The following is a 43,169-nucleotide window of genomic DNA, read 5'->3' on the forward strand; positions in this document are numbered from 1 at the left end:
CTTCAACAAACCGAATATCATGTTCCAATGGATTAATGCCAAGTGCAGCAAGCGAATCCAAGTAATATTCTTGAATATTTTCAGGAGATGGTTTCATAACGACTTGGAATTGATGATGCTGAAACAACCGGTTGGGGTTTTCGCCATATCGGCCGTCAGCTGGACGTCGAGACGGTTCAACATACGCAGCATTCCATGGTTCTGGTCCAATGGCGCGTAAGAAAGTGTACGGACTCATTGTCCCCGCCCCTTTTTCCACGTCGTAAGCTTGCATGAGCATACAGCCCTTGTCACCCCAAAATTTTTGGAGTGTTAGGATCATCGTTTGGATGTCCATCTTTTTTGTCATCATTGCCTCTTTCCCGGTGAATTGAAGTGGGATTGGCTTCGGGACACGAAAAAGTCCCTACGCCAATTAATGGCGTAGGGACGCTTATGCGCGGTTCCACCCTACTTCAGATAGAAAAAACTACCTGCGGCTTCATCATTTGGTTCGAAAACGCCAATCACAACAACCGTTATCAGGCTTACACTTTCCCCGACTCGCTTCAATAGGTTTCGTTGCGACCCTTTTTCTCATCACCGATTCAATTTCCTTATTAGTATAGCATCGCGGAAAAACGTGTCAAGCAGAGAAGAGCGTGAGCCACCCCGGTTTCTGGAGTGGCGATCGCGTTTTGGAGCAATTGCAGGCAGCACTATTTTTCTATTCTCGGTCGATAGTTTCTTATACTCCGAGTTGGCTCCGCGGCGATTCGGGGTGGCGACCGCGCAGCTAGAGTGGTCGGCACGACTTCGAGCCAACGCGCAAACCCGGCGCGCTGGCTCGAAGCTCGGCCTTGGTCTAAGCGGAGAAAACCACTCCGCTAAGACCAATCTCACCACTGAGCCCATCGCCGCTCCGCCAACTCTCTGCTTTCTATTTTTTGATTCAAATCATGATAGCGGCTGTCTATTGGCCAAATTAATGAACAGTCGTGTACAAAAATTGCTTAAACGCCAGAAACTTCATCAATCCGTTTCTTACTGTTCTTCCAAAGCTCTTCAGGTGTATACGTATCCTTATCGAAAAGCGTTAAGGTGCCGTCTTCAGAAATTTTTGCATCTGCGCCTTCCCATGCCCACGCCGGATCAACGAGCAAATTGGAACGTTTGCCTTTTCCGCGTGAAGGTGACCATGCATCCAAATAATCTTTCATAAAGTGGGAGCGCATGTAGCGGGTCTGACCGTTATCAAAAGTGATTGCTAATAAATTGGCAGCCATCCGAACTTCGGTGGCTTTCGGGAATGTTTCTGACATGGCACTGCCTCCTCGTATTGTTAGCGATGGAATCGATGATGACCTTTCGTGCTAAAAGAAAGCACTTACTACAATCACATTATATCATTATAAGCCATTTACGATTCGTTTTACTTAATCCGAAAACTCTGAATCGCCTGGCTATTAATGCACCCCAGAAACTTCATAAATCTGCGACTTGCTATTGCCCCAAAGTTCCTCTGGCGTGTACCGATCGGTTTCAAAGATCGTCAAGCTACCATCAGCGGCAATGACTGGATTGGCACCAAACCAAGCCCATGTTGGGTCAACTATCAATAGTCTACGTCTTTTCTTGCCTTTTGGTAATGACCAAGCAGAGATATATTGATCAATAAAATGTGATCGCATATACCGTGTTTGCCCATTATCAAATTCAATTGCCAATAAATTCGCTGCTACCCATACTTTCACAGCTTTCGGTAAGGTTCTTGCCATGACGCCCGCTCCTCTCAACAAACCAAAAAAATGCTATGATCTAGTCAACTGTTTACGAGTTGAATATACCATAGCCAGCGAAGATAGTTAATGGTTTCTATAAGAAATTAAGAAATATGGAATAAATAAGTATCGTTATTCCATCTAAAAGCGACATATTACGATGATTAAATTAATTCAGTGTTTGTTTCGGAGAGTTACCCAGTCAAAAATATGTTGATATCAAATAATTATGCCACTGATATCAACCATCATTCCGAGTCATCAGGCAGGCGATCCTGCCATTGATGCATCTGATCCAAAAAACGTTTGGCTTTCGGGGTCACACCGACCATATCAGTGTAGATAACATCCAAAATTCGTCGTAATTCTGCTTTGGTATCAGGTTTGACGTTGATGCGCTCCACTTTGTTGAGATCAAGCGTGCTAAAGCGTCGCAGGTAAAAAATCGCCCGCGGACTAGCATGAAGTCGATGCGGATCTTTATCCCAGTGATTTTGGCACAGCAAACCGCCATAACTTTCGGAAAAATCAAGCGGCAAATCGGCGCGACCGTCAATCACACAACCGCGCCAGTTAGGCTCAACGCCATATTCTTTAAGCATCTGGACTTCAATCACGTTGGCGATAATCTGTGGATCGAGGCCAGAATCAATGAGATACAAGGCTTGTTTGATTTGGTTAAACCAGAATCCGACTGGCCGCCCATCTGGAAAAGCAAGATCGATTAATCCAAAAATATAGGCTGCATAAGCATTCAAGGTAATGTCATCAGAAATTTGCCGATATTGAGTCGCATTTTTGATGGCAGACAAATAAGATAGACCGGATTCACGAACTTCACCAATATAATCAGCGTGAGTGAACGGTAAAATACCAGCACCTAAAGTAAAACCGGGCTTACGGGCCCGGTTCAAAAGAAACATTTTTTTGCCGAATCGATCGGTCAAAATTTTGACAAGCATATCAGATTCGCGATAGTTCTGGCGGGACATAACCAGTCCCTCAAATGTTTCAGTCTGCCTAACCATTATCGAAGATCCTTCGTGTTGTACCCTAACGACTTCAGATAAGCATTATTATCACGCCAATTTTTCTGGACGCGAACCCATAACTTCAGGTTCACCTTGTCGCCCAACAGGTTTTCGATGTCACGTCGGGCGCGAATGCCGATCTGCTTAAGCATCTGCCCACCGCGGCCAATAATGATGCCTTTTTGACTATCGCGTTCAACGATAATATACGCCTCGATCTGCAATTTACCGCCTTCCCGATCTTTCATGCGCTCAACTTGAACGGCAACAGCGTGCGGCACTTCATCGCGAGTTAATTCGAGAATTTTTTCGCGGATAAGTTCACCGACAACAAAATACTCAGGATGATCGGTGAGCTGATCTTCGGGGTAGTATTGCGGACCGACTGGCAATGCATCGGTCAATGCCGTCAATAGCTCGTCGACATTGTTTCCCATCGTTGCACTAATCGGAAAAACTTGGGCAAACGCATAGTCATGCTGGTAGCTTTCAATCAACGGCAATAAATCGTCAGGTTTTACTAGATCAATTTTATTAATGATCAAATAAACCGGCTTTTTCACTTCCGCCAGTTGGCGCATGATATAGCCATCACCAGGGCCTTTTTCCTCGTCCGCTTCGACCATGAACAAGATGGCATCAACTTGATTCAAAGTTGACAATGCCGCTTTATCCATATAGGTATCCAGCTCATTTTTCGGCTTATGAATACCTGGTGTGTCGACAAATACGATCTGCGCGTCCGGAGTCGTGTAGATACCGTTTATTTTGTTACGGGTCGTCTGAGCCTTTGGCGACATAATGGCGATTTTTTCACCTAAAATACGGTTCATAAACGTTGACTTGCCGACGTTGGGCCGACCGATAATCGCAACAAAACCAGAATGATGTTCACTCAAGCGTTAAGATCTCCTTTCGAAAACGCACCTGGCAGTAAAGCCTGTGGCGTCGTTTGAACTGACTGTCCGGCAACGTTGGCAAGCGTGATGACAGCATTAGGGCCAAAGAATTCGCTAATGACTTGGCGGCAAGCGCCACAAGGGGCCACTGGTCCCTTGGTATCTGCAATCACCAGCAATTCATCCAGCTTCGAATAGCCCGCGCTGACTGCCGCAAAAATAGCACTGCGTTCAGCACAGTTACTAAGACCGTAACTAGCATTTTCGACATTTGCCCCTGAAAAAATGCGATCACCGACACGGACAGCCGCGCCGACAGCAAAATGAGAATACGGCACATAGGCATTTTCTCGAGCCGCTAAAGCAGCTGTACGCAAAACTGACAACTTACCAACTCCTAAAAAGGGCCAAAAGTGGTGGCCCAAAGACATAAATACCGGCGACGACGGCAATCAACGACACGATGAGCACCGCGCCGGCACTCATGTCCTTAATCTTCTTCGCGCGCGCGTCATATTGATCGCCAACAATAAAATCAACAACATTTTCAACGATCGTGTTCAACAACTCGCCAAGAAATACCAACAAGATTGCCAGAACTAACACGAACCATGAAAAAGCGGAAACTTGTAAGACAACGCCGGCAACAATGACCAGAGTTGCACTCAGAAATTCGCGCTTAAAATTATTTTCGTCGACAAAAAACACCTTCAGCCCATCGAGCGCGTGACGGGCACTTTGGATGAAATGTTTATTCTTGCCAACTTGCTTATCTGGTAAGGCCATAAGCTGCGAGGATTTTCTTTTGAAGCGGGATCATGACAGCTTCATCTTCTGGCTTAATGTGGTCGTAGCCGTTAAGATGCAAGAAGCCATGGACGACGGTGTAACCCAGCTCGCGCTCAAAGCTGTGCCCATAATCCTCGGCATGGCGGCGAACAGTCAGTGGATCAATGAAAAGATCACCGATGTTCTTTGCCATGCCAGGTAGCAGCGGCAAATCGTCTTCGCCCTCTTCAATCGCAAAACTGATAACATCCGTGACCCGGTCGGTTTCACGATACTCGCGATTGATGCGCTCAATCTCATCATCCCCAACCAAGGTGATCGACATTTCTGTGTTTTCAGGCAACTTAAGCTGTTTGCCGCAAAAAGCGACTAGTTTTTTGATGAGATCATGGTGCTTGTCATCCAGCAGTTGATCGTCATCGAATAATTCTAAGTCCATCCCTTACTCCTTCGTCTTCTTCTGCAACTGCAGGTCGTGTCGACCATAAGCCTCAATAATCTTTGCAACAACCGGATGCCGCACAACGTCCTGTGCCGAAAATTGGGTAAAGGCAATGTGACTGATACCTTTGAGTAATTGCTCGGCCTGAAGCAGTCCGCTTTTGGCGTTGTTCGGCAAATCAATTTGAGTGATGTCCCCATTGACGATCATCTTTGAGCCAAAACCTAAGCGGGTCAGGAACATTTTCATTTGTGCCTGGGTGGTATTTTGTGCCTCATCAAGGATGGCAAACGCATTATCCAACGTTCGCCCACGCATATAAGCTAACGGGGCGATTTCAATCACACCGCGATCCATCAGCCGATCTGTGTGTTCTTTCCCCAAAACAGCGTAAAGGGCGTCATATACCGGACGCAAATAGGGATCAACTTTTTCCTTGAGGTCGCCTGGCAAGAAACCCAGACTCTCACCGGCTTCAACTGCCGGTCTAGTCAAAATGATCCGCTCAACTTGGCCTGCCTTCATCGCGGCGACAGCCATGACAACGGCCAAGAATGTCTTCCCAGTGCCTGCTGGCCCAATGCCAAACGTGATATCGTTATGCTTAATGGCATCAACGTACTGGCGCTGCCCAAAGTTTTTGACCCGAATTGGCTGACCTTTGGCATCGCGCAACAAGGTTTCACTGTACATATCAGCAAAATACTCAAGCGTCCCTCGCTTGGCCATCGCAACGGCGCTAGCGATGTCCTGCGGTGACAATTTAATGCCCTGAGCTAATAACTTACTAGCCGCCTCAAGTAACTGTAATGTCAAGCTGACCGCTTCAGTATCACCATGAATCCGCAACTCATCCCCAAAAGGCGAGATCTGCACATTCAATCCTTCTTCAATCAATGTCAAATTAGCGTCATTGATCCCGACAAGGTTAATCGCCATGTCAGGATTACTAAGACGGAAAATTTTCTCCGAGGTTTCTTGTGCCAAATATTGGCCCCCTAACAAATTTATTAAGCAATGATGCTCTCAGTTTAGCATATTTTAAGAGCGCGAGCAGGCGCGGTTAGAAACCGGAGCATAAGTGGCCTTGAGACTAAATGACCGGTCTTTGGTCATTTAGTCTCAAGGTCCTTATGTGCAGGTTTCTGCGCCTGCTCGCGCGTTTCCAAGCAAAGCGTGAAGCAATCGCCTGACCACAGTTAGACGATATTCAACGCAAACCCATTCGTCAGCAAAATCAGCACCCTTATCTGATCACCACGCACGCCATTCACCCACAAAACCCATATAAAAAAGCCGGCTATTGCACCGGCTTTGTCGTTAACTAAGTTTTTCTTTGACCACGCTGCTGACAAGACTGCCATCTGCTTGGCCTTTGACTTTTGGCATCAACGTCTTCATCACTTTGCCGAAGTCTTGCTTACCCTTGGCGCCAACTTCCTTGATAGTTGCATCAACGATGTCACCGACTTGGGCTTTGTTTAACTGGGCTGGTAAAAAACGTTCGACGACCTTGATTTCAGCTTCGGTTTGTTGAACAAGATCATCACGACCGCCTTTTGTAAATTCAGAAACGCTTTCCTTGCGCTGTTTAAGTTCAGTCGCAAGAACGCTCTTTTCTTCCTCTTCAGAAAGGTCGTGGCCGAGTTTAATCTTTTCATTGACCAAAGCCGTCTTCAACATCCGGACGACGCTCAACGTCACTTTGTCCTTGGCTAACATGCTTTGTTTCATCTGAGCGTTAAGCTCATCCATTAAAGCCACTATTCACCAAGTCCTTTAATTAAAACTTCTTACGCTTACGTGCAGCTTCTGACTTCAGCTTGCGGCGTACGCTAGGCTTCTCGTAGAACTCACGCTTGCGGTATTCAGCGAGTGTACCCGACTTGGATACAGTACGCTTGAAGCGCCGAAGAGCGTCATCGAGAGATTCGTTTTTCTTAACAACTGTCTTAGCCATGTGATATCCCTCCCTCCGACACTTGTGTAACCACTGACGGATATCATAGCCAATAGTTCGTTTATTAGTATACAAAACTAGCAACCACGCGTCAATAAGCGATTTCACATTTTTGAATAAACTTGCCCTGTTCTGTTAAGTTTTTTAGTTGTTTTTGGCGTAAAATCCCTAGCATCAGCAAATGGTCGACCTTAAATAGCTAACTGGTCTAGACACGCTTGTCACCATTGGTCGTCGGCTAACCGCTCCTGTTTAGTTGGTAAATATGCTATGATAGCGTTATCTAAGTAATGAGGTGGCAGTATGACGCAAGAATTAAATTTATATATCATGTCGGACTCGGTTGGCGAAACTGGCTTGCGGTTGGCGCAAGCTGTCGCGGCACAGTTTCCCAACTTTGAGGCACATTATGTCCGGTTCCCATTTATTCATACGGAAGAAAAGATTTACAGCGCGCTTGATGAGGCCAAGAAGGAAAATGCCTTGGCAATCATGACCTTCGTGACATCAGGCTTTGCTCAACTTGCAACGCATTATGCCAAAGATCAAGGCGTGATTGCCATTGATGTGATGTCGCCAATTTTAAGCGGGATTAAGACAATTACGCATGAGGAACCAAATCACGTTCCCGGCGCTGTTCATGATCTTAATGAACGGTATTTTGACCGCATCTCAGCTATGGAATTCGCGGTGCTGTATGATGACGGCAAAGACCCGAAAGGCTTTCTCGAGGCAGATATCGTTTTGCTTGGCGTTTCGCGAACGAGTAAAACACCATTGTCATTGTTTCTCGCTAATCGCAACCTTAAAGTGGCCAACTTGCCGCTGGTACCTAACGCCCATATTCCTGAAGAGATCTGGTCAGTTGACCCGAAGAAGATTGTTGGTTTAACCACGGATGCCTCTGTTTTGATGGAATTCCGGCGCCAGCGAATGATTGCCTATGGCTTGAATCCCGACACCGCTTATTCAGCACGCGATCAAGTCAATCAAGAACTCAAGTTTGCGGAAGATCTGTACAAAAAAATCGGCTGCATGGTGATCAACACCGCCCACCGATCGATTGAAGAAACAGCAACGCTTATTTTGGAACACATGGGTCTCGATGAATTTGATAATACTGAAACCCATTAAACCATCAAGTGGCGTAACTCATCGGGCTGAAAGTCCCCTGTTTTTAGCCATTTGATTTCTGCCCCGTATGGCGGTACCTGATGTTTTTTGTCAGGACCAACATACGGGGTTTCGAGTATCTTGGGTAATTCGGTCAAGGCTGGGTGATGAGCGATCTTGTTTAAGGCGTCAAACCCGATCGTGCCAAAGCCAATGTTGGCATGCCGATCTTTATGACTGCCTTGGGGATTTTTCGAGTCATTCACATGAATCACACTGAGTCGATCAAGGCCAATGATGTGATCAAACGCGTTGAGAACACCGTCAAAGTCGTTTTTGATATCATAGCCAGCATCATTGGTATGACAGGTATCAAAGGTTACCCGAAGCTTTTCGTTATGTGTCACACCATCAATAATGGCAGCTAATTCATCAAAAGAGCGCCCGATCTCCGTGCCTTTGCCAGCCATTGTTTCCAAGGCAATGGTCACTTTTTGATTAGGATCAATGATCTCATTAAGCCCTTTGATAATTTGTTGAATCGCTGCTTCCGGACCAGCGCCGACATGCGCACCGGGATGAAAAGGCATGGTATAGGCATGAAGAGCATCTGCTCGAGCGACTTCTTCTCGCATGAACTGCACCGCAAATGTAAAGTTTTCCGGTTTCTTGGTGTTGCCGAGATTAACGATATACGGGGCATGAATCACAGTATGACTAATGCCGTCTTCCGTCATCGCTGCTAGCCCTTCAGGAATCATCATTTCGCTAGTTGGTTTGCGCCGCGTGTTTTGCGGTGCCCCCGTATAGAATTGAAGCGTGTTAGCCATATAACTGGCGGCTTCTTCAACGGCACCAAGCAACATTTTTGACCCTTTCATACTGACGTTAGCTCCTATTAACATGTTTCCCTCCTAATTAATTGTTCGTTTTTGATTTTGACAAGGTGACCTGCCGATGTCGGATACGTTGAACGATTCCGACAGGCACGGCTTGCCAATGAAAAAGCCCGGAATCGCTCCGGGCTAAATCTGATGGTCTTAATCCGTTTTCGGCTCATAAAAATGACCCAGAATTTTGACCGAATCCGTGATCGAGACGAATGCATAAGGATCACTGTGGCGCATGGCTTGTTCTAAATCATACATTTCTGCCCGCGAAATGATGGTGAACAGAATCGTCTTTTCCTCGTGATGAAAGGCACCTTCTGCATCGTGAACAATTGTGATGCCACGCCGCATTGAATTCTGAATCTCATTCACGACCTGTCGCGGCCGGGCCGTGACAATCATAACTTGAAGTCGTTGCTGCCGCGTGTAAAGCGAATCCATGACCCGGCCATTGATAAAGATCGCCAAAGCAGAATACAGCGCATGCGGCCAGTCATTGACAAATCCGGCGAAGAAGATAATCAAAATATTGAACATGATATTGATTGTCCCAACCGTTCGGCCTGTGCGTTTTCGCAAAACAATGCCGAGGATATCAATCCCACCGGTTGAAATATTATTCCGCAAGGCGAACCCCGTTCCGAGACCGTTAACGACCGCTCCGAAGATCCCGCAGACAATCGGGTCTTTAGTAAGCGGTGTAAGCACGCCGAGCACCCGAATCATAATGGTTGAAAAAATGACCGCCAAGAACGTGAAAAAAGTGAACCGATGGCCAATGGCTTTCCATGCTAACACAAACAACGGGACGTTCAGGAAGAAAAGCAGCGTCCCGGTTGAAAAAAGATCTGTTGTTGATAACGATACAAAAGGCAATGCAATCGAGAAATTAAACCACTTTCGCACGATCGTTGCCAATAACTGCGCTAGTCCAGTCACCCCGCTGGCAAAAACCCCACCTGGTTCCCAGAACATATTCAGCGCCACTGCCACACAAATACTATAGAAAAAAGCCGCTGATAGCCGTGACCAATTTTGGTGTCGTCTAATCAGCTTATCAATCTCTTCCATACAAAAACCGCTCCCTGTCACCCGTAATAAGTCGCGCATCAAGTATAACAAGGGCGGTCCTGTATTGCTACCATGGTCTTTTTAAAACATTTTAATGAACAGACTTAAAGAGATGTCGATAATCCCCGTAACCTTCTTTTTCTAAGTCGGCCACTGGAATAAACCGAAACGCAGCTGAGTTGATGCAATAGCGCAACCCGCCTTTAGCAGCTGGGCCGTCTGTGAAGACGTGGCCTAAATGCGACTCGGCAGATGGGCTGCGCACTTCAACACGTTCCATGCCAAAACTTTGGTCGCGGTGCTCAGCCAGTTTGCTGATTGGCTTGGTGAATGACGGCCAGCCGCAGCCGGCATCGTACTTGTCCTGCGATGAGAATAACGGTTCACCACTAACAATGTCGACATAGATGCCATCTTGATAAAAGTCATCGTACTCGCCAGTAAACGGCCGCTCTGTCGCTGCTTCCTGTGTCACCGCATAAGCCTCTGGTGACAAGCGCTTTTTCAAGTCCTTTTTGCTTTCCTTTTCAAATTGATCTGACAATTAAAACACCTCCCGCTGTCTTCATTATAGCGGGAGGTGTTTTAATTGTCAGCAACTTAATTGTGGCTGGCATTTTTTAAAGTAACGTTTACTCAGTTAGGTTTTCGTCGCCTTCATGTTCCTTTTCAGGATCAACATCGGCTCGAACTTCGATACCGAGATCTTTTAATTGTGCATCAGCAACGGGATATGGCGCACTGGTCATCGGTTCACTAGCCTTGCTGTTCTTCGGGAAAGCAATCACATCGCGAATGTTATCGCGGCCTGTTAGCAGCATGACAAACCGATCGAGTCCAATAGCTAGACCACCATGCGGCGGGAACCCGTAGTCTAAGGCATTTAGCAGGAAGCCAAAACTCTTTTGGGCTCGTTCTGGGGTGAACCCGAGCGCCTTGAGCATTTTTTCCTGAATCTCGCGGTTATGAATACGAATGGAACCGCCACCTAATTCGTAACCGTTGAGCACGATGTCGTAACTTTGAGCATGTGCGGCATGCGGATCAGTGTCAAGCAAATGAACGTCTTCTTCATTTGGCATTGTGAACGGATGGTGCGCCGGTACCCAACGCTGGATGCCTTCATCATATTCAAACAGCGGCCAATCAACGACCCAGCAAAAGCGAAATGCTTGTTCGTCAATCAAACCGAGATCGTGGCCAAAATGGGTCCGTAAATAGCCTAATGCATCTGCGACCACCTTGGCCTTGTCAGCAACAAACAACACCAGATCACCGGCGTTAGCGCCAACAGCTTTCACGAGGTCAGCACCATCGCCAAAGAATTTGGCAATCGGGCCGCTGATACCGTCTGACGTGACTTTGAGCCAAGCCAAACCTTTGGCACCAAAACGCTTGATGTAGTCTTGCTGGGCATCGATCATTTTCCGAGAATACTTGTCAGCGCCGCCTGGTAAAACAATAGCCCGCACTTGGCCGCCATTTTGAACAGCACCGGCAAAGACTTTGAAATCAGAATCTTTGACGAGTTCAGACACATCCTGAATCTGCATGTCAAAGCGCAGATCCGGCTTATCAGAACCGTATTTATCCATCGCATCCTGCCAAGTAATTCGGTCAAATGGCAACTTGACATCAATGCCTTTCACATCATGCATCACTTTGGCAATCAAGCCTTCTGTGATGTCCTGAATCTCTTCAGCAGTTAGAAAGCTGGTTTCAAGGTCAATCTGGGTAAATTCCGGTTGACGATCACCACGCAAGTCTTCATCACGGAAGCAACGCGCAATTTGATAATACCGATCGAACCCAGCACCCATCAGCAGCTGTTTGAACAATTGCGGTGACTGGGGTAGTGCGTAGAAGCTGCCAGGATAAACACGTGACGGCACCAAATAGTCCCGGGCACCTTCTGGCGTGCTGGCGGTCAATGTCGGTGTTTCAACGTCAATGAACCCGTTGTCGTCCAAAAAATGATGCACGCTGCGCATGATATGTGCGCGCGTAAAAATATTCTTCTGCATTTCCGGCCGGCGCAAATCCAGGTATCGGTATTTTAACTTGGTTTCCTCAGTGACGGCCACACCGTCCTCAATATAAAATGGTGGCGTTTTAGCTTTGTTCAAAATTGTGATGGTATGAACTTCAACTTCCACGTCCCCGGTTTTCATATCTTTATTGACAGCTTGCGGCTTACGCTTTTTTACCACGCCTTGCACTTCGATGACGTACTCAGAGCGTACCGAATTCGCCACAGCTAAAGCATCCTTGTCAAATTCTTCAGAGAAGACTAATTGCACAATGCCTTCACGGTCACGCAAGTCAATGAAAATCAAACTACCCAGACTGCGACGTTTTTGTACCCAGCCTTTTAGTGTCACTTCTTGATCAACATACTCGGCGGTCACATCACCGGCATAACAGGTTCGTTTACTCATTTTATTTTGCCTCCATTACTTGCGTATAGATTTTGCCAAAGTCGGCCAGCACATCAGCTTGGGGGAATGCTTGCTGATCGCCTGTGGCCATATTTTTGATTTGAACAGTGCCTGCAGCGCGTTCGCTTTCACCAATCGTCAAGACAAGCTTGGCATTTGCTTTGTTGGCAGCCTTAAACTGTCCTTTAGGTTTGCGTCCCATGTAATCCATCTCGCCGGTGAAGCCTTGTTGACGAATGGCGGTCAGCATTTGCAGGGCCTCTTGATCGGCACCTTGGTCAATGGTCACAATGTACGCATCTGGCTGCGCCGTTGGCAATTCGCCTTGCATTAGCAACATCAGGCGCTCAACACCCATGGCAAATCCGATCCCAGGTGTCTCCGGACCGCCCAGTTCTTCGACTAAGCCATTGTATCGACCACCAGCTAAAATCGTTGTATAGCCACCGCCAAACACCTTATCATCGGACATGACTTCAAAAATGGTGTGATTATAATAGTCCAAGCCGCGCACCATCGTGGCATCCACTTCAAACGGAATCCCCAATCCCTGCAATAAGGTTTTCACCCGATCAAAATGTTGCTGTGCCTCCGGTGTCAAATAATCCAAAATAGATGGGGCATTGGCCACAATTTCCTGATCATGCTTGTCTTTGCTATCAAGGATCCGCAACGGGTTTTTAACCAAACGAACCTTGGAGTCTTCAGAAAGCTGATCTTTGAAAGGCGTTAAATAGTCAACCAGCGCTGCGTGGAAGGCTTGGCGGGTTGCTGGATCTCCCAACGAGTTGATCACAAATTTAAGATGCTTGGCGCCTAGGGCCTCCAGCAACTGTTTTGCCAAAGCCAACGTCTCGGCATCCAACACCGGTGAATCACTGCCAAATGCCTCAACCCCGATTTGATGAAATTGGCGTTGCCGACCACTCTGAGGCCGTTCATATCGAAACATCGGACCCAAATAGTAAACCTTATAAGGCTTAGCATGTTCAGGACCATACAGTTTATTTTCTACATAGGCACGAACGACGCCAGCAGTCCCTTCAGGGCGTAAAGCCATCATCCGGTCACCTTTGTCTTTAAAGGTATACATTTCCTTAGTAACAATATCACTAGTGTCCCCCGCGCTACGCGAGAATACATCCACATTTTCAAAAATGGGTGTGCGGATTTCATGATACTGGTATTGGGCAAAAATTTTGCGAGCTACGGCTTCAACTTGCTGCCAGCGTTCGCTTTGGCCTGGTAATATGTCGGCTGTGCCTTTTGGGCGTTGATAATTCATGGATTGCCTCCTGTGGTTTAAGCACTGTGATTTAGTTGGTGAAGTGTGCTGGTTCCGAAACGCGCAAAAGGACGCAGAAACCTGCGTGTAAGGACCTTGAGCAGTAGTGACCAAAGTGCAGGTCACTACTACTCAAGGCCACTTACACTCCGGTTTCTAAGCGCGTCCTTTTGCGCTCTAAAAAAATACACCCCTCGATTGCTCGAAGGGTGCGGACACGGTACCACCTTGTTTTTTTCTTTGCCATAACGGTAGCGTTCCGGAACTTGTTCACCTCAGAAGTGTCTTTTCGATCGTTCCCGGCTTTCACCATCTCCGGGTCGCTTAAAGTGATCTATCCTACTTCTTCACAGGTCTTAGTTATTGCTTAAAGCATACGGTTTGTTGAAAGTTTTGTCAACGCGTTTGGCAAGATTTTCACGGTTCATTTTCAACAAATCTGTTGCTTGTGGATATTGTATAATACTGAGTAAAAAAGATGTTAGTCATGTTCAAGCATAGGCAAGGAGCGTTATAGCAATGGCAAGTAAATCAGTTTTTGTTAAAGTTGATCGCCCGATCGGTTTTTCAGACAAGTCGCATGCGCCTTATCCGATTAATTACGGCTATGTGCCCACGGTTACCGGTGGCGACGGCGAAAAGCAAGATGTCTACATTGTCTCCGATCTGATTAATGAACCCTTGCAATCATTTGAAGGCAAGTTGATTGCTGTTGTTCACCGAGCGGATGATAACGAAGAAAAGTGGGTCGCCACCACTGAAAACGAAACTTTCTCGGCAGCTGAAATTGCCGCGCGCATTCATTTTATGGAGCAATATTTTGACTCGACGGTACGGTTAATCTGATTTCACCAAAATCACTCTCAGGTTTATACCTTTAAGGGTGACTTTTTGATTTAAAATTTGATCAAAATGCGTCCATGGGAATGTTCTTCAACTAGTTGATGCTGCGCTTGTTTGATCTGCTCGACAGGTAAGATTGTCTGGACGTGCGCCTGAAGTGTCCCATCGCTGAGCCAGTTAAGCAACCTTTTATACCCGTTTAACCCAATTGAGCCATTTGCAAACCGAAATGTCTGATCTTGGGTATGTTCAGGAAATGTCGTTGTTGAAAGCGACAGCAGATCAAAATGCCGGGTGGCCGCAATGATTGCCTCGAGTAAATCGAGTCGTCCCACTGTGTCGATCACCTTATTAGCATGTGGCAGATTTGCTAACTGCGTAGTGACATCAGCCGAGTAATCAACTAGGTCATCAACGCCGAGCTTTTTCAGAAAATCAAAGTTTGGTGGTGAAGCCAGTGCCTCAACATGTGCACCGAACATTTTCAAAAGTTGAATCAAATATGTCCCTACGCCCCTAGAGGCACCTGTCACTGGACCAATGATCACCACTTTTTAACGCTTCATACTACTTTGCGCGTACTTCTATGACAATCCAGCAGGCCACAGCAATCAAACTATAAACGGCACCTGTCACCATACCAACAATGCTTGTCGCCAGCGGTAGTGGTCCAGTCAGGCCGCAAACGACTAGGAACAAAATGACAGTCCCTAGCAGTTGGCTCCACTGGCCGGATTTGGTCAACTGACCCAACATGAGACTCACCACCGGTAACATGATGGCCCAGCCAAGTAACGGCCACGCAACGATTCCCTGCCGCAGCAAGGTTGGCAGCAAAAGTAGTAACGAAAAGGTAACACTTAACCATAAAGTGCTGTTGATGGCGCGGCGAGTCGCATGGTTCACGGTACCTTCCCATGCCGATAAACCATTCAAATCATCAGGCCAACCAATTTGACTGAAGAAACTCATGGCCCACAAATACTGAATCGGCAAAATCATCCCGCGCAAGCTGCCAACTGGCACAACCCAAGCAAGAAGCCATAAACCGATCGCCACTAGCCACCACCACTTGTTCTGAGAATGGAAAAGTCGATGTGCCTGTTGGCCAAGCAATTGTTGCCAGCGAAAATTGTCCGTTCTGGCTGAAGAAAATCGATGATCTTTTGGCCTTGGCAACTCGACAGTTAATTTTGATTTGCCTGAGTTCGTTTTTTGGTGTAGTGGCCGGTGCTCCAGACAAAAGGCAGCCAGTAACACCAACACGATGCTCATCAACACCGTCCCGCCGATTGCCAACCATTCTGTTTGTGTTAACGCCAGCGGCTGAAAAATTAGCTGATGTGTGCCCATCCGACTCAAATGATCATTGCCGCCCAGCATCAGCACCGTGTTAAGCGGATGTCCGGCAGAAATGGCGGACTGGCGGATCATGGCCATCAAGAACGCAATACCCGAAAAGTTAAAAAGTTGGCTGTACCAAGTCATGGTAGTCATCATGGCATATAACGTCAGAAGTGCTATCACTAACACGGTGGTGCCGAGTTGTCCTCGCAGTCCCGGCAATGTCTCACTCAAAACCCCTAAGCCGCTAATCAAGAAAATCCCAGGCACCAGACTGAAAAAAGGTGACAAAAATTGACTCAAGCTCAACCCCTGACCAGGATATTGGATCAAAAGCATTAGCCCGCTGCCAAGCATCACCAAGACTAAAATGGTGAACAATAGGCAGCAGCTAACCAGAAATTGACTCGCCAAATAACGGAAACGTCGTAATTTTGTCGTCAACAAATATGTAAGGACACCATTTTCCCGATCAGCATGAATACCTTGGCGCGCGATCACAAGGCTCACAAGTGGAAAGAACAATGACAACACGCAAGCAACACCGATTGGTAACCAAGTGGGATTATTGGCTTGCGCAAAATACTGTGGATCCAATACTAATACCCGAAAATTGCCCTTTGGCCGCGGTGCAAGAATGACAGCAGCAAAAAGTGCTATCACCGCCAAAATACGAAATGAGAATTGTTGGGTGCGTTCCCGATAATCAACCGCAATGAGTCGCATCATCCTTTCCTCACCGCCTGACTTTCAAAGAAATCGAGAGTCGCATCTTCTAAGTTAGGCGCTACCATGACCGCATTCGCCACCGGCGCCTCGTCTGCAATCATGCGAATATGAATACCATCGCTTCTTTCTTGCATGCCACTAATTCGCTCACTTGTCGGCAAGGACGCATTGCGCGGCAGTGTGTATTCCCAAACGTGCCCCGAAGCTTTGTCGAGAAATTGTGCTGGTGTGCCTTGAAAATGCAATTGTCCATCGGTAAGCAATAATAACTGACTGGCAATGGCCTCAACATCTTCAATAATATGGGTCGAAATGATGACAATTCGGGTTTGCGCGAGACTGCTCAATAAATTGCGGACAGCAATTCGTTCAACTGGGTCTAGGCCAACAGTGGGTTCATCAACAATCACCACTTGCGGATCACCTAAAAGACTAGCAGTCAGCCCAACACGCTGACGCATCCCACCTGAGTAATCACCGAGCAAGGTTGAATTGCTGGGATTCAAATGCAGCAGTCCTAACGTTTGGACAATTTGCCGGTCCGCCTCGCGAGGAGCAATGCCCTTAAGCGCCGCAATATAGCGTAAATAGGCCAATGCGGTCACATGTGCATCATAAGGCACCTGCTGTGGCAGATAGCCTAAAACTTGACGCATTTTTTGCGGTTGCCTGACAATGTCAACATCATCCAATAAAATCGTGCCACTGGATGGTTTTGCCAAAGTTGCTAAGAGTTTCAGTAAAGTCGACTTGCCAGCACCATTTGGTCCAATCAAACCAATGACCCCATTGGCTTCAAGTGTCGCGGTTATCCCAGTCAACGCTTGTTTATCCCCAAAGCGTTGACCAACGTTTTTCAAAAATAATGACATGAGACATGCACCTCCTGAAACTAGTTTAAAATTAATAACTTATGGCAACATCAATCATAAGTTGCACTTGGCGTCAGTCTTTAGACTGAAAAAGAATGAGACATAATTCCTTATTGGACTTGTGATTCATTAGATTCTGAATAATCTGGGAAACGTATAGATTAGAATTCTTTGCCAGTTCGGCTCCGCAGCAGTACGCTATCACTAATTTCGCGCCCACTCTACTAAAACAAGGAAGTGTCTTTATGTGGCAAGATAATCGTATCCAAGCAGCCATTGATGGTACCAATCCAATGGTCATGGCTGAGCTACCCGGCGGATTTGCGGTATTTGGTGATGTTCAATTTTTACCCGGTTACTGTGTGCTCCTTCCAAAACAGAATATTATCGATCTCAATCATCTCGAAGAGCCAGCAAGAACTTTATTCTTACAAAGCATGGCTCAGTTAGGCGATGCGGTTTTGGCCGCTTGTCACCCGGTCCGAGTGAACTATGATATTTTAGGTAATACAGATAATTTTTTACATGCCCATGTGTTTCCACGATACAAAACGGAATCCGCGGAGCGACTTGCTAAACCTGTTTGGTTATACACCCCGGATCATTGGCACGATCCAAAATATCAATACAACCCGGCCAAGCATGATGCGATTCGGCAAAAAATCACTCAGTTTCTTTTGGCATAAGCGCCCGATCCGACTGGTAAGGGTTATTCCGAATTGTCTTGTTGTCTAGTCCTTAACGCAACTTAAACGTGATTACGCCACTTTTTCTAATGCGATTTGCTATAATAGGATTAACTATCTTCAGAAAATGGTGGGCTCATGAAGAAAATTGGACAATTAAAAAAATGGCCGCTGGTCGTTCTGGTGGCGCTACTTTTCGGCGTTGGTGTTGCAACAACCAGTGTAATGGCCAACACACAATACATGACTGTCAAGGCAGATACCGTCAACGTGCGGTTAGGTCCTGGTTTGGCATATTCAATTATGGGACAAGTGAAATCCGGTAATGAACTGTCGATTATCGGTGCGAAAAACTCCTGGTATCAAGTCCGACTAGCTGGTAATAAAATCGGCTGGGTTGCCTCTTGGTTGGTGGATCAAAGTGAAGCAGCAACTTCACAGGCCAAAGTGGCAACGGTTGATCAACCGGTTAACGTCCGTGAATATGCCAGTCAAAATGCAAAACAACTAGGTTCGCTAAATGCCGGCGACAGCGTCAAGGTCGTCTATCAAGAAGGCGCTTGGACTCAGATTGCGTACAACACCACGGCTGCATGGATCACCAGCAGCAGCGTTCAGTTAACCGGCCAAACCACCAATTTAGCCCAGCCTGCGCAAACGGCGTTGGCAACCGAGAAAAGTGCGCCGGCGCTGAAGGTAACAACCAATACGATGACCAACCTTCGCAATGCTGCCGGTATCAATGCGCCTTCGGTTGAAAAGCTAGACAAAGGCACCGAACTGACGGTCTCTAAACAACAAGATGATTGGTATGCGGTCACGGCACCAGATGGCAAAACTGGCTACGTTGCGAGCTGGACCGTCAGCGCACCAAATGACGGGCAAACGCAAAAAGCCGCTACAAAACTGTCAGAGGCTACGATTGTCCTTGATCCAGGTCACGGCGGCTCCGACACTGGTGCGATTGCCAATGATGGCACCGACTATGAAAAAACATACACGCTTAAGACGGCCAATTTAGTTGCTAACGCTTTACGCGCGGCTGGTGCCAATGTCATTATGACCCGTACAACGGATACTTTCGTTGATTTAGCACCTCGACCAAATACTGCCAACAATGCTCACGCGGATGCTTTCATCTCTTTCCATTTTGACTCCAGTCCATCCAAGAATTCAGCATCTGGGATCACCACCTATTACTACGACAGCAAAAAAGACCTTGCCTTGGCCAAGTCCGTCAACAGTGCTTTCAGCGGCCTTCCGCTGGAAAACCGCGGTGTCGCCTTTGGCAATTTCGAAGTCCTGCGTGATAATAAACAACCTGCTATTCTGAACGAGATGGGTTACATCAACAACGATAAAGATTTCCGTCAAATCAAAGATCCGAGCTATCAGTCCAAGATTGCTACCGATATTGTAAATGGCCTAAACGCCTACTTTAAGGCAGGCAATCATCAGTGATGAACTAAAAAAGGTCCTGACATTGAGTTTACAACTTCAATGCAGGACCTTTTTTAGAGTCGATAATAACTTTTAAACGCGGAATAATGGCGGGATCTCTTCCAGATGATCCACCTGAAAATCAGCTTGCGGTGCGGCGTTCAAGCCGTCAACGTTAAAGTAGATCGTTTTGACGCCAGCGTTAATGCCAGCGTCAACATCCAATGAGCGATCACCAATCATCGCTGTGACAGCCGGATTTAGCTGAAATCGTTTGAGCAGATACTGAATTGAATCTGGTGCCGGCTTGCGTGGCAAATCTAAATCGGCATCCACGCCACCCAAAAACAAATCAGCAGCATGATCCTTGGCCAATATTTTCCAAGCACTGTGGTCGCGGTGCGTCAACAAAAGATTATTCCCGCCTTGCGACTTGATCGCTCGCAAAACAGCTAAGGCAGTCGGGTAAGGTTTGATATCCTGCAAATAAGCCGCAGCCCGATGGTGGTAATCAGCCTCCAAATCGGTCACACTGCGGCCGATCTGTGCCCCAAATGTCGTCAAAAATTGTTTGATTGAAGTCTCTTTGGTTGTTCGATACAAAGCGGCTAAATCAAAGTGACCACCGTTGTCTGTCACCAAAGCACCTAACGCTTTCATCATCCCCGGGTAGGAATCATACAAGGTCCCGTCAAAATCCCAGATGGCATTGACTAGCATCATTTCGCCTCCGTATCAAATAAAATCGTAACTGGCCCGTCATTTGTCAGGCTCACCTGCATATCGCCACCGAACTCACCAGTTGCAACAGGCACACCTAAAGCTTTGAGTTTGGCATTGAAGGCTTGATACAAACGATCACCTAATGCCGGATCAGCAGCTCCAGTAAAACTCGGCCGATTGCCGCGGTGAGTGTCAGCATACAACGTGAACTGCGAAATCGATAGCACTTGGCCACCTACATCAGCTAAAGCCAAGTTCATTTTGCCGACTGGATCACTGAACACCCGTAGCTTGCTAATTTTTTCCGCCAAATAATCACTGTCGGCTTCCGTATCAGTTGGTCCGACACCGAGTAAAACCACAAACCCGTGGTCAATTGTACCGACTGTATTGCCTTCAATTGTCACTTTTGCTTCAAGACTTCGTTGTACCACTGCGCGCATGAATTCAATCCCCTTTATTTGCTTAGCATGATCAAAAAAGCTGCTTACTCAATACGGTAGCAGATTTCTGACCACCTGTCTTGAGCAAACAGCATTTTTATCGTCAACCAGCCCTAAAATCAGCCATTGGCGCGCTTTACTTCATAAATATCCGGCACATTTTTGACTGCATCCATCAATTTATCCAAATGAGCAAGATTGCGTACCCCCACTGTCACGTGAATGTCAGCCATTTTGTCATGGTCAACCCGGCCGTTAATGTTGTTTAACGCCTTGGTCTGGGCATTTAGAACCTGCAACACATCACTCAGTAAACCGCTGCGATTATAACCGTAGATTTCCAAGTCAGTATCAAAAAGCTGCTTTTGGGCTTCTTCATTCTCCCAGCGGACATCAATCAACCGGCCGGCCATTTCACCGGAACTTTGCACATTCGGGCAATCGGCGCGATGCACGGTGACCCCGCGACCCTTTGTGACATAGCCAACGATCGCGTCACCAGGGACAGGCATGCAACACTTCGCAAGATGCACCAGCAGGTTATCCACGCCTTCGATGACAACGCCATCTTCAGAATGGGTTTGCGGCTGCTGATGTTTGTCGCTTGAAACCGTCGTAACCTTTTGATTCTTGGACAGAATTTCGGCTTCTTTAGCCTTCCGGTCTTTTTCAGCCTTGTCATGCCGGAATTTCTCCGTCAAACGATTGGCGATGACTTTCGGGGTATATTCGCCGTAACCAATTGAACTCATCAATTCGTCAACCGTTTGAAAATTGAGGCGCTGCATCAAGCCTGTCATATTTTCCTTGGTCAAGAAATCTTTTGGCACGTAACCTTCGTCCAAAAGTTCACGTTCCAGCATATCACGGCCTTTTTCAGCATTCTCGCTTTTATCAGCCTGTTTAAAATAGCGCTTGATTTTATTGCGAGCCCGTGAAGTGAAGACCAGCTTGATCCAGTCGCGGCTTGGCGCACTGCCGCTAGCCGTTAACATCTCGACAATATCACCGTTTTTCAAAACATAATTCAGCGGTACGATTTTGCCATTGACCTTAGCACCGACCGTGTGATTACCAACCTCGGTGTGCACAAGGTAGCCAAAATCTAACGGATTACTCCCCTTAGGCAGCTCATAGACATCACCTTTAGGCGTGAAAACGTAAACCCGATCCGTGAAGATATCGCCTTTGACACTTTCCATAAAATCGGCAGCATCGCTGGTTTCATCTTGAAGCTCCAGAATTTCACGGAAAATGTCGAGTTTCTTACCGGTCTTATCGTACTCAACCTTGCTGGTCTGGCCTTCTTTATAAGCCCAATGTGCCGCAACACCATATTCAGCCACATGGTGCATTTCTTCGGTGCGAATCTGAACTTCAAGCGGCTTACCCATCGGTCCAATCACCGTGGTATGAATACTTTGATACAAGTTTGCCTTGGGCATTGCAATATAATCCTTGAATCGCCCAGGCATCGGCTTCCACTTAGTATGAATGGCGCCAAGAACTGCATAACAGTCTTTGATCGTCTCGGTAATCACCCGAATGGCCAACAAGTCATAGAGTTCATCGAACTGCTTATGCTTGTCGCGCATTTTTTTGTAAATTGAATAGATGTGCTTTGGCCGACCGTATATCTCATATTTGATGTGTAAATCAGTCAAGGCCTTTTCGATTTCGTCGATGGCTTCCTGAATATAAGCTTCACGTTCGGTCCGCTTACTATTCATCAAGTGGGCAATGCGATAGTACTGTTGCGGATTGAGATATCGCAACGATAGATCTTCGAGTTCCCATTTGATGGTACTGATCCCTAAACGATCAGCTAAGGGTGCGTAAATCTCCAATGTTTCGTTGGCAATTCGTCGTTGCTTATCAGGCCGCAAATGTTGCAGCGTCCGCATATTGTGCAGCCGATCAGCCAGCTTCACCATAATGACCCGTAGATCCTTGGCCATTGCCAGCAACATTTTTCGATGGTTTTCTGCCAGCTCATCTTTATGGGCAACATAGGTCACTTTGCTTAACTTGGTGACGCCATCCACAATGACGGCAACATCATGACCAAACACTTCTTCAATATCGCCCAAAGTAATATTGGTATCTTCGACGACATCATGCAAATAACCAGATGCGACTGTTGCTGGATCCATTTTTAATTCAGCGAGAATCCCTGCCACCTGAATGGGATGGATAATGTACGGCTCGCCAGATTTGCGAACCTGATCCTTATGAACATATGCGGCAAACTTGTAGGCCTTTTCGACGAATGCCAAGTGTTCAGGGTTCATGTAAGCCTTACACAACTTCATGACATCCGGTTGGGTGAGTTCAACTTCTTCGGCCATTCTATTCCCTCCTGAATTCCACGCCTTCACAGGCACGCGCACGCTGATATTATGAGAAGGGCGATAAGCACCTGCCAAAAGAATCTTAGGCAACACGCTTATCGCCGCTTCGCTACGCTTGCTGTTTCGCGTCAGTGCGCGCTTTTATCTCAACACACCGTTTTCAAAAAGCAGTGTGCGTGACGGTTCACTTTTCTTAGATTACCCTTAAATTATAACGATTCTATGTAAAAATGCTAGTCCTTTGCCATTGCGAGCAGACTGAGCAAAATATAGACCGGCACAAAGAAATAGCCATACCATTGATAACGCAAAAAAACCATGGCGGCAAATAAAACTGGCAGAACGAATAACCACCACCAAGCCAAATGATGCCGATGAATCATCTTACCAATCCACCAAGCACTGAACATATCGATGAGAATAAACAAAACACCGACACGAATCGCTGTGCTGATATGAAATAACGGAAATAGCCACGGTAAAATCAAGGTGATCAGAATGCTCCAACTAATAACACTGTTGCGGGGCACTTTGACCCAATTGAGAATACGACTCATATGAAAATGTTCTCCTTTAATGACACTTATATAGATGTTGCTTGTAATTCTGTTAAAACCGACACGGCACTAAGCAAGTAAAGCGGTGCAGTTTCTGCACGTAAAATGCGCGGCCCTAATCCTGCAGCAATAAACCCCTGCCCCGTTAAAACTGATAATTCTTCTGGTGCAAGGCCGCCTTCTGGACCAAAAACCACACACAACGAAGCAGGCCGAGGCGATAGCGCCGAGATTAAGGCACCATGCTCACCTTGTTTGGCACTTTCCTCATAAGCGACCAATTTCGCCTCGGCAGTCTGCCCTACCTGATTTAGCTTAGCATACATCGTCACATCTGGAACCCGGTTTCGATGACTTTGTTCGGCAGCATTTTTAGCAATTTCCTGTAAACGGGCGATTTTTTTAACAACCCGTTCCGCCGGCCACCGTGCCGTTCCCCACTGGGCATTGAAAAAACCGATTTTGTCGGCACCCAGCTCAGTAGCTTTTTGAACGATCCATTCTGATTTGTCCCCTTTGCTGACACCACAGACAACTTCCACAGCCAGTGGCAGTTCAACTTTTTTAGTTATGTCTTCATCAATCGCGACCTGTAGCGGCGACGACTGCTGAATGATTGCCAAATATGCGTGGTGCATGGGGTCAACGAGTTCGAACCGATCACCAATATCCTGACGCAGCACTTTGATCGCATGTTTGGCAATGGTCGCATCTAACTGAACAACGTCACCGGTTTTAAGTTTTTGATCGGTAAAATACCGCTGCATCTGATGTCCTCCTCATAAACGAATCGCAAGCACTAGCGCAAAAAGCTGCACATTAGAACCTTGATCAGAATCGTCAAAGCACGGCCATTCCGGCCAAGAACGCTCATTGCTTTGATTGCTAACCGTGCCACCTCACGCTGTTTCTTTAATCACTGCGTCTAATGCGACCCAACCACCGGCTTCGCGCCGCTGAGCAATTGAAAAGCCATTATCTTCTAAAGTCCGAATAATTAACGTCGCCTTGTCGGCAATAATGCCAGCAAGCAAGAAGTGCCCATGAGCTTTTAATCGTGGTCGCACTTGCGGAATCAGCGGCACCAGCACTTCGGCTAAAATGTTGGCAACAATCAAATCGGCTGACAAGGTAATGCCCTTCAACAAGTCATTCGCGGTGACAGTAATGTGGCTAACCGGATTTAGCTTGATATTAGCCTCAGCATTTCTAACGGCAATTTCGTCCACATCGGTCGCCAAAATGTCACCGACACCAAGCCGTTCAGCCGCAATCGCTAAAATACCTGAGCCAGTGCCGACATCAATCATGGTTTCACCACCGCGGATCACGGACTCCAATAACGAAAGCATCAGCTGGGTCGTCGGGTGTGTGCCGGTGCCAAAGGCCATACCGGGATCAAGTGTCAACTGCAATTCGCCTGCTTGTTGCGGCGTATAATGCTCCCACTTGGGTACGATGGTCAAAAATCGCGAAACGCGTAAGGGATGGTAATACTGTTTCCAGACATTTGCCCAATCCGCCTGCCTGACATCTGCCAAGGTGACGGTTGCAGCACCGGGATCCAGGCCGAATTGAGCAAGCCCGCGGACCCGCGTTGCAATATGATCGCGTTGTTCAACAAGTGATGTTGCTGGATCAAAATACCCAATCACTTGTGCTCCGGAGGCCAAATGCGGCACCGTTTTCGGGTCAAACCAGGTACCGTGAGCATCCACGGTTTCTTTTTTGAAATCAGCGGCGTCTTTGATTTGAATCCCAACCGCCCCTGCCTCCATTAAAATATTGCTGACCGCCTCAATGGCTTCAGTGGTGGTTGTGACCGTTAACGCTGTCCAATCATTCATGGTTGCCTCCTTTAAACGTGTTCTTTGATGCAAAAACTGCTACTGTCCAGATACCGGCTTGAAAAGTCAGCCGACCGGTCCTTGCAGCCAATATTCTTTCTTCTTTGGCAGGCTGACTAGTACTTGGGATAGGGTAAAAAGACGCGGTTATCCTCCTCCGGCTGTTCCGCCAGAATCCGTTCAAATGCCGCATCGTCAAAATTCAAGACGAAAGTATCATCGTCAGACGTGCCATCGACAAAATCCATGAGGTCACTTTCGCTATCGTCTAAGAAATCCTGCAGATAGATAAACAAAGCATCCACTGTGGCTTTATCAATGCCCTTCTTTCCATTAAACCCGAAAACAGCTAAATAATCATCTGCATAGTCTTCACCGTGCAGCCGGGTTTCATCATAAAATAAAATGGCATCTTGATATTCAACTGGCCCATTGTCAACGGTCTCACCAGATTGATCTTCAACCTCGATACCAGACTCGCTTTGTACTGTCATCGTGATTTCAAGTTCAATCACATGGGCATCTTTATCCCAGTTTAGACTTAAATCACCATCGAAATCCAGCGCATCCATTTTGTCACCAATTGCATCTAACATATTGATTTGGCTCATGATTGCCATCCTCTCGTTTTTAAATCCTGATCTCGCCGAGCTGTGCCTGATACAAACGGATTCCCCTGCACGGAAAAACGCAAAGGTGCGCTTGTCCAAGGTTCTTTGTTTGGAATGCCAATGCGCGGTCCTATTGTGATGTGACGCGGCTGAAATGTTGTCGCCGTCAGCTGCAAGCCGCCAGCGTTTAATCGACTGCCGTCAAGCGCACGGTCAATTGCCAATGCCTGACAAAGCTTGCCCGGGCCATTGGTCAACCCAACGCCTTCTTGGTGCCGACGTTGCTGCATTTTCGCCATACCAGCTTGCGGCTCCAGCGCCCGAATCAAGATACACTCCGGCACCTCCGCAGTTCGCGTCACAATATTCAATAAGCAGTACTGGCGCATTTGATAAACATAAACGTTGCCCGCCGGTAAATACAGACTGTGATTACGCGGTGTTTTTCGACCGCCAAACGCATGCGCGGCTTTATCCTCTACACCTAAATACGCCTCAGTCTCAACAATCAAACCACTGCAGCCAGCCAGACTCAGTTGCATCCCTAGCAATTGCTGCGCAGATTGAATTGTTGGCTGGGTTACTAACCATGGTATCATCATGCTTAACATCTTAGCCTAGCTGCGCGCGAAATCAAAGAGGCAGCACAGCTTTGCCTAAAAATCTTTGCCGGGTATAATGGTATCAAGTTAGAAAGGAAGCTGAACATGGCAGAAAACTTGGCATTGCGCGCATTAATCAGCCAACAGACAGATGCACTCGTCTCTGAACTCTATACCGACGACAAGGTCAATGCACGACTGCAGACGTGGTTAGCAAAAGTACCTGATCCTGGTGTAGCCGATACCTACAGTTACCTACTGTCGGAATCTCGCGATTTCTCTGAGGAACTTCTCTATCGCATTCTGACAAAGCTTGTCGAGGATGGTTCGCTCAAACTCAAGGAGCAAGCTTAGTAAAAAATAAAAAGAACGAAGCAGTCAGCTCATAATGAGCCTGCTTCGTTCTTTTTTGCCAGTTCCCGTTTACTCAAGCTTAGAAAGCACTGAGGCAGGGATCGCATTTTTATTCACAACTTCTGGGCCTTTGATAACCCGTTTCTCGGAAACAGTTGCTTTCACATAAGAGCCAGGCTGTAGTTCAGTTGGATTTGCAGATTCGCCAGACTCATATCCAACTTCGCGTTTTTGACCATCCTTTGTCACCCAAGTGAACTCATAATCATAATAGTAATACTGTTTACCATTAACTTTATAAGGGGAGCCATCATTATTTTTGGACGCATGCTTGGTTCCTTGTGTCACCTTTGCATAGGATTCAACGCCATTATAGGTGCTGTTCCAATACTGATAGCCGAAAAAGCCCAAGACAATGACGACCAATAAGAACACAACGCCGAATGCTTTTTTCATATTTGTTTCACTCCTTCTCGATAAAAATAGTATGCCAAAATCGTGACCTGGATTCAACACTTTCAACGGCTTTTACGGCTTTCTTAACGCGTGACAAAAGTGTAAGAAATGTAAGCTTGATGCGGGTTAAAGCCATTCTGTAATGCTAATGCTTTATCCATCAGCATTGCATATCATGAGATTTTTAAAAACAAAATGGAACTAACTGAATAATTAATTTTATTACTAATATTATTTAATGCGTATGTCACTGGTATGTAAGAAGACAACTTATCCACGAGGGACATCGTTCACTTCTCTTATTGATACCTTGCGAAAATGTGATGGTTGCTTAAATACAATTTCTATATCATCTCATCGAATTCCTTGACGGCTTATTGACCAAAAAAGTGTTGGCAGTCTTTAACAAATCAAGGCTGAACCAACACTTTTGTAATAGGTGTTCCCACCCCAAACCAGATTTAATGTCGCTTAGGTTGCCGCGAATCATCTTTTCGCGGCTTGCGCTTCAGGCGGCTGAAAACTGACTGTACGGCCTTAAACCGTTGCGGATCACGGCGAGCATCCTGCACGAATTGACTAAAATCATGATCGCCGATGCCAATCTCAGGCGGTTCTTCTTTTTTATGCTTTAACCAGGCCATCACGACACCTCCGAATTATTATGGACACGACGAGATCGTTTGGCGCCTGACAAAATTAAGAACATGGCAACAGCCAAACCAATGACTGCAAAGACACTGTAGTTCGGAATCAGAATGAAGGCAATAAAGGCACACAAGCCTATCAGATTGCCTATTAAAAGCAGCCGTTGATTCTGACTCGCAAAATACGACAGCAAATGTAAGACGATCCCAGGCAACGTCAGCCACCACAAATGATTGGCCCACTGCATCAGTGTTGATCCAACACCCGTCAATGAGAAGCCGTTTGGCAATGTCGCCATGATGGCAGCAACTAGCATTACCAAGGCAAAGGCACCATATAAGAGGTCATACAGTGCCGGTACTTTCTTAATGGAAATTTTCAAGTGTCGACCTTCCCTTGTTTAGCGATAATCGTATTATACAAGGTTAAACGTGGCAATGCACGGAAGATGAAAACGACTTAATTAAAATAATAGTGTTTCGCGAACGGTTGGCTATTAAAAATATTGCTTTTGGTTTTGCTTGAAAAATCTTTGTTCTGTGGTTTCGAGTCCAGACGCACACTCAGCGAAAAGCGTGTTGAAGATATAAGAACAGCCCTACCCGACTGAGATCAATTAACGCGATCGACTTCCTTTAAAAAATCGTCATATGCTTTATTAACACAGTAACAAATCGTCTAAGTAAAAAAGACACTGGGTGAGAAAGATGCTCGTCGATCGGCGTCATCTTATTATATAGAAGGCCAAAAGCAAGAAAAAAATGCCACATTAGGTTTATAACCAAATGTGACACTTCATTGCAATTAAAGAAGGAGAGTACAGGATTTGAACCTGCGCGCCGGTATTAGCCGGTTCGACGGATTTCGAGTCCGTTGCATTACCACTCTGCCAACTCTCCAAAACACAAGAACTAGTATAACAAAATAGATCATCTTTGGGAAGCACTCCGTCTGAAATATGAATGTTTCGTCACAGTCAACGTGCTGCCATCTAAAGAAGCCACAAATTGCATCTTAAAGATGTAACTTATGGCTTCCTTCATGTCTATGTCTTTTGAGCAACAAATCTCAACGAGCACACTTCTTTTCACTAACCCGCCGTCACCAATTTCATCCGCCACAACTCCCAAACCGTTAAACGGCGCAGGGGTTTGGCGGTTTTTTGTGCGTTCTGACTAATTTGCGTCCACCAATCTTTGTCCGTGATCAAACGTTGAATGAGGCCAGCGAGTTCGAATGTGTCCTGATTGGCTTTTAAGATACCCAGTTCGCCTTTGTCAGCACCGCCAAGCGGATCGCCTGTGAAGGTGATAATCGGTGTGCCGTGTGCCAAGGCCGTTAGTACGTTATCATCCTTCAGATTGGCGATGTCTGGCACGATGAAGGCTGCTGACTGCTCAAGTGCCGAGGTTTCTTGGATTACTTCGTCTTGAATGCGAATGAGCTGATTCAGTCCTAACTGATTCACCTGTTGCTGAAGCTGCTGTTTAAGCGGTGAATCTGGGCGCTGGAAGAAAAAAGTGAGTTTCACTTGCTCGGCTTTGACCCGGACTAAAGACAGCGCGCCAATAAGCTGTTCAAAATTCGGAGCATGTTGATCGTCAATGATCAATGCCAACTGCCCCGCTTGGCGGTCATCCCATTCAGGTGCGGTTGCCGGTTGATCGACCGAATCATCCCCTGCTGCAATTGGCAAGAGTTGAATGCCGACATCAGCCAAGAGTGTCGCGTAATCGGCTTTTGGATCAATCACAATTTGGACAATTTTTGAGCGTAAATCGGGCTGTTCAAGCACCTGCTTAACCGCCTGCGCATCATGCTCATTGCGCACAACAGGCGTTAAACGGGTGATGGCAGTAAGCTTCACCAGTTCATCGAGGCTCGTTGCAGGATGATCGACAATGACCTCACCTGGCGTATTTTGCACGGTCCGGCCTAGCGCAAATGTTGCAAACGCCATCCAGTTAGCGAATTCCGCGGTCTGACCAGCGCGATCTAAGTAAGAAATCTTATGAATTGTGCCTTGCTGGTCATAATCAATCGTCAACAAAGACGATCCATCAATTTGAAAATAGACGGTTAACCGTAAGTTACCATCAGCGCGAAAATAATGTGTACTGATTTTGTTGCCAGTGAGGTCGTATTCCTCAGTACGTAACCGATCGCCGTGCTCACTGAAATATGAGATCGTCCGAATTTGATGCAACACGGCCTGCCCACCAGTGGTTGCCGTGAAATACCTAATTTTCATGACCAACTGCTCACCGTCAAAAAAAGCAGTCTCTTCCCCATTTTGTCGCGCCTGATACTGCGTAAAAGTTTGAATATCACCTGTTGTATAAGGCACCCGAACCGTCGCATTGGTATGTGGCACGATAGCTGTGAAAACGGACTGAATCTGATTCGCAGCCACTTGCGCCAAGTCTTTTTGCTGAGACAAGTCAGGCTGATCGTCTAACACCAAAATTTTTGCATCCTGTTGATTATCGCTAAACAGCGTGAGGCGCTTTAATTGTTCAACCCCAACAGGATCATTCACGTCAAATTGATTCGTTACAAAATAAAACAAGGCAGATTCCTCCTTCATCGCACAAGCCAAGATGATGATTCCGCTGAAAAGGTCGCCATCCCCGCCAGTGTTATGATTAGCACCTAATGGCAAACTCTGACCAACAAGGCGCCTATTTAGATTCAATTTTGGATATTTTAAAAGGCCACGTTCTCGCCCGGCAAACATTTTACTTTCAGCACTAATCGCACGCTAAGCGAGTTCATGATCGATTGAAACCGGTCATCGAAAATGATGTTCATTAATAATTTAAAAATAACAGAATGGCGGCCATGATGCGAGTATCTTGGCTCGACAATATATTTTGCCGTTAAATAACTCATTTTATATAAAAATAATCAAAAGAATATGACACTCATTTAAATTTCGCTGTGAAAATGTTTTAACGGTATGTCCTTCTTAATTTCATGCCATTAATCATCATTGATGATGTCGGAAACTTCTAATGTCTTCAGATCATATAAAGCTACTTGTAACGGTATCAGCTAAATCTTTTTGCCAACGAAATCCTACCAAAAAGCTAGGTCGTTTCGATACTGATTTCTTTTTCATTGCCAACCATCACGTTATAATTAGCCTACAAATATTAATTCTTTGGAGGGAATTTAAGTGATACGATATGGGACAATTGGAACCAATAAAATCACAAACGAATTCATCGAAGCAGCCACCATTTCCCGAAAGTGGGAACTCACAGCGGTTTATGCTGACGATGCCAAGGACGCACAAGCATTTGCGGACCAGCAGTCCGCTTCCACCGCTTTTTCTGACCTGAATACTTTTTTGCAAAGCGACGGTCTTGAGGCAGTTTTCATCGCCTCGTCGCCAATCAGGCATTTTGAGCAAATTAAGCGAGCCATTCAGGCAGATAAACATGTGATTGTGCAGCCGCCTGCCGTCACGAATCCTACTGAGTTTGCGGCTATTGAACAGCTACTTGCCGATCACCCTGACGTTCGGTTCTTTGAAGCAGTCTATCCGCTGCATATGCCGAATTTTGAAAATGTTGCGGCCACACTGGCGACCATGCCAGCCATTCAAGGTGCTACCTTCGTTGCCATGCGTGATCTTCCCGGTTATGATCAAGTCCTTGCCGGTCAACAACCGGATGGCTTCACGCTTGCATCAGCTGGGGGCGCGCTGCAAATTGTTGGCCTTTACCCGTTATATGCCGCCTTGCGACTATTTGGCCGACCAAAGAAAGGGAGTTATTTTGCCACCGCCATTCAGACTGGGGTTGATGGTTTAGGCGCCATTTTTCTGGAATATCCCAAGTTTGATGTTACCCTCAACATCGGCATCACCACCGATTCATTCATGCCGTCAGAAATTTACGGCCTTCATGAAAAAATCGTGATCGACAACATCACTGAATTAAAACTCATCAATCATTACGATGTCGACAAGCAAAATAATCTCCTCAATACCATCACTTACGCCAATCGCCTAACTGGGGAAGCACTGGCAATCGGTAATGTCCTCGAAAATCTCAACGATCCTGAACAACAAAAACAATATGCCAGTTGGTTGCAACTTGCGCGAGACGTGCACACGACACTGTTCCACTTACGGTCAATGGTCGGGATTAAGTTTCCAACTGATCGTTAAACTGCCGAAGATTACCCACTCATGATCGCGATCATCATCAAAAATGGCTTCTAGAGGCAAACTGCCTGTAGAAGCCATTTTTGCGACGAAAAACAACTCACCACCATCTTCATTTGACGGTGATTGAAACCAACTTGCGCAAAAAACGAATTACCCCTTCGTTTTCACCCGCTGATCGCCAATCCCCTCAGTAATCTCATCAATGTGGGGCAACTTTTTCTTCTTCGCATCATCCAAAAGTGCTTGCCATGCCTGCCAAACATTTTCTTCTGAATAACGATCTGACAATTCATACGAACGTGTTGACATTTGCTGTAATTCATCGGGATGGGTAAATAACTCAACGAATTTTGCTGCCATGGCTTTGATACCTTCGAATGGCACAACGAAACCATTTTCGCCGTCAACGATCAGTTCATTTGGCCCATAATTAACATCGTAGGTAACGCCAACCATGCCATTACTGATCGCTTCCATCAATGACAAATTAAAGCCTTCCATGACCGATGCCAACGCATAGACTTGTGCTTCACGCTGAACGGCACCAACATCTTTCACATAATCGTGTAGCTTAACGTCGTCTTCCAGATGATACTTCTTGATCGCTGCATTGATTTTCGTCATTGCTTCATCATTGTCACGATGGTCAACGTAACCATAGACATCAAGTGAAATGTTAGGGACATCTTTTTTAGCAATCCCAATCGCTTCAATGATATGATCAATTCGTTTTTCCGGCGCAACACGTGCTGTGACCAACACCTTGGCTGGCTGACGATCTGCCATTGCAACGCGCGGTCGGGCAAATTGTTCATCAGGAATAACGCCAACGGGGATCGTGAATAACTTACTTTCTGGATGGAAGCGTTCGCGGACATCGTGAGTCTGTTTTTCGGTAGCTGAAACCACCGCATCATAATCATTTGCATGGATCAAACTGTACTCATAGAAGTTATTCATAACCGAATGCATTGGGTCTTGCGCATCCCCAGCATGAGAATTATGCAGATGCATAACGGTATAGGCTGGGCGCGCAAGGTTAACCAGTTGCCAATCGCCGAGATGCGATCGATCGATGATGAAAATGTTTGGCCGCTTGTCATCCCAATATTGTTCATTCAACCGGTTATAAAAATGCAAGGTCAGTTCGTCAATATCAGAAAAGACGTAAACAGCACCATTATCTTCCGTCAGCCGCCAGCCCGTTTTTGTGAAAACGTGATTAGCATCGTATTTGTTAAAGGTTTCAAGGACTGGCCGACCATCCACCTTATGCCACACTTCAGTCCCAATTTTGTTGTCTGGCGTATACCACTGGGACAAAGACATGAAACCGCGAAAATCGTAGAAATCAACCCGGAAAAGATTTCCGAACGCGTCAAACTGTTCAATGGAGCTGACACGCTCAGTTGGATCATCGCTAAAATAGTTCACCCGCGCGACAAATTGGTTCCCACGAAGCACCAAATACCGGAACTGATTCGGCTCTTTTTGGTAGCTCAGATTATCTAAACCGAAGTCAATGTCCTCAGCGTGCAAGATTTTCGTTGGCACATCTTCTGCGTCTTGGAAATAATCAAACATACCGAGAATTTCGCTGTCGGCAACGTCATTATGATTCAGGTATTCATGCAAGCGCGGATTCCATTCACGGAAAATCATTTTGAACGGTTCGCCATGGTCCCTGAACAGTCCAGCCCGTTTTAACTGGGCATGTTCAATCCCTGAATTGCTTTGGTTAAAACTCGAATTAATAAAGAATATCATTGGTCAGGACTCCTATCTAAGAAAAAGATTCGGGACGGTTGCCAGTTGATCTTGCCACTGCTGCCAAGCTGCTTTAGCATCAAATGTCTGTGACTTTTGATAAGTTGTGTTAACCATATCCGCCCACTTTGCATTTGGTGTTGCATCTGTCAGCAGCCTTACAAGATGATCAGCGGCTGCTTTGCTTTCGCTCAAAGGTGCCAAGTAGCCACTGACATCCTTTTCAACCAACAGATTCAAGCCATATTTGACATTGTAGGCAATCACTGGGACGCCGTAGCTCATGGCCTGCAAAATATTCATCCCAAAAGCTTCTGAAGACGAAACGCTGAGTAACGCCGCTGCCGTGCCAAGTTCTTTGGCCAATTCCTCGTCCGTCTGATAACCGTGATACTGGATAGCTGTATCAACACCCAGTTCCTTGCTATACGCAATCATGCCATTCTCGACGTCCTGATCTGAGACATACCCATAAAAATCAAGATGCAAATCTGGCAACTGCTTCTTTGCTTTGGCAAAAATTTTGATAGCCTCTTGCGGTTCTTTTTCTGGTGAAATGCGACCAAGATAAACAATTTTGTTGCGATCCCGTTTTTTGATCGGCACTAAATCGTGTGCATCGGCAAAAGTGTCAGGTACAACGACGACTTCCTTAAAGTGGAAGAACTTGTCTATTTCGGCCTTTTGTTCTTCAGTCGCTACCATCACGCCGTCAAAGTCATTGATGTGTGTGGCAAACAGCGGCTTCAGGTAGTCAACATAATGCTTGGACCCGCCAACTCGTTCTGGGTTGTGCGTGTGAACACTATGCAGATATTGCCATTTGGCGGTTGCCTCAGTGACAGCGGCCACTTCATTGATAAGCGAAGGCCGATCGTTAATCAAGACACTTGGTTCGGCTGCTGCGATTTCATTCATGAAGAAAATGAACAATTCACTTTCTGAGTTAAACCGCCAAGCACGGCCTTTGTAATTTAACAGTTGATACATGGTATTCATCAATGTCCCATTGACATTCATTCTGACAATTTCGAGCTTCGGTTCGCCTGCAGGGTTATAAAAAACTTGCGGTCCGATCTGGCCATCAGGATGAAAATATTGCGTTGACGACTTAAAACCGCGCCGATCCCAGACATCCTTAGCGACCGTAGCATTCATGTCATTGTAATACTCCAGCGAGCCAACCAAACCGACAGTAGCTGGTGCAACTAAGGCTTTTCCAACAACCTTCCCATGATGAAGAATTTGCGATTCATTCGCGTCAATACCCACAATATGGTAATCGAATTTATCAATGACTTCCGTATAGCGAATATCGATGTCTTGCGGCACCACCGCCACAGCCTCTTGAAAATAATTGTACATATTCAAGACATCAGCCTGTTCCAAGCCAACCCGTTTCAAGTCGTCAATCAATAATGGATTATAATTCCGAGTCAAAACTTTTGCCGGCACACCGTTACGCTTGAACAACGTCAATCGCTTAGCAGCAGAAAACTCAGTTCCTGAGTTCATTGAAAAAATGTTTTCATTTACAAAATAGTTCAATTAAAATCCCCCATTTCTCATTGCGTTTACCTCAAACCGTCAATTGTTTATGCTTCTGGAAAATCGCTTTCAAAAACAGGCACATCACTCGATGGCAACACGTCCAGCCTATTTAAGGCAACGCCACTGTCTGCCAACGCCTTGGCAGTTGGGACAGCTACAGCTGGTTGGGAACTGACCGAGGTGGCCGCCTGATTGCCGCGTTCAGCACGTAGCTTGGTTAATTCAGCTTCTAACTGCTGCTGCGCCTGCTTCGCTGCCGCCAAATCTTCCTGGGCGTGCTTAAGATCGGTTTCGGCAATCTGTTCTGCCACAATTTGCTTACTCAACTCGTTTTGGAGATCAGACTTGGCATTAAGCGCCTTGTCTCGATCAGACTGGGCTGTTTCTAACTGGTTTGCTAAATCAGTCTTGGCCGCTTCCAATTGCTTTGTCAGATCAGCTTTTGTAGTTGTTAGTTGTTGTGTCAAATTGGCAACTTGATCCTGCAGTGTCTGCTCCTTTTCCAGCAAAGCCTCATTTTGTGAACGAAGCGTTTTGGCCTCTTCAGCGGCTTGCCGATTGCTTTCAAAGTCAGCAAGTGTTGCTTGATGCTTAGCCATCAAATCTTTGATGTAAACGGTCGTCTTCGAACGATAAGTGTGCCACTGCTCTATTTGCGTGGTCAGCTGTTCGTTTATCTTCTGTAAAACTGCAATTTGCGTAATGAGAATGCTATTTTGTTTCAACGCTTCATGATATTGATCACCAGTTGATTTGATCGTCGATTGGTTATCCAACTGCGGTGCGGCTTCTTGTAAAACAACCGCGGGGGCCTCAGATTGTTGCTGCGTGGCGCTGGCCCCAGCCGCCTTTACTTGATGGTGAGTAACGACCTCTGCCTGACTGGCGGTAGCAGCATCCGTATTATCCACACTCTTTACAATCGGATCAGGCACTTGTTTTCCCGCGTCATCTGCATGGTGTTCAGCCTGATCAGGTTGGATGGGGGCAGCAGCATCTTGCGGTTGACTGACAGTCGCTTTTGAAGGAACTGCCTGATCGTTCGGCGCCGCTGCTTCTGATTCATTTTGCACATAAACCGTCAATTGATCATCTGCGAAGCTTAACTCTGTGCCTCCCGTAATATTCATTGACCAAGTATCACTTTTACTTTCAGTTGGTTTTAAAATTTCATTAGCAAGCGAGGCAACACTACTCAACTGATCAAGTTGTTGCGTTGACGCGGCACTACCAGGTGCAAGTGCCTTTGCCAACTGATCAACACCATCTGCCGGGCTAAAAGCTTGCTTGCCACCACCCAATTTTTGCCGCTGCTCACTTGAACTAGACTGCTTGGCTAGCGAATCGAGCAGATTAGCCGTCTCCGAACGTGACTTCTTACTAAAAAATCCCATGCTTGCCTCCTTGGTAAGTTCATCAATCGACATGGACGTTTTTTAACGGCCACCAGGCGATTAATAAAGCTCTGTGCAATTTATCGACATAAAAATACAATTTATTGATATTATTGTATAATCCCCCATAAAAAGCTTGATTATGCCATAACATAATCTTACATGAATGTGGGGTGATTACGCTAATGATAAGCTGGGTTTTGCGTTATTTTCTACTTTTGGATCCGCATGTCCCACCTGTGACCAATTTAAATACGATCGCAAGGTTGCAAGTGTTGCCGCATTAACGTATACAAACGTGATATTCGGAAGCGGCACGCTCACCGGATTCGTCATCGCATTAGCCATCGACTTCGCTTTCAAATAAAGCAAGAAGTCCGTATAAATCGGTGCTTCAAAGGCATAATAATCTGTAAACTCAGCCGTCCCAGCTGACGATCGATAGAAACTCAATCCCATTGTTGGCCCGCCATAAAGCAAATTGGCGCGATGCCCATAATGGCCATCTCCTAATGGTTCCGGATTGTCAGTCTCATCGTACCAAGCCATCACCATGTAATAAGCAATTTCTTGGTTAGAGTGCATTTGGTCGGTGATACCGGCATTAGTTCCGATATTCTCGGTGGCACTGCTGACAGTCTCATGATTGAAACTATCAACAATCGCCCGCGCCCGCTGCTGTGCCCGCGCCGTATCGCTGGCTGAAATCGTCAAGGTTGTTTGGCCATTTAACGTCCGAAGTTCATTGACATATTGAAGAAAATATTTCGAAATTTCATTTTCATCAGGTTTAAAATTCGGATCATCTGGCAAGTAAACCGTTTTGGTGCTGGGGTAGTTGGTGGTGGAGGGAAAAAAGGAAGCTAGATGACTTTCTTTGTATCCACCTTGACTTAGATCGCCACTCTCCAGTGGAAGTGTATTAACAACTGTCACTTTGGCCATATTCGCAACGAGTGTTTTTAACTTTGTATCAGTAAAACTAAAACGGATAAAATAATTACCTACAACTGTTGGATTGACCGTTCCGTCTATTGAAATCTTATCAGGGTTAACTGATTCCCCATCGCTATTAGTCGCACTAATAAAGTTATTATTTGGCATCCAAGAAGACTTTGTGAGTAAAAAAGTATCTTTTGTCTTAATTGATGCTAAAGCACCCACTGGGACACTGGGTAAAATATTTTCTCCGGCTTGTTTATAATGAACTGGATCATTATTGTCTGTGACCGTAATTGAGGAGAATTGGGTAACATCTTTTCCGCCTGAAACATCTTTGAACCCATACTGAATAAAATATGTTCCAACTACTGCCGAATTGACAGTGCCAACAGTTTGAATATCATCTAAACCAACCTCTTGTCCCAGCGTATTTCTGGCGCTTATTAGATTCTCTGCTGGGGACCATGACGAGTTTCGGCTTATTGTGACCCCGGCTGTCTGAATCTTAGGTGTCTGTACCTGATTCGTTTCAGAAACAGATACAATATTCTCTTTTTTCTGGTCGCTTTCTCCAGAGTCGTTCAATTCTTTTTTTGCTTTGTCCGTCACATCTGTCTGACTGACCTCTGATGATTGCTGCTTCTCTAGCGCTATTTTCCCTTCTTCGGAAACACGCCTAGCTGGGGCAGAGCTAATTGCCGATGCAGTAGAGTTCGTTGTGTTGATGGAGGAGGGACCACTCGGATACATCTGATTCGCTGAAGATTGATTAGTGGTTGCATCACCGGCAATCACCCCATCGCCATTTGAAGATGCATTTACAGAATGTCCAATATTGAGGGCTATCAAGCTAGCGAACACTAAGATAAGTCCCGATGTATCTAAACACCTTCTTTGAACTTTAGTTAATTCAACAATTGGAAGATTTCCCTTCAACTTTGTTTTATTTTGACGCTGCCTTTTCCCCATTTACATCCCTCCATCCAGTCAAGAGCCCTTAAAATAGTTACCATAACGAATCAACAACTAATTTGACTCCGTTATGTAGAAAAGAAGTCAATTCAATTGATGAATTGACTTCTTTAATTCCTGAAAAACCAACAATTACGAAAGAACCGTGACAGATGTTTTTTCTTCAATATGTTGATTAGAAACAGGATCAGTAAAATCAATTGTGATCTGATAAACACCCGGGCGCGTGAGATTAACTTCACCAGACAATCCAAAAAGCTCTAATGGCACTGGATTGCCCAAAGAATCGTTTGCATTAACAAGCAACTTTTCAGGTTGAAAACTTTCTTTATTTTTCAACACTAATGGCCTTAATTCAATTTTTGCCTTCATGGTTGTCTACCTCGTAACGGTAACATAAACGTCATTCGTAACAATCTCGTTTTTATTAGCTGCATTGGTGAAGTAATACCTCAGAATGTAGGTGCCCGGAATAGAAACTGTAACAGCGCCATCAACTGACATTTGATCAAGGGCTACTGCATTTCCATCACCATCAGTTGCGCTAACAAAGGCGTCGGCTGGATCAAAATGGGATTTTGCTTGGATGACAACGTTTTTCGTAACTAGCTTACCTGCTTTTGAAGAAATCTGTGAAATTGTGCCAATCAAATCTGAAATACCCGGCAATTGAGAGATTCCCTTCAGAACGCCGCCAGCATCAGGTAAGTTGACTTGAATACCAACCAGTTGTAACAACCAGCCAGCGACACCACCAATAACACCGCCGATCGCAGCCCCTATTGGCGAACCAATTAAACTAGCAATCGTGTCTGTAAGAGGTGTGAACCAGCCGAGTAGGAAGAATTCCAGAGGGTTAACAATAGGACCAAGACCAATGAAACCAGCCGCAACAGCAATGACAACGGCAATCCCTTCAACGATCATCCCTAAGGTATAAGAAATCGCCCAGTTAGCAATCGTGTGGCCAACCAAACCGCCAATTGTTGCGCCTAATGCCACACCACTGACAACATTATCAACCTTACCATCTTTGGACAGGCCAGCCGCCATAGTAGCGCCGTAGTATGCTCCAATTGAGGAACCCACAAGACCGCTTAACCAACCAACAATACCGCCCGTCCAACCAAGTTCAGCCAAGTTACCACCATTGGTAATCCAACCGACAATAGGAATGATACCGACAATCGAGTTCAGGACAGTTGCTGGAACACCAGCAACTATCCATGTTGCGAACCCGCCAATTGCGGTTGTAATTGTGCCGTAGAATGCACTGCCAAGCGTGCCACCAATGACAGATTCAATCAGTTCCCCAACCTGGCCAAGTCCAGTCAAATTCGGTACCAACTTAACCGGGTTGATATTAGAAGCCAACCAACTAATTGCGTTCCACGCAAAACTGGTAATACTGCTAAGAATCCCTGTTATGCTAAATCCTGAATCGGCTTTAACAAGCGATTGTGCAGTAACGCTAATAGTTGATTGCAACTGTTTAGCAACACTATCTTGTGCTTCAGTAATTGCGGTCTGCATCGCCTTGTAAGAATTGGTAGACTCATACTTTTGCATGTCTTGAATAAACGCTGAGCCCAATGAAGTAGCAAAGAATGAAGCTGTCAAAGACTGAGCTAGACTTTCATTTGAGGAAGCGACTGCCGAAGACATTGCCTTGTTGTAGGCAGCAAATTCAGGAATAGCAGCATATGACGAGATGGCAGCAATCATTTGTTGACCGTCAGCAGTTTTTGCAAATGCAGAAACTGCTGCAGCACTGGCCAGAGATCCTTTATCAGCTACCAATGATGCTTGCGTCATAAATGCTTTTCCAGCAGCTGTAGCCATGAACGAAGATGTCGCACTAGCATCAGCGACAGAAGCAGCTGCTGTACTTGATGATAACGACCCAATCATTGATTGAAAGGCTGGATCATTGGCAGTTGATGATTGAATTGCTGCTAAAGAGTTCATTGCTTGGCCTTCCGCTGTCGCATTGAATGAAGCCACTAACGACTTTTGAAGTGCCACGTCAGAAGCAGCAGTTGCAGCAGATAGTTGTGTCTGGAAGGCAAGTACCTTTGGATCGTTGCTAAGTGAAACAGCAGCACTAAAGAAGTTAACGCCAGAATTGATTTTATCTGCAGCTTCACTCAAAGTAATTCGACCTTGATCTGTTTTGGCAAAAGAGGCAAGTGAAGCAGAAACGCTTGTCAAATTCAGTGAATCTAAAGCAACCGGTTTTGTTACTACTTCAGTTGCACTTGAGTTGTTCTTTAAAGTAGCAAGACTAGATGTAGATGCTTGTCCCGCAGAAGATACCACAGGGGGTTGAACTTCTCTATCGCTAACATTAACTCTAACTGTTTTTCCTATTTTTTCCTTCGTATAAGGGTCAATGTACTCGTATCGAAGGAAGTATGAGCCAGCGTAAGCAGTGGTAACAGTTCCCGTCAAACTTATGTCTTCAGGATTCAATGGATTACCTTTACTGTCTGTGCCACCAATAAGAGCAATGCTTGGGTCAAAACTGCTTTTTGTTTGGACTTGCACGTCGCGCGTCTCTAAAGTTTGCTTGTCCTTCGTTACAGTCGCTTGGATTGCATTGACAGAAGGTGCTACAAGACTGGCTGCAGGGGCAACACTTGCTGTTACAACTGAAGAAGCTTCGGATGACTGAGCTGAATTTGTCTGCGTTAACGCAGCCGTTGACTGAGCGATGGCATTGGGTGCTACAAATTGTTGAGCAGCTACTGCTGAGATTTGTGGTGCAATCAAAGCTTGAGAAGCTGGTCGAGTACTAGGCTGAGTATTGACTGCCGACTGGCTCGACTGAGAATCCTTTGCCTGTTGTGCTTCGGCCGATTCCTTATTAGTCGGCGCTTGATCAATGGACGCAGCAATCTTAATAGTTTCCGGTGTCACCTCGTCAGCTTTAACTGTTTTACCAGAATCCAGCGCTCCCGCACCAATCACTGTCACAATCAGTGATGAGGCAAAGAGCCATTTTTTCCCCTTTTTCCAGGATCGAAAGTTAGCGCGCTTAACCTTAATTTTTTCAGTATCAGCAAACGCGATGTTTTGGCTTTTTTTCAAATTAATCCACCCCTTTTTCCTTTATCACAACTTAATCATTCGTTGTAACACCGTTAAAAACATTGCTTGCTTTAAACAAGTCATTGTTTTTGAGTGTTGTGGCATTCTACTGAGTTCTTTTTAAAATTACTTTTTGGTTCGAAATTCCATGGTTTATTAACGGTGATTGGCGAAGAAATAATGACTGGCAACACCCTAAGGTGCCGCACGGGGTAAGTTTTGTTTCCCTACCATATGGATCACCCTCACTTTCAATATTGTTACAATTTAGTTTTCATGGCGCCGTTTTGCACCCATTAGTGCCAAAGCACCCATCAATGCAACACCGGCTAGTGCTAGAGCACCAGCCGCATCGGTTTCACCAGTTTGCGGTAACGTGTGATCGTTGCCGTTTGCTGTGCCTGAACCCGTGATGTCGGCTGTATTTGTCTTGGCACCGGCACCAGTTTCATTTGCAACGGTGTGAACTGTGCCTGCATTGTCGCCATTCTGGTTATTGTTGCCCGTGTTGTTACCGGTTTGTGAACCATTGTTATCTGTGGTTCCTTTACCGCCTGTGCCCTGCTGTCCACCTTGACCAGTGCCTTGATTGCCATGATCAGTCGTTCCATGGTCTCCCGTTGGGTTCGACTTACCACTGGTAATCTGTGCGGCAAGATCACGATCAGCTTGTGCACGGGTTGCTGCGCTTTTTGCTGTATCAGCTGCAGCTGTTGCAGAGGCTGCATACTGAGCAGCAAATGATAATGCTTGTGCCGCCTTATTTGGATCCACATAATCGTGGGCCAATTCTTGTGCGGCTTTTGCATAGGCCGCGTATGAAGCAGCGTCTTTAGCAGCATTAGCTGCAACAAGTGCTGCACTGGCAGCATCTGACTTCAGATAAGCAAGTGAGGTGTTGTTTGGATTTGCTTGTGCAATGTTAGCTGTTTCGCTAGCAGCTTTGGCTGCGATGGAAGCAGCCAAATTGGCGGCGTTAACAGCACTATTTGCTGCACTTGTATAATCACTCTGAGCCGGATGGTTAACAGTTTCGGAACCAGCTGCGTGTGAGGATGCAAGACTCTTAGCAGTATCAGCAGCGGAGCTTGC

Annotated in this window: 44 protein-coding genes and 1 tRNA gene (1 of these 45 only partly in view); 6 read left to right on the forward strand and 39 right to left on the reverse strand. The window is 46.0% G+C overall.

Going from position 1 to position 43,169, the window contains the following annotated elements; translation table 11 throughout:
* The 11 genes from glyQ to rpsU all read right to left on the reverse strand — a co-directional run.
* On the reverse strand, positions 1–349 hold the 5' end (the start) of the coding sequence (gene glyQ / locus ACWPAB_RS01270; protein ID WP_003579243.1) for a glycine--tRNA ligase subunit alpha. Its footprint begins 548 nt before the window's first position; only the first 349 of its 897 coding nucleotides appear in the window; the start codon lies at positions 347–349; its stop codon lies beyond the left edge, outside the window.
* Between the two features lie 643 nt (positions 350–992).
* Positions 993–1,301: a hypothetical protein gene (locus tag ACWPAB_RS01275; RefSeq protein ID WP_003579245.1), complete on the reverse strand. Its 309-nt coding sequence runs from the start codon at positions 1,299–1,301 to the stop codon at positions 993–995.
* Between the two features lie 144 nt (positions 1,302–1,445).
* Positions 1,446–1,757 (reverse strand): hypothetical protein, encoded by a 312-nt coding sequence (locus ACWPAB_RS01280; RefSeq protein ID WP_003575189.1) that lies wholly within the window; start codon positions 1,755–1,757, stop codon positions 1,446–1,448.
* 251 nt (positions 1,758–2,008) lie between these two features.
* Complete coding sequence (recO, locus tag ACWPAB_RS01285; RefSeq protein WP_003660829.1) at positions 2,009–2,788, reverse strand: DNA repair protein RecO; 780 nt, start codon at positions 2,786–2,788, stop codon at positions 2,009–2,011.
* Complete coding sequence (gene era, locus ACWPAB_RS01290) at positions 2,788–3,690, reverse strand: GTPase Era (RefSeq protein ID WP_003565663.1); 903 nt, start codon at positions 3,688–3,690, stop codon at positions 2,788–2,790. Before era ends, recO begins: the two co-directional genes overlap by 1 nt.
* Positions 3,687–4,076, reverse strand: a complete 390-nt coding sequence (locus ACWPAB_RS01295) for a cytidine deaminase (RefSeq protein ID WP_003570376.1) — start codon at positions 4,074–4,076, stop codon at positions 3,687–3,689. The genes era and ACWPAB_RS01295 overlap by 4 nt, the downstream gene beginning before the upstream one ends.
* A gap of 1 nt (position 4,077) precedes the next feature.
* Entirely contained in the window at positions 4,078–4,476 is a 399-nt protein-coding gene (locus tag ACWPAB_RS01300) for a diacylglycerol kinase (protein ID WP_003565665.1), read from the reverse strand.
* Positions 4,460–4,918, reverse strand: coding sequence for an rRNA maturation RNase YbeY (gene ybeY / locus ACWPAB_RS01305; protein ID WP_003565667.1), 459 nt, complete (start codon positions 4,916–4,918; stop codon positions 4,460–4,462). Before ybeY ends, ACWPAB_RS01300 begins: the two co-directional genes overlap by 17 nt.
* A 3-nt stretch (positions 4,919–4,921) precedes the next feature.
* Entirely contained in the window at positions 4,922–5,908 is a 987-nt protein-coding gene (locus ACWPAB_RS01310) for a PhoH family protein (protein ID WP_003565669.1), read from the reverse strand.
* A gap of 333 nt (positions 5,909–6,241) precedes the next feature.
* Positions 6,242–6,676 (reverse strand): GatB/YqeY domain-containing protein, encoded by a 435-nt coding sequence (locus ACWPAB_RS01315; RefSeq protein WP_003565671.1) that lies wholly within the window; start codon positions 6,674–6,676, stop codon positions 6,242–6,244.
* A 28-nt stretch (positions 6,677–6,704) separates the two neighbouring features.
* On the reverse strand, positions 6,705–6,881 hold the full coding sequence (gene rpsU, locus ACWPAB_RS01320; RefSeq protein ID WP_003565673.1) for a 30S ribosomal protein S21: 177 nt from the start codon (positions 6,879–6,881) through the stop codon (positions 6,705–6,707).
* Between the two features lie 303 nt (positions 6,882–7,184).
* Here rpsU and ACWPAB_RS01325 point away from each other — a divergent pair, with 303 nt between their 5' ends.
* Complete coding sequence (locus tag ACWPAB_RS01325) at positions 7,185–8,015, forward strand: pyruvate, water dikinase regulatory protein (protein WP_003579250.1); 831 nt, start codon at positions 7,185–7,187, stop codon at positions 8,013–8,015.
* On the opposite strand, the gene ACWPAB_RS01330 is transcribed toward ACWPAB_RS01325, so the two are convergent.
* The 5 genes from ACWPAB_RS01330 to hisS form a co-directional block, all read right to left on the reverse strand.
* On the reverse strand, positions 8,012–8,899 hold the full coding sequence (locus ACWPAB_RS01330) for a deoxyribonuclease IV (RefSeq protein WP_003584492.1): 888 nt from the start codon (positions 8,897–8,899) through the stop codon (positions 8,012–8,014). The genes ACWPAB_RS01325 and ACWPAB_RS01330 overlap by 4 nt on opposite strands.
* A 135-nt stretch (positions 8,900–9,034) precedes the next feature.
* Positions 9,035–9,955 (reverse strand): YitT family protein, encoded by a 921-nt coding sequence (locus ACWPAB_RS01335; protein WP_003565679.1) that lies wholly within the window; start codon positions 9,953–9,955, stop codon positions 9,035–9,037.
* A 91-nt stretch (positions 9,956–10,046) separates the two neighbouring features.
* Positions 10,047–10,499, reverse strand: a complete 453-nt coding sequence (gene msrB / locus ACWPAB_RS01340) for a peptide-methionine (R)-S-oxide reductase MsrB (RefSeq protein ID WP_076665418.1) — start codon at positions 10,497–10,499, stop codon at positions 10,047–10,049.
* 88 nt (positions 10,500–10,587) lie between these two features.
* The gene (gene aspS, locus ACWPAB_RS01345; RefSeq protein WP_003565683.1) at positions 10,588–12,393 is read right to left on the reverse strand and encodes an aspartate--tRNA ligase; all 1,806 of its coding nucleotides are present in this window, start codon (positions 12,391–12,393) and stop codon (positions 10,588–10,590) included.
* A gap of 1 nt (position 12,394) precedes the next feature.
* The gene (hisS, locus tag ACWPAB_RS01350; RefSeq protein ID WP_003579255.1) at positions 12,395–13,678 is read right to left on the reverse strand and encodes a histidine--tRNA ligase; all 1,284 of its coding nucleotides are present in this window, start codon (positions 13,676–13,678) and stop codon (positions 12,395–12,397) included.
* Between the two features lie 519 nt (positions 13,679–14,197).
* On the opposite strand from hisS, the gene ACWPAB_RS01355 reads away from it, so the two are divergent.
* Positions 14,198–14,524 carry an inorganic diphosphatase gene (locus ACWPAB_RS01355; protein WP_003579256.1) on the forward strand — a complete coding sequence of 109 codons (327 nt, stop codon included), beginning with the start codon at positions 14,198–14,200 and terminating at the stop codon, positions 14,522–14,524.
* Positions 14,525–14,574: 50 nt separating this feature from the next.
* On the opposite strand, the gene ACWPAB_RS01360 is transcribed toward ACWPAB_RS01355, so the two are convergent.
* The 3 genes from ACWPAB_RS01360 to ACWPAB_RS01370 are packed head-to-tail and all read right to left on the reverse strand — an operon-like array spanning position 14,575 to position 17,466.
* The gene (locus ACWPAB_RS01360; protein ID WP_003579258.1) at positions 14,575–15,072 is read right to left on the reverse strand and encodes a zinc-binding dehydrogenase; all 498 of its coding nucleotides are present in this window, start codon (positions 15,070–15,072) and stop codon (positions 14,575–14,577) included.
* A 16-nt stretch (positions 15,073–15,088) separates the two neighbouring features.
* A complete protein-coding gene (locus tag ACWPAB_RS01365; protein ID WP_003584496.1) occupies positions 15,089–16,594 on the reverse strand; it encodes an ABC transporter permease in 1,506 nt (501 codons plus the stop codon).
* Entirely contained in the window at positions 16,591–17,466 is an 876-nt protein-coding gene (locus ACWPAB_RS01370; protein WP_003605204.1) for an ABC transporter ATP-binding protein, read from the reverse strand. The genes ACWPAB_RS01365 and ACWPAB_RS01370 overlap by 4 nt, the downstream gene beginning before the upstream one ends.
* Before the next feature lie 245 nt (positions 17,467–17,711).
* Between ACWPAB_RS01370 and ACWPAB_RS01375 the strand changes: the two genes are divergently transcribed.
* Together ACWPAB_RS01375 and ACWPAB_RS01380 are read left to right on the forward strand one after the other, a co-directional pair.
* Entirely contained in the window at positions 17,712–18,152 is a 441-nt protein-coding gene (locus tag ACWPAB_RS01375; protein WP_003579264.1) for an HIT family protein, read from the forward strand.
* Between the two features lie 138 nt (positions 18,153–18,290).
* Positions 18,291–19,613: an N-acetylmuramoyl-L-alanine amidase gene (locus tag ACWPAB_RS01380; RefSeq protein ID WP_003579266.1), complete on the forward strand. Its 1,323-nt coding sequence runs from the start codon at positions 18,291–18,293 to the stop codon at positions 19,611–19,613.
* Between the two features lie 72 nt (positions 19,614–19,685).
* Here ACWPAB_RS01380 and ACWPAB_RS01385 read toward each other — a convergent pair whose 3' ends face one another.
* The 8 genes from ACWPAB_RS01385 to ACWPAB_RS01420 all read right to left on the reverse strand — a co-directional run bounded on the left by ACWPAB_RS01385 (position 19,686) and on the right by ACWPAB_RS01420 (position 26,726).
* A complete protein-coding gene (locus ACWPAB_RS01385; RefSeq protein ID WP_011674532.1) occupies positions 19,686–20,312 on the reverse strand; it encodes an HAD family hydrolase in 627 nt (208 codons plus the stop codon).
* Positions 20,312–20,758 carry a D-aminoacyl-tRNA deacylase gene (gene dtd, locus ACWPAB_RS01390; protein WP_003565699.1) on the reverse strand — a complete coding sequence of 149 codons (447 nt, stop codon included), beginning with the start codon at positions 20,756–20,758 and terminating at the stop codon, positions 20,312–20,314. Before dtd ends, ACWPAB_RS01385 begins: the two co-directional genes overlap by 1 nt.
* Before the next feature lie 119 nt (positions 20,759–20,877).
* Positions 20,878–23,106: a RelA/SpoT family protein gene (locus ACWPAB_RS01395; RefSeq protein ID WP_003579270.1), complete on the reverse strand. Its 2,229-nt coding sequence runs from the start codon at positions 23,104–23,106 to the stop codon at positions 20,878–20,880.
* Between the two features lie 236 nt (positions 23,107–23,342).
* A complete protein-coding gene (locus tag ACWPAB_RS01400; RefSeq protein WP_003565703.1) occupies positions 23,343–23,666 on the reverse strand; it encodes a hypothetical protein in 324 nt (107 codons plus the stop codon).
* A 26-nt stretch (positions 23,667–23,692) separates the two neighbouring features.
* On the reverse strand, positions 23,693–24,433 hold the full coding sequence (locus ACWPAB_RS01405) for an RsmE family RNA methyltransferase (protein WP_003579272.1): 741 nt from the start codon (positions 24,431–24,433) through the stop codon (positions 23,693–23,695).
* 132 nt (positions 24,434–24,565) lie between these two features.
* On the reverse strand, positions 24,566–25,513 hold the full coding sequence (gene prmA / locus ACWPAB_RS01410; protein WP_003579274.1) for a 50S ribosomal protein L11 methyltransferase: 948 nt from the start codon (positions 25,511–25,513) through the stop codon (positions 24,566–24,568).
* Between the two features lie 116 nt (positions 25,514–25,629).
* Positions 25,630–26,124 (reverse strand): DUF3013 family protein, encoded by a 495-nt coding sequence (locus ACWPAB_RS01415; protein ID WP_003579276.1) that lies wholly within the window; start codon positions 26,122–26,124, stop codon positions 25,630–25,632.
* Positions 26,121–26,726 (reverse strand): DNA-3-methyladenine glycosylase, encoded by a 606-nt coding sequence (locus tag ACWPAB_RS01420; protein ID WP_003587967.1) that lies wholly within the window; start codon positions 26,724–26,726, stop codon positions 26,121–26,123. The genes ACWPAB_RS01415 and ACWPAB_RS01420 overlap by 4 nt, the downstream gene beginning before the upstream one ends.
* A gap of 105 nt (positions 26,727–26,831) precedes the next feature.
* On the opposite strand from ACWPAB_RS01420, the gene ACWPAB_RS01425 reads away from it, so the two are divergent.
* Positions 26,832–27,080, forward strand: a complete 249-nt coding sequence (locus ACWPAB_RS01425) for a hypothetical protein (RefSeq protein WP_003575242.1) — start codon at positions 26,832–26,834, stop codon at positions 27,078–27,080.
* A 69-nt stretch (positions 27,081–27,149) separates the two neighbouring features.
* On the opposite strand, the gene ACWPAB_RS01430 is transcribed toward ACWPAB_RS01425, so the two are convergent.
* The 5 genes from ACWPAB_RS01430 to ACWPAB_RS01450 all read right to left on the reverse strand — a co-directional run bounded on the left by ACWPAB_RS01430 (position 27,150) and on the right by ACWPAB_RS01450 (position 30,753).
* Positions 27,150–27,536: a DUF1093 domain-containing protein gene (locus ACWPAB_RS01430; protein WP_003565715.1), complete on the reverse strand. Its 387-nt coding sequence runs from the start codon at positions 27,534–27,536 to the stop codon at positions 27,150–27,152.
* A gap of 461 nt (positions 27,537–27,997) precedes the next feature.
* Positions 27,998–28,180 (reverse strand): hypothetical protein, encoded by a 183-nt coding sequence (locus tag ACWPAB_RS01435; protein ID WP_003579297.1) that lies wholly within the window; start codon positions 28,178–28,180, stop codon positions 27,998–28,000.
* Entirely contained in the window at positions 28,180–28,566 is a 387-nt protein-coding gene (locus ACWPAB_RS01440) for a hypothetical protein (RefSeq protein ID WP_003565719.1), read from the reverse strand. Before ACWPAB_RS01440 ends, ACWPAB_RS01435 begins: the two co-directional genes overlap by 1 nt.
* Positions 28,567–28,995: 429 nt before the next feature.
* Positions 28,996–29,083, reverse strand: a tRNA-Ser gene (locus ACWPAB_RS01445).
* A 191-nt stretch (positions 29,084–29,274) separates the two neighbouring features.
* A complete protein-coding gene (locus tag ACWPAB_RS01450; RefSeq protein WP_003588003.1) occupies positions 29,275–30,753 on the reverse strand; it encodes a glycosyltransferase in 1,479 nt (492 codons plus the stop codon).
* 609 nt (positions 30,754–31,362) lie between these two features.
* Here ACWPAB_RS01450 and ACWPAB_RS01455 point away from each other — a divergent pair.
* Complete coding sequence (locus ACWPAB_RS01455) at positions 31,363–32,361, forward strand: Gfo/Idh/MocA family protein (RefSeq protein WP_016382061.1); 999 nt, start codon at positions 31,363–31,365, stop codon at positions 32,359–32,361.
* A gap of 150 nt (positions 32,362–32,511) precedes the next feature.
* Here ACWPAB_RS01455 and ACWPAB_RS01460 read toward each other — a convergent pair whose 3' ends face one another.
* From ACWPAB_RS01460 to ACWPAB_RS01490, 7 genes are all read right to left on the reverse strand, one after another.
* Entirely contained in the window at positions 32,512–34,128 is a 1,617-nt protein-coding gene (locus ACWPAB_RS01460) for a glycosyltransferase (RefSeq protein ID WP_003582088.1), read from the reverse strand.
* A gap of 12 nt (positions 34,129–34,140) precedes the next feature.
* Positions 34,141–35,676 carry a glycosyltransferase gene (locus tag ACWPAB_RS01465; RefSeq protein ID WP_016382062.1) on the reverse strand — a complete coding sequence of 512 codons (1,536 nt, stop codon included), beginning with the start codon at positions 35,674–35,676 and terminating at the stop codon, positions 34,141–34,143.
* Positions 35,677–35,723: 47 nt separating this feature from the next.
* Entirely contained in the window at positions 35,724–37,073 is a 1,350-nt protein-coding gene (locus tag ACWPAB_RS01470; RefSeq protein ID WP_003584526.1) for a hypothetical protein, read from the reverse strand.
* Between the two features lie 177 nt (positions 37,074–37,250).
* Positions 37,251–38,984: a bacterial Ig-like domain-containing protein gene (locus ACWPAB_RS01475; protein ID WP_003579316.1), complete on the reverse strand. Its 1,734-nt coding sequence runs from the start codon at positions 38,982–38,984 to the stop codon at positions 37,251–37,253.
* A gap of 135 nt (positions 38,985–39,119) precedes the next feature.
* A complete protein-coding gene (locus ACWPAB_RS01480; protein WP_003579319.1) occupies positions 39,120–39,359 on the reverse strand; it encodes a bacterial Ig-like domain-containing protein in 240 nt (79 codons plus the stop codon).
* A gap of 6 nt (positions 39,360–39,365) precedes the next feature.
* Positions 39,366–42,077 carry a bacterial Ig-like domain-containing protein gene (locus tag ACWPAB_RS01485; protein WP_076665417.1) on the reverse strand — a complete coding sequence of 904 codons (2,712 nt, stop codon included), beginning with the start codon at positions 42,075–42,077 and terminating at the stop codon, positions 39,366–39,368.
* Positions 42,078–42,344: 267 nt separating this feature from the next.
* A partial coding sequence (locus ACWPAB_RS01490) for an LPXTG cell wall anchor domain-containing protein (protein ID WP_455692698.1) occupies positions 42,345–43,169 on the reverse strand: 825 nt, incomplete at its 5' end.

This window comes from Lacticaseibacillus sp. 30 (assembly GCF_053819265.1).

Bases quoted from the DNA above. Each gene is read 5' to 3' on its own strand.
- ACWPAB_RS01380 (WP_003579266.1), top strand. From the start codon at position 18,291: ATGAAGAAAATTGGACAATTAAAAAAATGGCCGCTGGTCGTTCTGGTG.
- ACWPAB_RS01300 (WP_003565665.1), bottom strand. From the start codon at position 4,476: ATGGCCTTACCAGATAAGCAAGTTGGCAAGAATAAACATTTCATCCAA.
- ACWPAB_RS01330 (WP_003584492.1), bottom strand. From the start codon at position 8,899: ATGTTAATAGGAGCTAACGTCAGTATGAAAGGGTCAAAAATGTTGCTT.
- ACWPAB_RS01395 (WP_003579270.1), bottom strand. From the start codon at position 23,106: ATGGCCGAAGAAGTTGAACTCACCCAACCGGATGTCATGAAGTTGTGT.
- ACWPAB_RS01315 (WP_003565671.1), bottom strand. From the start codon at position 6,676: ATGGATGAGCTTAACGCTCAGATGAAACAAAGCATGTTAGCCAAGGAC.
- prmA (WP_003579274.1), bottom strand. From the start codon at position 25,513: ATGAATGATTGGACAGCGTTAACGGTCACAACCACCACTGAAGCCATT.
- recO (WP_003660829.1), bottom strand. From the start codon at position 2,788: ATGGTTAGGCAGACTGAAACATTTGAGGGACTGGTTATGTCCCGCCAG.
- ACWPAB_RS01475 (WP_003579316.1), bottom strand. From the start codon at position 38,984: ATGGGGAAAAGGCAGCGTCAAAATAAAACAAAGTTGAAGGGAAATCTT.
- ybeY (WP_003565667.1), bottom strand. From the start codon at position 4,918: ATGGACTTAGAATTATTCGATGACGATCAACTGCTGGATGACAAGCAC.
- ACWPAB_RS01415 (WP_003579276.1), bottom strand. From the start codon at position 26,124: ATGAGCCAAATCAATATGTTAGATGCAATTGGTGACAAAATGGATGCG.
- ACWPAB_RS01325 (WP_003579250.1), top strand. From the start codon at position 7,185: ATGACGCAAGAATTAAATTTATATATCATGTCGGACTCGGTTGGCGAA.
- ACWPAB_RS01385 (WP_011674532.1), bottom strand. From the start codon at position 20,312: ATGCTAGTCAATGCCATCTGGGATTTTGACGGGACCTTGTATGATTCC.
- ACWPAB_RS01335 (WP_003565679.1), bottom strand. From the start codon at position 9,955: ATGGAAGAGATTGATAAGCTGATTAGACGACACCAAAATTGGTCACGG.
- ACWPAB_RS01430 (WP_003565715.1), bottom strand. From the start codon at position 27,536: ATGAAAAAAGCATTCGGCGTTGTGTTCTTATTGGTCGTCATTGTCTTG.
- ACWPAB_RS01435 (WP_003579297.1), bottom strand. From the start codon at position 28,180: ATGGCCTGGTTAAAGCATAAAAAAGAAGAACCGCCTGAGATTGGCATC.
- ACWPAB_RS01375 (WP_003579264.1), top strand. From the start codon at position 17,712: ATGTGGCAAGATAATCGTATCCAAGCAGCCATTGATGGTACCAATCCA.
- hisS (WP_003579255.1), bottom strand. From the start codon at position 13,678: ATGAATTATCAACGCCCAAAAGGCACAGCCGACATATTACCAGGCCAA.
- ACWPAB_RS01460 (WP_003582088.1), bottom strand. From the start codon at position 34,128: ATGATATTCTTTATTAATTCGAGTTTTAACCAAAGCAATTCAGGGATT.
- ACWPAB_RS01405 (WP_003579272.1), bottom strand. From the start codon at position 24,433: ATGCAGCGGTATTTTACCGATCAAAAACTTAAAACCGGTGACGTTGTT.
- ACWPAB_RS01365 (WP_003584496.1), bottom strand. From the start codon at position 16,594: ATGATGCGACTCATTGCGGTTGATTATCGGGAACGCACCCAACAATTC.
- ACWPAB_RS01425 (WP_003575242.1), top strand. From the start codon at position 26,832: ATGGCAGAAAACTTGGCATTGCGCGCATTAATCAGCCAACAGACAGAT.
- ACWPAB_RS01280 (WP_003575189.1), bottom strand. From the start codon at position 1,757: ATGGCAAGAACCTTACCGAAAGCTGTGAAAGTATGGGTAGCAGCGAAT.
- ACWPAB_RS01355 (WP_003579256.1), top strand. From the start codon at position 14,198: ATGGCAAGTAAATCAGTTTTTGTTAAAGTTGATCGCCCGATCGGTTTT.
- rpsU (WP_003565673.1), bottom strand. From the start codon at position 6,881: ATGGCTAAGACAGTTGTTAAGAAAAACGAATCTCTCGATGACGCTCTT.
- ACWPAB_RS01480 (WP_003579319.1), bottom strand. From the start codon at position 39,359: ATGAAGGCAAAAATTGAATTAAGGCCATTAGTGTTGAAAAATAAAGAA.
- ACWPAB_RS01400 (WP_003565703.1), bottom strand. From the start codon at position 23,666: ATGAGTCGTATTCTCAATTGGGTCAAAGTGCCCCGCAACAGTGTTATT.
- ACWPAB_RS01470 (WP_003584526.1), bottom strand. From the start codon at position 37,073: ATGGGATTTTTTAGTAAGAAGTCACGTTCGGAGACGGCTAATCTGCTC.
- ACWPAB_RS01275 (WP_003579245.1), bottom strand. From the start codon at position 1,301: ATGTCAGAAACATTCCCGAAAGCCACCGAAGTTCGGATGGCTGCCAAT.
- ACWPAB_RS01370 (WP_003605204.1), bottom strand. From the start codon at position 17,466: ATGTCATTATTTTTGAAAAACGTTGGTCAACGCTTTGGGGATAAACAA.
- dtd (WP_003565699.1), bottom strand. From the start codon at position 20,758: ATGCGCGCAGTGGTACAACGAAGTCTTGAAGCAAAAGTGACAATTGAA.
- aspS (WP_003565683.1), bottom strand. From the start codon at position 12,393: ATGAGTAAACGAACCTGTTATGCCGGTGATGTGACCGCCGAGTATGTT.
- ACWPAB_RS01420 (WP_003587967.1), bottom strand. From the start codon at position 26,726: ATGATGATACCATGGTTAGTAACCCAGCCAACAATTCAATCTGCGCAG.